Source organism: Devosia sp. (assembly GCF_014860165.1).
In the GTDB taxonomy this organism is placed as follows: domain Bacteria; phylum Pseudomonadota; class Alphaproteobacteria; order Rhizobiales; family Devosiaceae; genus Devosia.
The window spans coordinates 1-54,928 of sequence record NZ_JACZKG010000081.1; the positions used below are offsets into that span (position 1 = coordinate 1).

The following is a 54,928-nucleotide window of genomic DNA, read 5'->3' on the forward strand; positions in this document are numbered from 1 at the left end:
GGGGTGGGGTGGGGTCATACGCACCGACGTCGCGGCGGGAAAGCCCGTCACGCCAATCGCTCCAGCAGCGCCGGCTCGATCTCGAACTCCATCGGCACGCCACCCACGAAGCGCTCGATTTCCTCGATCGCCATTTGCCCCAGCCGCAGCCGCTCGGTGCCGACAGCGCCGGCCACATGCGGCGTCAGGAACACATTGGGCAGGGTATAGAGTGGCGAACCCGGCGCCGGAATCTCGGGATCGGTCACATCGATCACCGCGTGGATGCGCCCGGTCTGCAATTCGGCTACCAGTGCCGCTTCGTCGACCAGCGCGCCGCGCGCCGTATTGATGAATGCCGCTCCATCCCGCATCAGCTTGAACTGCCTGGCCCCGATCATCGCCCGCGTCGAGGGCAGGGACGGCGCATGGATGGACACCACATCCGAACGCATCATCAGGCTGTCGAGATCGACCAGCTCGGCCCCCACAAGCATCGGATCGTCGGGCTGCACGAACGGATCGCTGATCAGCACGGTGAAGTCGAACCCCATGAGTAGCCGCGCCACCTTGCGCCCGATGCGCGATGCACCCACCAGCCCAATGGTCCGGTGATAGTTGCCGATCGGCTCGTCCATCAGCGCGTAGCTGCTGCGCCGGCCGGGATCGGCCCGATAGCGGTCGCGCAGCTCGAACACCCGCTTGTTGGCGAAAATGATCGAGGCCAGCGTGAACTCGGCCACCGGAACCGCGTTGGCGTCGGCGGCATGCGTCACCCGGATGCCGGCCGCATATACGGCCGGGTCCAGTGTGAACTTCACAGTGCCTGCCGAATGGGCGATGAGCTTGAGGCTTGGTGCGGAGCGGATCACGTCTTCGGTCACAACAGGGCAACCCCAGCCGGTGACGAGAATGTCGATCTCGCCCAGGATGGCACGGGCTTCTGCGCTGGAGAAATCCTCCAGCGGCGCGGCCCGCACGATGTCGCAACTGCGCGCCAGCCGCGCCAGCGCATCGGCGTCGAACACATGCCTTGTCTTGTCCGCCGCCATGGCGAAGGCGAGTTTAGGCCGCATCAAAACCGCTCCGGCACCAGAATGGCGCTGACATCCACACCCCTGCGGGCGAACAATGCTTCGAGATCTGCCAGGTCAGGCGCATCAGGCATCCGGCTCGCCGCCGCCTCGGCGTCCCCACCGGCAGGCAGCGCCATCGCCGCCGTCACCAGCACGGTCGTCCCTGCCGGGATCTCCCCGCGCAGCTGCGGCACGATGGTCTTGGAGACGATGAGATTGGTATTGGGCTGCGCCCTCTGCGCCCGGCCGTCGCGCTGACCGACCAGGTCCACGATGACGGAGACATCGGTGGCACTGCGCACACTGGCGCTGCCCTTCCCCTCCGCACAACGATCCGCATTCATATCCGCCCGGGCAATGGCAAAGCCGCCCTCGGTGGCATGCAGCACCCGCGGCGTGGTGATCCGATGCACCCTGATATGCCAGGGATTGGCCGGCAGCAGCCAGGTCTCGACGGTCACATCCGCCCAAGGCTTCCACACGGCATGTAGCGTGTTACCGGCTATGCGCGCCGTCTCGTTGCTCTCGCGCACCCGATAATGCCGCCCGTCATCAGAAAAGCCGATCATGCCGTCGAAGGCGGCCAGGTTATAGGCCCGCTCGTCATTTTCGATGGAAAAGCCATAGCGCGAGGAATAGACGAACTTGGCATATTTCTCGGCGCCCCAGCGCATCTGGAAATTCTGCTGTCCGCTCGACAGTGCCACCACATTGCCCTCGGTATGCATCATCACCATGCCCGGATGCCTGAGCGGCACCGGCGCGGCATCGACGACCGCAGGCGTCTCCTCCGCCGTCCAGAACGGATGATCCTCGGGCAGGGCCAGCGGCAGGAAGGCCTTGAGCGCCCAATAGGGCGAACCGGCCGAATTGTAGTTCTCGGCCATCATCAGGCTGGGATAGCCATAACCCACCGACAGCACGCCATTTCCATGCGCGATCGGCTTGTCCGCCCACCAGCGCAGATGCCGCATGAACTGCCCCTTGATCTCGCCCCAGGGCAAAGCCTCGAGATCCGCAAAGGCCAGCGCGCCCCAGAAACCGCCGCAGGCGAAGCGATAGGTGAGGCTCCGCCCGAAGGCCAGCGTGCCGCCATCCTCGTCGAACCAGTGGCGGATATCCTTGGCAAACAGCGCCGCCCGCTCCTTGTAGGCCGCGACGCGCTTCTCATCGCCCCGTGCCAGCTTGGCATAGATCAGGCCATAAAAGTGCATGGCGAACGGGATATAGTGGTCGATCCGCCTGATATCGCCGTCGCGATACCAGCCGTCGGCGATATAGAACCCATCCAGCTCTTCAAGATACTTCTCGGTCAGCGATCGATCGAATTCGACCCCACATTCCTCCAGCCCCAGATCGACCAGGATGCGGAAGAATTTCCAGTTATTGTCGGCATAGTCGAAGCTGCGGGCATGCTTGAGATATGCCGCGAGATTTCTCTTGGCTTTCTCGCTGAGCGGCTCCCACACCAGCTGTGGCAGCAGCCGCATGGTGAAACCGATCGCCGCCAGCTCGACCATGCGCTGGTCAGTCGAATTGACCGTGCCCCAATATTCGGGATGCTCGGGGTCCGTGCCATTGGCCAGCCCGCGCCGGTAGAGTTCCCAATGGTCGAACTTGCCGCCCCCGGCCGCCAACGGGGTCAGGCCCCAGAGCGGCCGGGCAAAGCCTTCCAGGTCCGCCGCCGCGCGGTCGAAATGGGCCGCCGCACCATCCAGCCGCACCCGCGCCCCGCCTTCGGAGAAATAGGGCAGCAGCGGATTGAACAGGTCATGCAACGCTTTCTCGACATCCGCCCGGGTCTGGAGCGGATTGCCATGCAGCGGATTGGCGCTCACGGGATCGTGGGTCATCTAGGCAAATTCCTTCGCAGGCGCGTCTTCATAAGCGCCCTTCAAATCGAGTGTTTCGGCAAAGTGGCAGGCCGCTTCCTGTGCCGTCCCGTTGATGGGACGCAGCGCCGGCTTTTCGGTGCGGCAGCGGTCTTGGGCATATTTGCAGCGGGTGTGGAACGGGCATCCCACCGGCCGGTTGCCGAGATAGGGGATCTCGCCCCTTACCTCAGTCTTGCGCCCCTTGCGGCGCAGCGGATCGGCGATCGGCAGGGCTTCGAGCAGCAGCTCGGTATAGGGGTGGCGCGGGCGCTCGAACAGCATTTCGGTGGGCGCATTTTCCACCACATGCCCGAGATACATCACCACCACCCGGTCGGCGATGTAGTTCACCACGCCAAGGTCATGGCTGATGAAGATGTAGGTCAACCCGAACTCGGCCTTGAGGTCCTCAAGCAGGTTGAGCACCTGCGCCTGGATCGAGACGTCCAGCGCCGACACCGCCTCGTCGGCAATCACCAGCTTGGGGTCCAGCACCAGCGCGCGGGCAATGCCGATGCGCTGGCGTTGGCCGCCCGAAAAGGCATGCGGATAGCGCCCCACGGCCTCGGCGGGAATGCCGACCTTTTCCAGTGTCGAGATCACGCGCTCTTCCAGTTCGCGGCCCTTGCAGATCTTGTGGATGCGCAGCGGCTCGGCGACGATGTCGAACACCCGCATGTTCGGGTTCAGCGAACTCATCGGGTCCTGGAAGATCATGCGGATATCCTGCCGCCACGGCTTGATCTGCCGCTTGTTGAGCGAAGTCAGCTCGACGTCGCCACCCGCCTTGGGGTGATAGGTTACCGTCCCCTTGCTGACCTTCTGCGCCTGGATGATACAGCGCCCCAGCGTGGTCTTGCCGCAACCGCTTTCGCCCACGATGGCCAGCGTTTCGCCTGCCTCCACCGTCAGGTTGATATCGGTCAGCGCCGCCAGCTCGCGCGCCGGACCAAACCAGCCGCCGCCCAGCACATAGGTCTTGGATAGGTTTTCGACCGTCAACAACGTGCTCATGCCACCGCCTCCACCGGTTGCCGCGTCAGCAGATGGCAGCGCGCATGGTGCCCGTTGCCCACATCGGTGCGCTCCGGCCGCACCGTGGCGCAGGGCTCGAACGCATAGGGGCAGCGGCTGGTAAAGGCACAGCCGTCGGGCCGGTCCCGGGGTGCCGGCACAGTGCCCTTGATGGGCGACAGCCGCACCCGCTCGGCCTTGCGCGCCATCTTGGGTATCGAGCTCATCAGCGCCTGGGTATAGGGGTGGCTGGGCCGCGCGAAGACGTCATAGACGCTGCCCTGCTCCACCACATCGCCCAGATACATCACCGCCACTTCGTCGGCGATCTCGGCCACCACGCCCAGGTCGTGGGTGATAAACAGCATGGCCATGCCGAAATCGGCCTGCAGCTGCCGAAGCAGATCGAGGATCTGCGCCTGCGTGGTCACATCGAGCGCCGTGGTCGGCTCGTCCGCGATCAGCACCTGCGGCGTGCAGGCCAGGGCCATGGCGATCATCGCGCGCTGCCGCAGCCCGCCGCTGAGCTCGAACGGATAGGCCTCGGCCCGCTGCCGCGCGCCGGGAATGCCCACCTGGTCGAGCAATGCCACCGTACGCTCCCGCGCCGCCTTGGGCTTGAGCCCCTCATGGAGGATCATCATCTCGTCGATCTGGTCGCCGATCGTATGCACCGGCGACAGCGAGCTCATCGGCTCCTGGAAGATCATCGAGATCTGGCTGCCGCGGATCGCCCGCAGCGGCAGGCTGTCCTGCTTGAGCCTGGCGATATCGGTGGGCGCCTCGCCCCCCGGCTGGAACAGGATCGAGCCGCGGGGAATGCTCGCATTGCGGTCGAGCAGCCGCAGCACCGCCCGCGCCGTCACCGACTTGCCGCAGCCGCTCTCGCCCACCAGCGCCAGCGTCTTGCCCGGCGTCAGCGTCAGATCCACCTGCCGCACCGCCTCGATATCGGCCTCGTCGGGCGACGAGAAGACAATGGACATGTCGGAAATAGTGAGGATGGGTTTATCGGCCATGGGGATCAGCGGCATCACGGAGGCCGTCTCCAAAGAAGTTCATCGACAAAATGATCACCACTACGCAGATGCCGGGTGTCAGCAGCCAGGGTGCGGTGGCCAGCGTCCGGATGTTCTGTGCGTCCTGCAGCAGGGTGCCCCAGCTCACGATCGGTGCCTGCAGGCCAAGTCCGAGAAAGCTCAGCGCCGTCTCGGCCAGGATCATGCCCGGAATGGCCAGGGTGGCCGCAGCAATGATGTGGCTCATGAAGCTGGGCACCATATGGCGGGTGATGATGCGCCAGTCGCTGGCCCCGTCGAGCTGCGCCGCCGTCACGAAATCCTCGGTTCGCAGGCTCAGGAACCGCCCCCGCACCACGCGCGCCAGCTCCGTCCAGCCGATCAGCGATAGGATCAGCGTGATGGCAAAATAGGTCTGCAGCGCGCTCCAGTCCTTGGGCATGGCGGCGGCGAGCCCCAGCCAGAGCGGAATGGTCGGCATCGAGCGGATGAACTCGACCACGCGCATCACCGCCGTATCGAACCAGCCGCCATAGAATCCGGCAAACCCGCCGATGATGATGCCGAAGAACAGGCTCAGCGTGACGCCGGCGAGGCCAATGGAAAGCGAAATCCGCGTGCCATGGATCAACCGGCTCAGCAGGTCCCGCCCCAGCCGGTCGGCGCCCAGCACGTAGAACGGCGCCCGCGGCTCGGTCACGCCCATCAGCTTGACCGACATGGGAATGAAGCCGGCCAGCAGATAGGGCTTGCTCGGCACGAAGAACTGCACCGGAATGCGTTCCTCCGGGTCGATCACGAAGGTGCGGCGCAAAGCCACCGGGTCGATCTCAGTCTTGTAGCCATTCACATGCAGCTGGAACGACCACGATCCGTCCGGCTCGGTGGCAATGAGCTGGATGCCCTGGGGCGGCGCATAGGTATAGCGCGCGCTATAGGCCGACGGATCGGTCGGCGCGAGAAACTCGGCCAGCACAGCCACCAGGTAGAAGGCGGCCACGACCCACAGGCTGACCAGCGCCAGCCGGTGCTGTCTGAACCGGCGCCACATCAGCCCGAACTGGCTCTCACGCTTCGCCGGCACAATGGCCCTGGCCTTGGCTTGAACGGGTGTCATCGTATCCACGGCCATCACTTGCCCCCGTAACGAATGCGCGGATCGATCCAGGCAAGCAGGATGTCCGAAATTAGTGTTCCCACCACCGTCAGCACGCTGAGCAGCAGGATGATCGCGCCCGCCAGATACATGTCCTGAGTGGTCAGCGAACGCAGCAGCATGGGCCCGGCCGTCGGCAGGTTCATCACCACCGAGACGATGACGGAGCCCGAAACCAGCGCCGGCAGCAGCCAGCCGATGGTTGAGATCAGCGGATTGAGCGCCAACCGGACCGGATATTTCAGCACCACCTTCCACTCCGGCAGGCCTTTGGCCCGGGCTGTAGTGACGTAAGGCTTCTTGAGTTCGTCGAGCAGGTTGGCGCGCAGAATGCGAATGAGTTCGGCCGTACCACCCGTCGCCAGCACCAGGATGGGCGCCCAGGCATGGCTCAGGAAATCCCAGATGCGGGGCAGGCTCCAGCGCGCATTCTCGAATTCGGGCGAGAACAGGCCGCCCAGCGTGGTGCCGAACCAGGTAAAGGCGAGATACATCAGGATGAGCGCGAAGAAGAAATTGGGGACGGCGAGGCCGATGAAGCCACCGATCGTGGCGAGATAGTCGCCCAGCGAATATTTGCGCACCGCCGCATAGATGCCGATGGGCAACGCGACCAACCACATGACCACCACGGCCAGGCCTTCGAGCAGGATGGAATAGCCCAGCCGGCCCCAGATCAGCTCCCATACCGGCCGTTTCCATTCGAAGCTGTGGCCGAAATTGCCCTGTACGATGCCCGTGACCCATTTCCAGTACTGGACATAGAACGGCTCACCCAGGCCATATTGACTGCGCAGGTTCTCGATGACCCTGGGGTCGACCTGGTCGCCGGTGGCAGAGAGCGATGCGATATAGCTTGTAAGATAGTCGCCCGGCGGCAGCTGGATGATGGCGAAGGCCACGATGGACACGGCCACCAGCGTCAGCAGCATGGCGATGAAACGTTGAATGATATAGCCGACCATGATGCCTGTCCCGCGAAGTTGGGGTTCCCCCGCAGCTTGGTATCGCCGCGGGGAGATTGAGCGAGGGGAGGTGCTCGCTTATTCGAAGTACCAGACCGTCGGATCCATCGAAGCCGGGGTCGGGAAGAGCCAGGCGTTGAACATCGATTCCGGCGCATTCTTGAGGTTGTTCCGGATGATCGAATAGGAATTCGGCATCAGGCTCACCCCGATGACCGGGAACTCTTCCTTGGTGATGGCGAGCACCTGGTTGAACAAGTCGGCACGCGCCTCCGGCGTCGCAGCGGCACGGACCTGGTTATAGAGGTCCATCTGCTGCTTGGCCCAGTCTGCCGGCTCTTCGGCGATTTCCGGACGGGTGCCGTTGAACCACTGCGCCCAGCGATAGGCCCAGACCGATTCATCGCTGAACGGGAAGTAGTAGCGCGGCTCCTGCAGGGCCTCTATGCCACCGTCGCCGGCCCAGACCTGGGCGTCGAACTCACCAGCCGGGCGCTTTTCGTAGAACAGCGTGCGGTCGATATTGTTGAGCTCGATCTCGACACCGGCAGCGCCCAGCTGCAGTTGCATGATTTCGAGCATGTCGATCCACTCGGGACGCAGCGCCGAAATCACGTCGACGGTGATCTTGACCGGGTTGCCGTCGCTGGCGAGGTAGATGCCGTCGCCATTCTTCTCGGTCAGGCCCGCCGCCGCAAAGTGCTCGGCGGCGAGGTCGGGGTCGAACTCGGTATACTGCTTGGCCAGCTCCTCGTCATAGAAGTTGGACTCGGGGCGCGGCGCGACCTGGAAGGGCTCGCCCTGGCCGGTAAACACCACGTCGATGATTTCCTGCCGGTCGATGGCGTGGGAAATGCCGATGCGGAAGTCCTTGTTCTGGTAGAGCTCGCGCTTGACCGGATCGAGGTGGTTGAGGTTGAGCTGCAGCACCAGGGTGTTGGATGCCGACGGGATCACTTCACCCAGGTGATAGCCGCCAGCTTCCTGCCCGTCGAAGAACAGCGGCTTGTTGGTGGTCGTGGCGATGTGGCGTTCCTGGAAGTCGATCTCGCCATTGAGGGCGGCAAGCGTCAGTTCTTCCACGCCGCCCTGGCTCACGCGCATGTCCAGCGCGTCGATATAGGGCAGCTGGTTCCCCTCGGCGTCGGTCTTCCAGTAATAGGGATTGCGCTTCCAGGTGACGCGCTGGGCATTGGCCGTCAGCGGCGTCTCGATCACCCAGGCATAGATGCTGGGCAGGTCCGGATTGGCGAAGCGGATGGTTTCCCAGCCCCAGGCACAGCGGTCCTGCAGGTAGAGCGCCCAGCTGTCAAAGCCGGCCGCTTTCGCATCGGCCTCTGCATTCTCGTTATAGGTGGGGTGGAACTGGCTGCAATAGGCCTTCTGCAGCGACGTGATGTGAATGCCGTCGACCCCGGCAATGGTCTCCATGAACATGCCGTTCGGCTTGCCGAACTTGAACTTGAAGTTGTAGTCGTCGATGACTTCCATGGTCGCCGGGTTGTTCTTGTTGTCGATCCAGCTGCCCGCTGCATAGTCGGGGTCCTGGTACATTTCGACGGCGAAGGCGAGGTCCGCAGTGGTCAGCGGCGTACCGTCGGACCACTTGACGCCTTCGCGCAGCTTGAAGGTGAATTCGGTCGCGTCCGCGTTGACTTCCCAGCTCTCGGCCAGGTTCGGCACCACCGTCTTCCACTCATGGTCGTAACGGACCAGGCTGTCATAGGCCACGGTCTTGACGATCAGGCCGTTGTCGCCGCCGCCATTGAGGCCCATGCGCCAGGTGCCGCCATAGGTGCCGATGGCATCGGCGGGCACGACCAGCGGGTTGGCCGGCAGGCGTTCTTCCAGCGGCGGTAGCTCGCCGCTTGCCACCATGGCCTCGAGTGCGGGCGCCTGGCCTGCGGCCAGCGCCTGCCCGGCAGCCAGCAGTGCGGCTACCGCCACGGCACCGGCGAGCCTGAGGCTCAGTTGGCCCCTGCTCGGACCGAAACTTGAATGCTTCATTGTCGTCCTCCCTTTTCCGGGCGCTCCCTGCCCGGGGTTGATTTCCGGCGGATGCCGACCTGGCGCCGCGCCCCTCATTGTGCCGGCCATTGGGGCCGGCGCTCCCGCTCGTTCAGAGCGGCGAGATTTCCAAGTTCACCTGCCCGCTGGCGGCATTGCCCAACGCTGTGAACAGCACCCGGGTCAGATCGACCGATGGGGCATATTGTTTCTCGACGCCGTCATGGCGCTCGGTGCTCACCGATACGGCCTGCGGATCGAACCGCACCGACACTCCGCCCGCCGCGTCGCCAATGCGCACCGTTTCCGGCCCCGCCTCGACGGCCAGCGGCGTGACGAGCACGGATTGGAAAGTCCCGGCGCCATTGGCAAAGCCATAGCTGTCGCTGAGCGTGACCCGCCCGCCCCGCACGCTGCGATCGAACACCACATCGCGTTCCAGCGACGTGATCCCCGCCTCGGCGGGATAGGCCGCCGCCATGGCCAGTGTCAGCCGATCCGCGTCGGCTCCATGGCTGTGCGTAATGACGGAGGCCGCATGCTGGCGGCCCACGGCCTGCTCATGGCCGTTGACGACAGGCACCGAATGCCCGCGCGAGGAGGCCATGATGTTGCTGTAGCGCTCGGGCCCGAAATAGGCCTTGGAATAACGCCCGCGCCCGGGGTCGGTCAGCACCACCTTGCCCTTGCTCACCGCGATCAGCGAGCCGACATCGTTCTGGTTGTGCATCTCGTCATTGTGCCCGCCCTTGATGGCGAGCCGCAGCGAATTGGGATCACCCGGATCGAGCCGGCTGATCATCCACGCCATGTCGGCAAACCAGTCATGCGACGTGCCGCCAAAGGCGACATTGCGCTCCGGCAGCGGCCAGGCGAACTGACGCAACGGCCAGGCGAACTGGTTGAAGACTTCCACCGAGAAATCGTTCTGCATGCCCAGCTCGGTCAGCGCCGGCAGCTCCAGCCGCTCGGCCAGATGGCTGAGCAGGCCCGGATGGAAGGTGGGATTGCTATCGGAGTCCGAAAAGCTCGCCCACAAACCCTGCGTCAGCACGGTCCGCACCGGGAACTGGGCGATTTCGCGGATCTGCGGATCGTCCAGCAGGTCGATCTGCCCGCCGGTCCGGGCATGCAGGAGCTGGGCCAGCACGACATAATTGCCAAAGCCATAGGACCAGTAGTCCGGCCCTTCCGACGAGCCGCCCTGGCTGTCGAAGGTCTCCAGATAGTCGGCAAGGCTGTGCAGCCCGCGCGTGATGATATTGGCCAGCCGGTCGAGGTCGGTTTCGAGATAGCAGGCCGCGCCCACCACCCCGGCGACGCAGACCGCAGTCCAGTTATTGACCTGCCGGTCCGGTGTCGAATGCAGCCACCAGTGATCGTTGCGGTCCAGGAACGGCGCCACGGTCCGCCGGTCGATCTCGCTGCGCAGCCGGGCCCGGAGCGATGGCGAGAGCGCATCGCCGATCAGATAGTCCATTTCGGCAAGGTCGAGCGCCGTCATGGCGGCTGCCAGGTCGACCGTCGGGTGATCGGGCATGTCGAGCATGCGGGCATGGGCGGGCCAGGCCCAGTTGGTCTCCTCCAGCCGGGCAAAGGCAATATTCTCGATGGCGTCGACAAACGCCCCCTGCCCGTCCAGCCACTCGGCGAGCGTCAGGCGATAGAGCATGTTGCGGCGCTGGCGCTGGGCATCTTCATAGCCCTCGCGCCGCCCGGTACGCATGAATTCGAGATAGAGGTCGGCCGGCAGCGCCGGGATCGATTCGGCGGCATCGGCCTGGGCCGCGGCCAGCAGCTGCCCCACGGCGTCTTCGCCGGCACGACTGCGCACTGCCGCAACCGCCGCACCACGGACAAAGGGCGAAAAGACTGGAGCGCTTTCCAGCACCATGCGGACGTGCCTGACGTTCCACCGCCGCAATTCCATCACCCCTCCCGAGCGCCGTACCGACGCTGTGCCCTCAGACGTGCCGCGCTGCCCCTATTGATGGGGGCAGGCGCAGGTCAGGGGCCCTGACTTACGCAACCTCGTCAACGGTAGGACAGATTTTGCGTCACCGCAAGCATTTTGCGCAAATTACGCAAATTACGCAAATTTGTTCATATTGCGTTGAACCGACAAAGGGATAGGTGGCGCATAGCGGCAGCGGGTGACACTCAACGCTAACAGTCTGCTAACAAATTTGGGGCGGATGTTGCGGCACATCGCGCGGTCGCGGCCCCGCTCGGTAAGTCGCCGCGCTACCGCGTCGCCATCTGCTGCGCGGCGAAAACCGTCTCGCCCGGCACCATGGTCACACCCACTTCGAGCTGCTGCACCGCCGCCTCGCCGTCCATGTGCTGGCTCAGCAAGCGCACCGCCCCGCGCCCGATCGCCTCGCGATCCACCCGCACCGTGCTCAGCCGCGGCGTGGCCATGCCGGCAAGCGGCAAGTCATCGAAGCCGATCATCGAAAATCCAGGCGGCAAGGGGCTTTCCGGACCATAGAGGCCTTCCAGCATCTCTACCGCGGCGATGTCGTTCCAGCTGAACATCGCCGTCACGTCATGCTTGCCGGCCAGCAGATCCGCCAGCAATTCATGGGTCTTGCGTTCCGCCGTATTGACGATCACCCCCACTGCGCCCGGCATCGCCGCAATCGCCGCCTCAAAGCCCCGCTGCCGCTGCAAAATGGTGGGCCGATAGCGATGGGTATAGTGCAGAATGCGCCGATGCCCGGCATCGAGCAGCCGCTGTGTCGCCTGATAGGCGCCGTAGAAATTGGCCGGCGATACCGAGCTGATCCGCATCCGGGGATCGCTGCCATTGACCAGCACCGCCGGAATGTCCTCGTCCGCGCACCACAGGGCTAGGTCATCCCAGGCATCGATGCCAGCCAGCAGCACGCCGCCGGCATCGGCCTGCGCGATTTGCTTGCTGATCATTTCCAGCGTCACCGCGGTTTCGTTGACCAGCCGCACGTCGAGCATCATGCCGGCTTCGGCCGCCTGCGCCCGCATGCCCTCGACAATGCCGAAATAGAACCCGGAAAGCCCGCTCGTGGCGCTGCCCAGGGGCACCAGCGCCACCGCCCGCTTGTCCCCGCCGGCCGCCACCGCATTATGCTTGGATTTGTAGCCCAGCGTGCGCGCCATGCGCTGCACGTCGCGCCGCACCGCGTCGCTGATGCCGATTTCATTGGCCAGCGCCCGCGACACCGTGCTGACGGAAACGCCAAGGCGCTCCGCAATGTCGGTCTGGTTTGTGCGTTTCTGAGTCGCCACTGCTACGCCTCGCTTCTCATCTACGCAATATTTGCGTTTTTTGAGCAGCGCAAGGGCCTAGGCGACTTATCCCCCTCAGCCGAAGCGGCTGGCCAGCCAAACCATTTGCGCCCGCTCCTGGAATGCCTGGCCGCCTTCGTGATTATTGTACTCGTATTCCTCGATGCTCTTGTCCGCCCCGCCATAGGCGTGGAAGGCACCATAGACCGTCGAGGGCGGGCAGATATCGTCCATGACGGCAACCGAAAACAAGGCAGCCGCCCTTGCCTGCCGCGCGAAGTTGACGCCATCGAAATAGTCGAGCGTTTCAAAGACCTTGGCCTTCTTGTCGCGATGCTGCGCCAGGAAGCGGACAAGCTCCAGATAGGGGTCGCGGCTGGCCTTCTGCACCGCCCGCGGATAGTCGCAGAGGAACGGCACGTCGGGCATCGCCGCCTTGATGCGGGCATCGATCCCCGCTGCCGCCAGTGCAATCCCGCCGCCCTGGCTGCCACCACAGACGGCGATCCTGTCGCCATCGACGAAATCCTGCGCCACCAGCATGTCGATGGCGCGCACCGCATCGGTAAAGACGCGGCGATAGTAATACTCATTCTTGTCGAGGACGCCCTTGGTCATCACGCCCGGGATGGAGGGCGTCGTGCCCACCGGGTCGGACGTAGCGCCCAGCGACCAGCCGCTGCCTTGCCCGCGCGTATCCATGCGGAAATAGGCATAGCTCGAGGCGGCCCAATGCAGTTGCTCATGCGCAAAGCCGCGCCCGCCGCCATAGCCCACATACTGCACCACCAGCGGCAGCCGGCCGCTCCTGACGGCCGGCAGCACCAGCCAGCCCTTGATCGGATGGCCGCCAAAGCCGGGAAAGGTCACGTCGAACGCCTCGACGACCTTCAGCGTGGTCTCGGCCGGCACGATGCTCACCGGCCCGCCAACCGCCCGCGCCTCGGCAATAGTCGCTTCCCAGAACGCCGCGAAGTCGCCGGGCATCTGCACGCTGCTGCGATAGGCACCAAGTTCGGGCTGGATCAGATCGGGAAAGGGCACGGCACGACTCCTCGTTGTCGCGCCGACAATGCACCGCTACCCGCTTCCATACCAGACGGATGGACAGCTTTGGCCACAGCAAAAGGCCCCGCGCGATGGCGGGGCCTTCATGAGGTTCAACTCAGGGCTCAAGCCCCGCCGGAACCGGCGGCGTTTCATAGAGCAGCGTGATCTCGACCCGCTCATTGGCCGCCATATAGGGGTCGTTGGGGAAGAACGGCTCGGCCGTGGAACGGCCGACCACCGAATTGATGCGGTCATCCGCCAGTCCGAATTCGCCAAGGATCTGCCGCACCGTATTGGCGCGGTCGGCGGACAATTCCCACGAGCCATAGCGTGGATTGGCGTAGATTCCACCGGCTGCCGTATGCCCGGCAATCCGTACCGGGCTCGACAGCTTCTGCAGGATCGGCGCGATGGCGGCGATGGCCTGCCGCGTCACCTCGTTGGGATATTTCGAGCCCTCGGGGAACATCGGCCGGCCTTCCTGGTCGATGATCCGGATGTTCAGCCCTTCATCGGTCTCCTCGACGATCAGGTTGTCGGCGATCTCGGTGATGTCAGGCAGCGCCTGCCAGGCCTGGCGGATGCTCGCCGCGGCGCTGTGGAAGCCCTGGTCGTCGGTGGCCTTGAGGTCATATTGCGAGGCATTGGCTGATTCGAATTCGTTGCCCTGCTGCTGGTCGCGACCGCTCATCGCGCCTTCTACGGTGCCGAACTCCTCGCCCTTGGGCGTCACCGAGGCGTCGACACGTTCCTGCGGGGTCGAGCCCGCCATCAGTGCACCGGCATTATCCAGCGCCGTGCCACCCATCAAGCCACCCGAGCCACTTGTCGTGGGCGCGATATTGGGTGGGGCGAAATAGGTGGCCAGGCCTTCCTTCTGCTCTGGCGTGGTCATGCTGATCAGCCAGAGCAACAGGAAGAAGGCCATCATGGCCGTCACGAAGTCAGCATAGGCGATCTTCCAGGCGCCGCCATGGTGGGCGTGCTTGTTCTTCTTGACCTTCTTGATGATGATCGGCTGGTCGAAGTTCGCCATTCTGGCTTCCTGGGTCGTAGACTATGTCGCGGCGGGCAGGTTTGCCGTTGCCTCGTCGATTTCAGCAAAGCTCGGCCGGTCTTCCGACATCAGCGCCTTGCGCGCGAATTCGATGGCCATGACAGGCACCTGCCCGGAAATATGGGCCAGCAGGCCCACCTTGAGCGACAGGAAATACTTGTCCTCGGCCTCGTAGATGTTGCGCAGCGACTGCGCGAACGGGCCGAAGAAACCATAGGCCACGAACACGCCGAAGAACGTACCGACCAGGGCGCCGCCGATCATGTGGCCGAGCACTTCGGGCGGCTCGCTGATGGCGCCCATGGTGTGAATTACGCCCAGAACGGCGGCCACGATGCCCAGGGCCGGCGTACCGTCGGCCAAAGCCTGCATGGCGTTGACGACGCGCTCATTCTCCTGGTGGTGGGTCTCCAGTTCCTCGTCCATCAACGCTTCCATCTCATGCACGTTGTTGGAACCCAGCGTCACCATGCGGAGATAGTCGCAGACGAATTCCACCGCGTGATGGTTTTTCGCAAAGGTGGGAAAGCGCGCGAACAGCGTCGATTCCTCGGGATTTTCGATATGCTGCTCGAGAGCCAGGATGCCCTTGGACTGCACCAGCTTGTAGAGGCTGAATTGCATGCCGAGCAGTTCGACATAGGCCGCCTTGTTGTATTTGGGGCCTTTGAACAGCGTGCCGAAGACGCCGAGCGTCTGTTTCAGCACTGCGCCGGTATTGCCGATGACGAAGGCGCCGATGGCGGCACCCAGAATGATGACGAATTCGAAGGGCTGCCACAGCACATACATGTGCCCGCCCACGCCGAGATATCCGCCGACAACGCTGCCAACGACGATGAGGATGCCGATAATAAGACGCATTAGACCTGAAACTCACCTAGTGGACGACGTCGTTTCCAGGTCGGCATTATCGGTCGGTTTACCTTAACAGCCGGTTATCCACGGGTCTCGCCCTCACGGCACCATTGCCAGCCGGATGTGCCACAAGCCTTAAGATCGAAGCGGAGAGTTGAATTGAATCTCGGCGACCTGCACGCAGCCGTCAGGGCGCGGGAAAGCTCAATTGGCCCAGCAGCAGGTTTCCGAGGCGCAGGCTGGCTCCGGTGGCAATGACGAGGGGCGGCAAGGCGAGCCATTCCAGCGTCCAGGCTGCGCCCGACCGCTCGTTTTCATGCACCATGGACTGCTGCAGCACCCCGACGAGACCGGCATTGTAGCGCGCCAGCGCCACCAGCACCTCGGCATTCACCGGGTTGGACTTGTGCGCCATCGAGGACGAACCGCCGCCGCCCGCAATGGTCACCGCGCCGATCTCGTTCTGCGCCAGCAGAGCCACGTCGGCGCCAATCTTGCCCAGCGTGCCGGTCAGCAGGGCCAGCAGCGACGCGAAGCCGACCAGCGGATCGCGGGCCGATTGCCACGGCTCGGCAAGGCCCAGATCGAGCTGTCGCGCCAGCGCGCGTGCAACCGCCTCGCCATGCGGGCCAAAGCTGCTGCGGTCGCCAATGGGGCCGCCGAGCTGGATCACCAGGAGGCTGCGGCGCACCGCCTGCAGCGCCGCCAGGTGGCGGCGAAGCGGCACCATCCAGGTCGCGAGCTTGGCGCTCACGCTATAGGGCAGAGCGCGCTGCATGCGCGTATGGGCCATCAGCCCCTGCCCGCCATAGCGAGTCACGAGCCCGTCCAAGGCATCGAGCATTGGGGTCAGCCGCGCGACCAACACCGCGATGACCGAGGCCAGTTGCAGCACCAGCGCCGTGTCGATCACATCCTGGCTGGTGGCCCCCTTGTGCAGGGCCTCGGCATGGGGCGCGGCGATGCGGCGCCGCATCTGCACCAGCAAAGCTGGCACCACCACCCCATCGCGCGCCATGCCTAGCGCCAGATCATCCCAATCCGGCTCGAAACCGTCGAGGCCCGCAGCGATGGCCGTGGCGGCCTCCGCGCTGATCAGCCCGGCCTCCGCCTCGGCCTGCGCCAGCGCCACCTCGAACGTCACCATGGCGGCAACCTGCGCCGCATCGGCCAGCAGCGCTTCGATTTCCGGGTCGCCCGCGAGGGCTGCGAGCAGGGAACGATTTCCAGTCATGGCCGCAATCTAGACTCGCTCGGGCACGATGGCGATGCCCAGCCGGGCTGGCCCGGCAAGGCCATGCACCTAGACGTCGAAAAACACCGTTTCCCGGTCCCCCTGCAGGTAGATATCCAGCACATAGCGCGGCGGGGCGCCGTCTTCCCGGTGCGCAATCAGCGTCGCCCGCCGCAGAGGGTCGGCAATCTTGCCGAGCACCCAGTCGGTCGCATTGGCATCGGCCTCGTCGGCGAAATAGAGCCGTGTCTGCAGCCCGATATTGATGCCGCGCGCCACGATCCACAGTGCCACATGCGGCGCCATCGGCCGGCCATCGGGCCCGGGTACCGGACCCGGCTTGATCGTCTCGAAGCTGAACACGCCATCGGCATCGGTCGGCTGCCGCCCCCAGCCGGTAAAGGCCGGCGCGACATTGGAGCCCGGCCCCATCGGCGCAGCGTAGGACCCGTTGGAATCGGCCTGCCACAGTTCGACCACCGCATCGCCCACCGGCACCCCGGCACCATCGATGACGCGGCCCGTGATGATGATGCGTTCGCCCGCCGTGTCCGGCGTCAGCATGCTTGCACCGAGATCGCTGGCATAGACGCCCCTGATGTCGGCAAAGTTGGGCGTCATGCCGATATGCACGTAGGGACCTGCCGTCTGCGACGGGGTTTCCCTGAGCCTGGGAACCGGATGCAGCATCAGTTTCCCTCCAGTTTGTTCTCGAACATGGTCGAGCGGCGGCCGCGCAACACGATATCGAAGCGATAGGCCAAGGCGTCCATGGGCGTTGTATTGTGCCGGTCGAGCCGGGCAATCAACTGGTCGATGGCGGCCTTGTCGGGAATGGTGCCGACAATCGGACACTGCCAGATCATCGGGTCCCCCTCGAAATACATCTGGGTGATCAGCCGCTGCGCGAAGGCGTGGCCGAAGACGGAAAAGTGGATATGGGCCGGCCGCCAGTCATTGCCGCCATTGGGCCAGGGATAGGCCCCGGGCTTGATCGTGCGGAACGAGTAGAAGCCGTCCGCATCGGTAATGGCCCGGCCGCAGCCGCCGAAATTGCGGTCGAGCGGCGCCAGGTATCCTTCCTTCTTGTGTCGATAACGCCCGCCGGCATTGGCCTGCCAGAACTCGACCAGCGTATTGGGCACCGCCCGCGCATTCTCGTCCAGCACCTGGCCATAGACGATCAACCGCTGGCCGATGGCCTCCGTGCCATCCTGGCTGTAATTGCGGATCAGGTCATTATCGAGCGCATTGAGGCTCGAATGTCCGAAGGTCGGGCCCGTCAGTTCCGATGCCGTCCCCCCCAGCGACAGCAGTGAATTGCGCGGCGCGCGAAAGGTCGCGCTCTTGTAGCCCGGTGTATTGGCCGGCGGATGCCAGGCCCGGTCGCGGGGAAAAAGCACGCCGTCCGCCCCCGGCAGGATGATGCCGCTCATTGCCCGTCTCCCCGATTGCTCAGCTCTTCCTTGGCGATCTTGAACGCCCTGTTGGCGGCCGGCACCCCTGCATAGACTGCCACATGCAGCAGGGCCTCCTTGATATCCTCGGCCGAGCAGCCGGTATTGACCGTTGAGCGCACATGCATGGCCAGTTCCTCCTCATGCCCCAGCGCTGCCAGCAGCGCGATAGTCACCACCGAGCGTTCGCGCTTGCTCAGGCCAGGCCGCGACCATACCGAACCCCAGGCGCCTTCGGTAATGAAACTCTGGAAATCCGCGTCGAACGATGTCTGGCGCGCCGTGGCGCCGTTGACATGGGTATCGCCGAGCACCGAGCGCCGCGTCGCCATACCCCGCTCATACAGACTTGCCTCAGTCATAGCCCACCTCGTTGAGAAAACGCGTCATCAATGCCGTCAGCGCCAGCGGCTGTTCAATGGAAGGAATGTGTCCGCAGTCCGCAATCGTGGCGAACTGTGCGCCGCCAATGGCCTGGGCTGTCTGCCGCACCAGCTCGACTGGCGTGGACAGGTCCTGCTCGCCGACCACGACCAGCGTCGGCACGGCAATAGCGGCAATGGCGTCGCGCAGATCGGCATCGCGCAAGGCCGCGCAGGTGCCGGCATAGCCATCGACAGGCATGCGCACCAGCATGTTCCGCCAGCCGGCCAGTTCGTCTGCCTGCTCCTGCCGGAAGCGCTCGGTGAACCAGCGCGCCATCACCGGCTCGGCAATGGCTTCCAGCCCCCGCTCGCGTACAGCGGCGATCCGCTCGTTCCACATGGTGGCGTCGCCCACCTTGGCCGCCGTATCGCACAGCACCAGCGCCGCCAGGCGGTCGGGATGGCGCAACGCAAAACCCTGCGCGATCATGCCGCCCACCGAAACCCCGGCAAGCGCCAGCCGCTCGATCTCGAGATGTCGCAGCAAACCCGCTAGGTCATCGACATGGTCGTCGAGGCGATAGTCGCCATCAGGCGCATCGCTCAGCCCGTGGCCCCGCTTGTCATAGGAGATGATGCGGTAGCGGCCGGCCAGCAGGGTGACAACCGCATCCCAGATGCGCGCATCGGTGCCCAGCGAATTGGCGAGGACGAGGGCCGGGGCGCTCTCGCTACCCTCCACCCTGTAATGCAGCACGACATCGTTGATCCGGGCAAAGGCCATTGTTCCTCCGTCCTCAATTATGCCCCTGCCGCCTCCCAAGTAAAATGACTAGTTCAGACCCACCGATAACCCTACAATTATGGCCGGAACGCGAGCCGAGCAATATCGCGGCTGTTACCGCTCCTAGCATAACCATAGCGCCAGGTTGAGGTTGGCGCAAAGCTGCTCTGGTCATGGGTGCAGCCGCCGCTATGCCGCACTTCAGTCCGCAGTCGCCCGCAGCATTCGCCGCAACGTGTCGTTGCGAAAGACAAAATGCTCGGCCAGCGCTCCGATCACGTGAAAGCCGATGGTTGGCACCAGAACCAGCCGGCCGATCTCGTGCAGTGCGGCGGAGAACTCGACCGCGAAAAACCAGGCGATCGCGCCGGTGAGCGGCATGAAGAAGAGAAATCCATAGAGCAGGACATGCGTCGCGTGGCCCAGCCAGTTGAGGATGGCCGGCGTATCCTGATAGGGCGCCGGCGCGCCGCGGACGACGCGGATCCCCAGCCGGATGGCGGCCAGTACGAGTATGGTGACGCCGACACTCACATGCAGCAACGCCCCGCCCAGCTCGTCCATTGCCTCGCCATCGAGTCGGTCGGCGAAGGCGTGCTGCACGTCCTCGTTGACCAGGAGCTGGAAAATGACCAGCGCCGCGATGACCCAGTGCAGGATGATCTGGATGAGTGAATAGCCCTTTGGCTTTGCCATGACCTGTCCTGTGCGACGCGATCAATCAGGAACTCATCCGGCGGCGCCGCGTTCCCGGCTTGTATTTCATTTTGCGGGGGCGAATGGGCCGACCATGTTCGGGCATTGCGAAGCGCAGCATGCTGGCAGCAGGCCTGCTGTTTGCCTGCGCCATGCTGGCGGCCTGCAACCCCGAACAGAGTGCCCTGCACCCAGCCGGCCAAGACGCCGCCGAACTCGCCAACCTATTCTGGTTCATGACCGCGGGCGGGGCGCTCGTCTGGTGCATCATCATGGGTTCGGCGATCTATGCCGTGCTCGGCAGCAAGCGCCCGCGCAGCGAACGCTTTGCCGACCGCTTCGTCTTCATTGGCGGCGTCGCCTTTCCCACCGTCGGCCTTGCCGGGCTCCTCATCTTCGGATTGGCGCTATTGCCCAATTGGGCCGAGGCGGACACGCCCGACCTTCAGGTTCAGGTCGTGGCCGAGCAGTTCTGGTGGCGGCTCGGCTATGAGGCGGCAGATGGCAGCCAGGTCGCCACCGCCAATGAAATCCACCTTCCCGTTGGCGCCACGGCTGAATTCGTGCTCACCAGCACCGACGTCATCCACTCGTTCTGGATCCCCTCGCTGGGCGGCAAGATGGACGCCATACCCGGACGAACCAATGTGCTGCGGCTGACGCCGACCAAGCCCGGCGTCTATCGCGGCGTCTGCGCCGAATTCTGCGGCCCCTCACATGCCCTGATGGCATTCCCCGTCGTGGTGCATGAAGCTGATGCCTATGCCGAATGGCTGGAGACGCAGCGCCAGCCGGCCACCGCTGGCAATGGCGAGGCCTTCATCGCCGCCGGCTGCGGAGCCTGCCACGTCGTCCGCGGCATCAGCGAAGCGGGCTCGGTTGGCCCCGATCTCACCCACTTTGCCAGCCGTCGCACCATCGGAGCCGGCACAATGCTGCTGACCCCGGCCAACCTTGCCGATTGGTTGGTCGCCCCCAGCCATATCAAGCCGGGCAGCCGCATGCCCTCCTTCGCCACCCTGCCCGATGCCGAACGCCAGGCCATCGTCGATTTTCTGCTGGAGCTCAAATGACCGACAAGGCCGCCGAGGAACGGCAACTGGCGAGGGTATGGGCGCCGCCCCGCGGCTGGCGCTACCTGACCGATGTGAACAATTCGGTGGTCGGCCTCTGGTATATCGTGGCCGCTTTCGCCTTCATGCTGTTTGGCGGTGCCCTGGCGCTGATCATCCGCGCGCAACTGGCGGTCCCGGACAACAACCTGGTCTCGGCCGAAACCTACAACCAGCTCTTCACCCTGCATGGCACGGTGATGATGTTCCTGTTCGCCGTGCCGATCTTCGAGGCGGTGGCCATCCTCATCCTGCCGCCGATGCTCGGCGCCCGCGACCTGCCCTTCCCCCGCCTTTCGGCCTTCGGCTTCTGGTGCTTCGCCATCGGGGGCGTCTTCGTCTGCGGCTCGATCTTCTTCAATGCCGCACCCGATGCCGGCTGGTTCATGTATCCGCCGCTCTCGACCGAACAGTCCGGCATCGGCGCCGATATCTGGCTGCTGGGCCTCAGCTTCATCGAGGTCGCCTCCATCGCGGCTGCGGTGGAACTGATCGTGGGCGTGCTGAAATGCCGTGCCCCCGGCATGCATATCAACCTCACGCCGCTCTATGGCTGGTACGTGCTGATCGTCGGGGCGATGATTCTGTTCGCCTTTCCACCGCTGATCGCCGGCGATTTCCTGTTCGAGCTGGAACGAGCGTTCAACTGGCCTTTCTTCGATGTCACGCGCGGCGGCGACCCGCTGCTGTGGCAGCACCTGTTCTGGATCTTCGGGCATCCCGAAGTCTATATCGTCTTCCTGCCGGCCATTGCGCTGTTGGCCATGATCATTCCGACCTTCGCGCAGCGGCCGATCGCCGGCTATTCCTGGATCGTGCTCTCGGCCATCGGCACTGGCTTCCTGAGCTTCGGGCTCTGGGTGCACCACATGTTCACCACCGGCCTGCCCGCCATATCTCTGGGCTTTTTCTCCGCGGCGTCGGAAGCCGTTGCTATTCCCACCGGCATCCAGCTTTTTGTCTTCATCGCCACGGTGATGCTGGGCAACGTCGTCCGCACGGTGCCCATGCTCTATTGCCTGGGCGCGCTCGCGACATTCATCGTCGGCGGCCTGACCGGGGTCATGGTCGCCGTGGCGCCGTTCGATTTCCAGGTCCACGACACCTATTTCATCGTTGCCCACCTGCACTACACGCTGATCGGCGGCATGCTGTTTCCGGTGATGGCGGGCGTGCAATACTATTACCCCTTCGCCACCGGCAAGATGCTGTCGCGGACATCAGGCATCTGGTCGTTCTGGCTGGTCTTCATCGGTTTCAACGTCGCCTTCCTGCCCATGCACCTGACCGGTCTGCTCGGCATGCCGCGCCGGGTCTTCACCTATGGCGCCGACCGCGGCTGGGACACGCTCAATATGGTCTCGACCATCGGCGCCTTCGTGCTGGCGGCTGGTTTCCTGCTCTATGTCTGGGATTGTGTGCGGCCCAAGGGCAAGGAGCCGAATGCACCGCGCAACGTGTGGAACGCAGGCACACTCGAATGGCTGGGCCGGGTGCCATCCGACAACTGGGGCCTGCGCTCGATCCCGCAGATCAACAGCCGCTATCCGCTATGGGACGACAAGGACCTTCTCGATACCATCGACCAAGGCCGCGGCCTGCTGGCCGATGCCAAGGAGGGTCGGCGCGAGACGCTGGTGACCTCTGTGCTCGATGCCGAGCCGTTGCAGGTGCTGCGCGTCGGCACGCCCACCTGGCTGCCCATGCTGGCGGCCATCGGTCTGGCTGGCGTCTTCATCTTCCCCGTGTGGAAACTGTGGTGGCCAACCCTGGGCAGCGCCATCTTCTTCCTCGCCATCCTGCTCTATTGGCTGTGGACCGGCACGGCTGAAATTCCCGAGAAGCAGACCAAGGATATCGGCGACGGCCGCCGCCTGCCGCTCTATGTGGCCGGTCCTCGCTCGACCGGCTGGTGGGCCATGTTCATCACCATGACCGGCGATCTCACTGCCTTCCTGGCCGTGCTGTTTGGTTACTTCTTCTTTTGGACCATCCACCCCGATTTCCCGCCCGTCGGCATAGACGGACCCGGCTGGCAGTGGCCGCTGACAGCCGCGATCCTCGCCATCGTCACCTGGGGCGCCACCCTTGCTGCCCGCCTGGCCAACGCGGCCGGATACGTGACCCTGTCGCGCGCCCTGCTGGTGGCCGCGCCAGTCGGCGCCGTGTTCACCGGACTGGCGCTGATGGCGGGGCCGTGGACAACGGGCCTTGATCCCACCGCACATGCCTATCCCGCCATCGTCTGGGGACTGGTGGTCTGGGTGGTGGCGCATCTGCTGGCCGGCACCATCATGCAGGCCTATTGCCTTGCCCGCACCTGCTTCGGCCGCCTCACCCCCCGCCATGACGCCGACCTGTGGAACGTCACCCTCTACTGGCACTTCACCGGCTTCAGCGCGTTGCTCACCGCATTGGTCATTGGAGGCTTTCCGCTGCTGCAATGAGTGCAAAACGCGCCCATAACGAGGTTGAACGCGAGACCGGCCATGGCACCGACCTGTGGCGGGTCATCGCCGCGCCCATCATCTGGGCGCTGCATTTCCTGTTCTGCTACGTCTATGCCGCGATCTATTGCGAGAAGGCCGGCCGCGCTGCTTCGCTCGATCATCCCACGCTGGTGGTCATCATCGCCACCCTTGTGGCGCTGGCCGGCATCGGCCTATCGACACACCACATCTGGGGCGTCCGCGCCCGCAGCCTCACTGACAATGACTTCGAATTCGAGCACAATACGCCCGAGGAACGCCACCGCTTCCTCAGTCACGTGGCTCTGATGCTCTGCGTCCTCTCGGCCGTGGCCGTGCTCTACGTCACCATCCCCATGCTCTATCTCTCGACCTGCCGATGATCGACCGTCCGCTCACCCTTGCCGGCATCGCGGTACTCCTCCTGGCCTGGATAGGCCCGCTGCCCGGCATGGTCGCTGGCAGCTTCGCCGCTCACATGACCCTGCACATGACAGTGGTCGGCATTGGCGTGCCGCTGCTGGCGGCCGGCATCGGCCCCTATATGGCCCGGCGCAACTGGCTGCGCTCGCAGGTGACGCTGCCCATCGCCGTCAGCATCCTGGACCTTGTCGTGGTCTGGGGCTGGCATGCCCCGACCCTGCACCATGCCTCTCGCACCCTGCCACTCGCCCTCGCCGCCGAACAGCTCAGCTTCGCACTCGTTTCCATGCTGGTCTGGCTGGTCGCCCTTTCCAGCACCGCCCAGACCCGGCGCGGCGCCGCGCTGGCCGGCGCCATGGCGCTGTTCTTCACCTCCATGCACATGACCCTGCTCGGTGCCCTGATCGGCCTGGCGCCGCGGCCGGTTTATGACGATCACCTGCATCACGCCATCGGCGGCCTGCCCGCTCTCGCCGATCAGCAGTTGGGCGGCGTGATCATGCTGGCTATCGGCGGCGTGATCTACCTGGCCGGCGGGCTGATACTCATGGCCCGCGTGCTGCAACGACAGGCGGCGACATGACCGATCTCCGGCCATATCTGATCGGCGCCGGACTGGGGGTACTGGGGCTCGCCTTCGTGCCCCTTAGCGGCCTGCTGCCCAGTTCCGCCGAGCCCGGCCAGGCAACCGCGCTGGACTGGTATTTCAACCTCGCCGCGCAACAGGCGATCACCCTCCGCTCGCTGGGCACCGAAGTGCCGCCACTCGACCGGCCGGGCATGGTGCAGCGCGGCGCCGGCCACTATGAAATGGTCTGTGCCACCTGCCACGGCAGCCCCGCTGCGCCGCCCGACCAGCTCGCGGAAAACCTGAGCCCGCAGCCGCCCCTGCTTGTCGACCGCATGGCCCAATGGCACCCCGAAGCGCGCATCTTCGCCACGGTCAGGCATGGCATACGCCGCACTGCCATGCCCGGCTGGCCGACGCAGCGGCGCGACGACGAAGTCTGGGACATGGTGGCGTTCCTGCTCGCACTGCCCGAACTCGACGCCAGCCAGTATGGCGCCATGACTACCGGCGTGGCCGACAACGATTGCGCCCGCTGCCACGGCAAGAATGGCGAAGGCATCATCCCCGGCGTGCCGCGGCTCGACATCCAGACCCCAGCCTATCTCGAGGCTGCCCTCAAGGCCTTTCGCGACGGCACCCGCGAAAGCGGCACCATGATGGCGGCTGCCCGCACACTCAGCGACGAAGAGATCACCGCCCTCGCCCGGCACTTTGGCCGCAGCGCTGCAGTTGCGGCCGACATCGAGCAAGCCCCTGATATTATCCGCCTTGGCATCCCCGAGCACGATGTTCCCGCCTGCGCCTCTTGCCATGGGGCGAGTGCCCGGCCCGGCTATCCCCGCCTGGACGGCCAGGATGCAGACTACCTGTTGCGCCAGCTGGAGCTGTTCAGGCTGCTCGGTGCGGAGCGGGGCGGTCCGAACGCGCATATCATGGCCGAGGCGGTGCGCGAACTGGACCAGGATCAGATCAAATCGCTGGCCGAATGGTATGGCGCCGGCGAGATGACGCGAACGCCCGCCGACCTGCCGCTGCATCCCTAGGCGCGTCCCCACTCTCCGGACAATCGGTCTACCCCACACGGAGGAGGCAGATCTGGGTCCTTCGTCCACCCCTCCACCTCACTCCCTCCCAGCAGGGAGGGAGGCGACCCGGCGTTCCGCGGGTCATTCAGGCAGCGCATAGGCGATGACCGCATCGCTGACCGGGGTCTCCATGAAATGATGCCCGCCCGGCGCAATGACGACGAATTGCCGTCCGTCGGCCTGGTAGACGATGGGGTTGGCCTGGCCGCCACCGGGCAGCGTGTCGGTCCAGACCGTCTCGCCGGTTTCAATGTTTATGGCATGGATCAGGTTGTCAGTTGTGGCTGCCACGAAGATCAGGCCGCCCGCCGTCACCACCGGTCCGCCATTGTTCGGCGTGCCGATATCGAGTGGCAACATGGACGGAATGCCGAACGGGCCGTTTCGGCGCGCCGTGCCGAACGGACGGTCCCACACCGCCTCGCCTGTCGCCAGGTCAATCGCCCTGATGCCGCCATAGGGGGGCTGCTTGCACAGCAGGCCCGTGAACATGCGCCAGCCGGCATTGACGTCGATGGCAAAGGGCGCACCCGTCTGCGGACCGGCTTCGCCCAGCGGGCCTTCGCCTTGCCCGGCACGCGGATCGGTTATCGGCACGAGGCCAGCCGCGTCCGCTTCCTCGCGCGGGACCAGTCGATTGTGGTTGGGCGTATCATTGTAATTGGCGATGATCAGGCCGCGCTCGACATCGATGGCGATGCTGCCCCAGTCATTGCCGCCATTGTAGCCTGGATACTGAATCCAGTGCTGGTCGGTGGTTGGCGGCGTGTACATGCCCTGATAGCTCGATTGCCGGAACTGGATGCGGCACCACAGCTGATCGAGCGGCGTCATGCCCCACATGTCGGCCTCGGTGAGGTCGGGGAAGGCCAACGAGTGATAGGCCGAGAACGGCTGTGTCGGGGACAGGTATTCCGGCTCGACCCCGCCCTGCGGCACCTCCCGTTCTTCCACCTCGAACAGCGACTCTCCCGTGGCCCGGTCGAGCACGTAGATGTCGCCCTGCTTGGAAGCGAGGACCAGCGCGGGGCGCGGACCGTCGGCGGCAGGAAAGTCGATCAGGGTGGGCTGGGAGCCCAGGTCGTAGTCCCACACGTCCCGGTACACGGTCTGGAAATGCCAGACGTCTTCGCCGCTCGTGGCATCCACCGCCACCAGCGACGTCGCATAGTCGTTCTCGAGCGCGCTGCGGTTGGAGCCGTAATAATCCACCGAGGAATTGCCCAGCGGCAGATAGACAAGGCCCAGCTCTTCGTCGGCCGCCGCAGTGGTCCACATATTGGGCGTGCCGCGCGTATAGACCTCGCCCTCGGCCGGCGCGCCGCGATTGCCCGGATTGCCTAGGTCCCACGCCCAGGCCAGCTCGCCTGTCACGGCATCGTAGCCGCGCACCACGCCCGAGGGCGCATCCTCGGCCTGGCCGTCCTTGACCTGCGCGCCCATCACGGCGATGCCGCGCACGATGGTTGGCGCCGATGTCACCGCATACCAGCCCGGCACGGTATCGCCGATCCCTTCTTCGAGGTTGACCTGCCCGTTGGTGCCGAAATCCGCGCAGGGCTGGCCGGTGCGGGCGTCCACGGCGAGGAGGCGCGCATCCAGCGTGCCCCACAGCATCCGGGTGGCGCAGGCCTCGTCCGCCGCCGCGCCGGGCACTTCGTAATAGGCAACGCCGCGGCAGGTCGCGCCATAGGGAATGGCGTCGGCCGACACGCCCGGATCAAAGCGCCATTCCTCCCCGCCGGTCGCGGCGTCGATGGCCAGACCAATGCCCATCGCCGTGCACATCAGCAGGCTGTCGCCCACCTTGAGGGGCGTGTTCTCCGGCGAATACTTGCCCTCCGCCGCTTCGGACGGCAGGTCGCCGGTGTTGAATTCCCACGCGCGCTCCAGCTGACCGACATTGTCGGGCGTGATCTGGTCGAGCGGCGAATAGCGCGCCGCCTCATAGGTGCCGCCATAGGCGGGCCAGTCCGCGCCCACTACGAGCGGCTCGGCAACCGGACGCGGTGCGATCGAGGGCTCCTGCGTCGCAGGCTCGGCAAGCACCGCCGCCTCTTGCGCCAGCAGCGGGGATTGACGGAGCGAGGTCAGGCCAAGGCCGGATGCACCGAGCGCCAGGACGCCGACAGACGCAGCCACGACAGCCGCGCTACCGAAGCCGGACCGGCCGCGCAACGCCGGAATGACGAGCAGCACGAGGATGAGAATGACAGTCGGCGCCACCAGCCGGGGCACCTGCGCCCAACCGTCGAGGCCCCGCTCCCACAGGGCCCAGATGACCGTGCCCGCAAAGGTCAGCAGATACACCCCCACGCCCAGCATGGAACGGCGGAACAGGAACCAGGCAGAGACCAGCAGCCCCAGTCCGGCCAGCGCGTAGTACCAGGATCCGCCAAGCGCGATCAGCCAGACGCCTCCGACCAGAATGGGCAGCCCGAACAACACCACCACCGCGGCGAGGGCCATGACCGCCCAATAGCCGAAACCCCGGTTTGCCCGCTCCATACCAGCCTCCATAATAGACACTGAGGCGGAACGAGCTGACGCCTACGGGGTTCCTGTGCGCTGCAGGGGAATGCCACTTGCGGCGCATATGGCCCTATCGACCGATGACGAAATGCGGATACTGGGCCAGCGAGTCCGATTCAAGAATGGGGAAGCCTAATGAAGCTCGAAACGCTGGCACTGCACCATGGCTATACGCCGGAGGCCACGACCAAGTCGGCGGCGGTGCCGATCTATCAAACCACCTCCTACACGTTCGATGACACCAAACACGGTGCCGATCTCTTCAACCTGGCCGTTCCGGGTAACATTTATACCCGCATCATGAACCCGACCACGGCAGTGCTCGAGCAACGGGTGGCCGAAATGGAAGGTGGCATCGCTGGCCTCGCTGTAGCCTCGGGCATGGCCGCGATTACCTACTCCATTCAGGCCATTGCCGGCGTGGGGGACAATATCGTGTCAATCAGCCAGCTCTATGGCGGCACCTACAATCTGTTCATGCACAGCTTCCCGCGCCAGGGCATCGAGGTGCGCATGGCTGCGGCCGGCGATTTCGACGCCATCGAGGCCCTGATAGACGACAAGACCAAGGCTGTGTTCTGCGAGTCGATCGGCAATCCTGCGGGCAATGTGGTGGATATCGAGCGCCTGGCGCAGATCGCCCATGCCCATGGTGTGCCGCTGATCGTCGACAACACGGTCGCTACGCCCTATCTCTGCCGCCCCATCGACTTTGGCGCCGATATCGTGGTGCATGCACTCACCAAATATATCGGCGGCCATGGCAATTCGATCGGCGGCATCATTGTCGACAGCGGCAAGTTCGACTGGGTCTCCAACAAGGCACGCTTTGCGGTGCTGAATGAGCCCGACCCATCCTATCATGGCGTCGTCTATACCGAAGCGCTTGGCGCTGCCGCCTATATCGGTCGCTGCAGGGTGGTGCCGCTGCGCAATACCGGCGCCGCCCTGTCGCCCCATAGTGCCTTCCTCTTCCTGATGGGATTGGAAACCCTGGGTCTGCGCATGGAGCGCCATTGTGAGAACGCCCTCAAGGTGGCGCATTATCTCGAAAGCCATCCCAAGGTGACCTGGGTCAACTATGCGGCCTTGCCCACAAGCAAGTACCATGATGTCGCCAAGCGTATCACCAAGGGACAGGCCTCTGGCATCGTCAGCTTCGGCATCAAGGGCGGCGTGGAAGCGGGAGGCAAGTTCATAGATGCGCTGAACATGGTCCTCCGCCTGGTCAATATCGGGGATGCCAAGTCACTCGCCTGCCACCCCGCATCGACGACGCATCGCCAACTGGGCCCCGATGAACTGGCCCGCGCTGGCGTATCCGAGGACCTCGTTCGCCTTTCGGTGGGCATTGAGCATATCGACGATATCATCGCCGACATCGACCAGGCCCTGTCCAAAGCCTGAAGTCAGGAGCCGGCCCGCACAAGGCCGGCTCCGCAAGATTGGGCCCCAGGAGGCCGGGGCCTGTGCACCGAGCGCTGGGTTTCAGGTCGATCTGGCACCGCTCACCCGGCCGGCCGGCGCGCCGGCTGGCAACAGTTCAGGCCCGCGGCAAGCGCGATTTGGGACTTGCGGGTCGGCAACCTTCGAGCGATCCAGATCGATGCTCGGACATTGAGGAAACTGTGTTCGGTATTGGGACGTTGATGTCGCAGTCGCCCTGTGGCTCTACGACAGCGCCGAATGATGAGGCGAACGACATTGCCGACCAATAATCCCGTCGGCAAAGCGCCTCAGTTCGATCATTGCGTTTACCGCCGCCGATCTCCAACTGCCGACATTGGATGTCCAGCGTCGCTTTACGCACCCACTGGGTTATCCTGGATGGCGATGAAGCGCGCGACCTGGTCGCGAATGGCGATTTCGGTCGGCAGCCGCTCCATTGAGCTTGCACCGTAGAATCCGTGGCACACATCCGTGCGCCCCAGCACATAGGCGGCATCGTCGGGCATGGCGATTGGGCCGCCATGGCAGAGGACGATGATATCGGGATTGACGCTACGCGCAGCGGCGGACCAGGCGTCGATCTCGATGATGCACTGATCCAGCGTCTTGGCGGTCTGCGCGCCGATGGCGCCGCCGGTGGTCAGGCCCAGATGGCAGACGATGATATCGGCGCCGGCCCTGGCCATTTTGGTGGCATCGTCAGTGCTGAAGACATAGGGCGTGGTCAGCATACCCTTGGCCGCCGCGCGGGCGATCAGCTCGACCTCGAGGTCATAGCTCATGCCGGTTTCTTCGAGATTGGCCCGGAACACCCCGTCGATCAGCCCGACGGTGGGAAAGTTCTGCACGCCTGCAAAGCCGAGGGCGATGAGCCTGTCGAGGAACTGGTCGGGCAGCATGAACGGATCGGTGCCGTTGACGCCGGCCAGCACCGGCGTGTGCCGGACCACGGGCAGCACTTCGTGCGCCATCTCTACGACGATGTCGTTGGCATTGCCATAGGCCAGCAGGCCCGCCAGCGAGCCACGCCCGGCCATGCGATAGCGCCCCGAATTGTAGATGACGATGAGATCGATGCCGCCGGCCTCCTCGGCCATGGCGGAAAGCCCGGTGCCGGCGCCACCCCCGATAATGGGGCGGCCAGCCGCGATCTTGGCGCGCAAACGGGTGAGAATTTCGGTCTTGGTCGGGCGGGTCATGAGAGGCTTATCCATTGGCGATCTGGCGGAAATTGTCTGCGAGGGCCGCCGCGAAGAGCGGGTCGTTGATGTGGAGATCGAGTTCGACAAGGCGCCGATTGGGTGCCTGGACCCAGCCGGAGCGGATGGCGTCGAAGAGCGCGGTATCAGCGGCCAGATCATGGAACGGCTGACCGGGAGCGTCGATAGCAGAAACGCCGCCCAATGGCAGGAGGAAGCGGACCTGCCCCTCCATGCGGTTGATGCGTGACACGATGAAGGTGCCTATGGCGCGATTTTCCTCCGGCGTGGTGCGCATCAGGGTCACTTGGGCATTGTGGACGTGCAGCTTGCGGTTGGCAAACTGGGCGGGCACCGTTTCACGCGCGCCGAAATTGACCATGTCCACGGCGCCGACCGTACCCACATAAGGCAGGCGCGTCCGGATGGTGGCGCCGAAGCGGTCCTCGGTGGCGGGAAAGACACCGCCGACCAGAAGATCGGGGACCTCGGTGGTGGTGACATCGATCAGGCCGGTGACCAGGCCGCTATCGGCAAGCTTTTCCATCGATTGGCCGCCGACACCGGTGGCGTGGAAGATATAGACCTCGTGGCTTGCTTCCATGATCTGCCGCACTGATGTGACGCAGGCCGTGGTAACCCCAAACATGGTCATCCCCAGGCCCGGTTTGTCGCTGGCGGCTGCGGCGACCGGATGGAGCGCCATGCCGGCGGCCGCATGGGCGGCATTGCCGATAACCTTTCGCGAGATGGCGTTGAGGCCCGCAACGTCGACCACCGAATACATCATGGCCAGGTCGTTGGGCCCGACATAGGGCGCGGTATTGCCCGAGGCGACGGTGGAGACCATCAGCTTGGGCACGCCGATGGGCAGCGACCGCATCGCCTCGGTGACCAGCGCGGTATTGCCGGTGCCCCCAAGGCCCAGCACGGCGCCGATATCGGTACGGGTCGCAAGATAGGCGGTGAGAGCGCGGCCCATGGCCGAGACTGCCTGGCCGCGATCGGTCAATCCCAGCACCGCTGCGGCGCCCTCGGGATGGTGGGCGGCAATCTCCAGCGCCGAAATGTCGGCGCCATCACCCACGCCTTGCGTGCCCACATCGAGCAGGACGGCGCTGGCGCCCGCCTGGCGCACCGCCTCGGCGGCAAAGCGCAGTTCAGGCCCTTTCGTATCCATCGTCCCGACCACGTAAACCCTGGCCATCCTCGTTCTCCCATCCTGAGGCGCCCGTGCCGGCGCCTTTTCATAAGCATGCAAAATTCTTACTGTCATTTTCCATCTTGTATACTCTTCAAAATATTGTATGCAATAGCCCAACGAGAGACCGGAACGATCATGAACGCACCCCGCCACCTGACGCTGCGCGAACGCATCTACGAGGAAATCGTACGGATGATCGTGTCGGGCGAACTGCCCAGCGGCACCCCGCTGGACGAAAAGGCGCTGACCGAAAAGCTGCAGGTGAGCCGGACGCCGTTCCGCGAGGCACTGGGCACGCTGGCCAAGGAAGGCCTGATCGAGATCAAGCCCTATCGCGGCTTCTATGTGCGCAGCTTTTCACGCAAGGAGGTCGAGGATCTCTATGAGCTGCGCAAGACGCTGGAATGCTTCGCCGTCCAGCTTGCCGTGCCTAATATGAGCGACCGCCATATCGCGGCCTTCGAACGCATTCTCGATGACGCCGTAACCGCGCTCCAGTCCGGCGACCTGGCCACCTATGGTGCCCGCGACCGCGTGTTCCACGAGACCATTGCCGAACTCTCCGGCAATGCGGCGCTGATCGAAACGCTCAACCGGCTGGCACTGCAAATCCAGATCGGCCGCACCATTGCCAATGAAAGCAAGGATTTCGCCCAGCGCGCCGCCCAGGAGCGTGACGACATCCTGGCCGCTTTCCGCGCCCGCGACATCGCCCGCGCCAGCGCCCTGATGGCGGCCCATATTGCCGATGTGCAAGGCGCCGTTCTCGAACGCTTCCGCAACGAAGAAGCGAAATAGGCTCGTCGCAAGCGGCCAATCAGACTGCAGCAAGGCGCAGTGCCGGCAAAACGGCACGCCCAAACAGGAGGAAGAAAATGCAGAGACGAACTTTGATGGCGACTGCCCTTGCAGCACTCGCCGCTGCCGGCGCCGTCACCGCCGCCCAGGCGCAGACCCTGGTGATGTGGGGACCCGAACAGATCACCGAGCCGCTGGTGGCCGAACTCTGGAACGGCATCAAGGCCGATTTCGAGGCGGCCAATCCCGGCGTCACCGTCGAGTTCATGCCCCCGACCGGCAACATCTCGGACGGCGCAGTGCAGGCCGCAATTCAGTCCAATGCCGGCCCCGACGTGATGCTGACCAATTCGGGTGTCGCCCGCGTCTCCACGGTCGTCAATGCGGCCCTCGTGGCGCCGCTGACCGCTGCCTATGCCGAGCGCGGCTGGGACCAGCAGATCTATCCCTGGCTCTATGAGGAGCTGAAATCGCAGCGCGGCGGGGAAATCTACGAGGTGCCGGACGGGCTCGACGCCCTGGGCATCTGGTACCACAAGGACATGTTTGCCGAGAACCAGTGGCAGATCCCCGGCACCTATGCCGATTTCCTGACCCTGATGGGCCAGATGAAGGAAAAGGGTATCAACCCGATCGCCATCGGGCCGCGCACGGCCGGCAGCGCCGGGCACCTGTTCGGCAATATCCTGCAGGCTTCGAGCGGCACCCCCGTGGTGGGCGAGGCGCTCGACGGGAAGCTGGACTGGACCGACCCATCTATCGCGCTGGGCGCGGTGCGGCTGCGCGAACTGGTCGATGCAGGCTATATCGACAAGGAAATGGCGGCGCTCGACCTCGATGGCGCGGCCCGCCTCTGGTTCAACAAGCGCGCCGCCATGTTCGTGGCCGGGCCCTGGTTCACCGCCAATGCGCGCAATGCCGGCTATGACCTGACCAATGCCGGCTTTGCCGCCATGCCCAGCGATATCGGCGCGGCCATGCCCACCGGTGGCGTTGGCTGGAGCTGGATGATCCCCGCCAATTCCAAGCAGCCCGAGCTGGCCATGAAGTGGATCGACTTCATCCTCTCCCAGGACGTGATGAAGCGCCGTGCCGAAAATCCGGCCAGCACCATGCTCTATCCGCGCGCCATCAAGGACTACAATCCGCCCACCCAGATCCTGGCCGAAATCTTCAGCACGGCTTCGGGTGGCGTTGGCTACAATCCCAGCGTCTATCTTCCGGCAGGCGTCGTCGACACCTACTTCCAGGTTATCCAGGGGCTGATCAGCGCCCAGATCACCGGTGAGGAAGGCATGGCGCAGATCCAGGCCAAGATGGCAGAGGCGCAGTAAGCGCCCTCCCCGAACGCGTGAACCCGTTGGGACCCACTCACCAATGACTTCCCTTCCAACCATCGCCAAGGACACGGACGGTCCCTCCGCCCGTGTCAGCCGCCGCGGCACGCCGGGCGGCGCGGCCGGGCAGGACGGCCTGCGATCGGCCCTGCCGCTGATGCTGCCGGCTTTAGCGATATACGCCGTGTTCACGCTCGCGCCCATTGCCCTGACGCTCTGGCTGAGCTTCACGGACTCGCGCGGCCTCAATACCAGTGCCAGCTTTGTCGGCCTCGACAACTATGCCCGCGCCGGGTTCGACCCGATCGTCTGGCAGAGCCTGGGCCACACCTTCCTCTGGCTGCTCTATCATCTGGCGCTGGCTGTCGGCATGGGCCTTGGCCTGGCGCTCGCCATCGGCCGGCTCAAAAAGACCCATGTCTTCTTCCGCACCGCATTCTTCCTGCCCCACCTGGTCTCGCTGGCCGTGGTCGGCGTGATCTGGGCCAATATCTATGACCCGTTCTATGGCCTCCTGAATACTGCCCTCGAGCATGTGGGGCTTGGCCGCTGGACACAGGGCTGGCTGTCCGATCCGCTGCTGGTGCTGTTCTCGGTCAATGTCGCCAGTTCCTGGCAGGGCTTCGGCCTCTACATGTTGCTGTTCATCGCCGGCCTGCAGAACATTGATCACTCGCTCTATGAAGCGGCCGATATTGATGGCGCCACCGCCTTCCAGAAGCTGATCTATGTCACCCTGCCCGGCCTCAGCGAAGTGATGACCTTCGTGGTCTCGCTGGCGCTGATCAACGGGCTCAAAGGTTTCGCCACCGTCTTCGTGATGACAGATGGCGGGCCATTCTACCAAAGCGAGCTCATCACCACCTACATCTACCGCCTCGCCTTTTCGGCGCAGGATCATGGCCTCGCCGCCGTGCTCTGCATCCTGCTCTCGGCCCTGGCCATCACCATAACCATCGTCTTCAACCGCTGGCGCGCGAGGCTTTCCCGATGAGTGTCCGCAAACGCGAATGGCCGGTGGCGCTGGCCCTGCTGCCCGTATTCCTCATCATCCTGGGACCGTTCTTCTGGCTGCTGATGTCGAGCCTCAAGACCGAGGCCGAGATCGGCCAGGCCAATCCCTTCGCACTCCCGGCGCAGCTGATGTGGCAGAACTATGCCGATGCATGGCAGATCGGCGGCTTTGGCGAACTCATCACCAACAGCCTGATGAACCTGGCCGGCGTCGTGGCGCTGACGCTCATAACCTGCGCGCCGGCCGGCTATGCCCTCGCCAAGATCCGGTTTCCCGGCCGCGAGTGGATGTTCTACGCCATCATCTTCGGCCTCACCATTCCGGTCCAGGCGATCGTCATTCCACTCTATCAGGTGCTGTTCAACCTGGGGCTGATCAACTCGCTGGTCGGCATCACCCTGGCGCAGGTGAGCAATGGCATCCCCTTCGGCATCTTCCTGATGCGCAGCTTCTTCATCGGCGTGCCTGATGAACTGGTCGAGGCGGCCAAGATGGATGGCGCCAACCACTTCCAGATCCTGCTCAAGGTGATGCTGCCGCTTTCCACCCCTGCCCTGCAGGCACTGGTGATCATCTCGGCGCTCTCGACCTGGAACGACTTCTTCCTGCCACTGATCGTGCTGATCAGCCCGGATGTGCAGACCCTGCCGCTTGGCCTGGTGCGCTTTGCCTCCACCTACGCTTCGCAGTTCCGGCTGGTGTTCTCGGGGACGGTGATCACGTTCCTGCCGATCATCCTGCTCTATCTCATCACCCAGAGGCGCTTCACCGAGGGCCTCACGCAAGGCGCATTGAAAGGCTGACATATGCCGCACCACGTTCCGCGGGAGATCCGCTACAATTTCGAATATGAGCGGCGCCTCAAGGCCTGCTTCATCGGCGCGGGCGGCCATGCCTATCGCAATGTCTACCCCACCTTCCGCTATGCCCCGGTCGACCTCGCCGCCATCTGCGATCTCGACGCGGCGCGGGCACAGGGCTTCGCGCGGGTGTTTGGCGGCGAGCGGACCTATACCGATCACGCCCAGATGCTGGCGACCGAGAAGCCTGATGTCGTCTTCATCGTCACCAACTACACCGAGGACGGCCACGTCCGCGCGACCGAGCTGGCGCGCGACTGTGTCCTCGCTGGCGCGCATGTGTGGATGGAAAAGCCCACCGCTGCCAGCCGCGCCGAGGTCGAGGCCCTGCAGGCGCTGAGTGCGCAAACCGGCATGAAGATCATGACCGGGCTCAAGAAGACCTTCTTCCCGGCCATTGAAAAGCTCAAGGACATCATCGAATCCCCCGGCTTCGGTGCCCTTTCGGCGCTGACGGTGCGCTATCCGCAGAGCCTGCCCAAGCCAAGCGAGCGGCGCGACCTGATCGCCATGCAGAGCTTTCTCGACCACATCTATCACCCCGGCTCGATCATTCATTTCCTGGCCGGCCCCATTGAGAGGGCGACCTTCGAATGGGCCGGCAATACCGGCGGCACGGTCGCGGCCCTGCGCTTCAGGTCCGGCGCCATCGGCTCGCTGCATTTCTCGGCGGCACAAAGCTGGGCCGGCCCGTTTGAGCGCGTCGAAGCGATCGGCGAATGGTGCCACGCCATTGTCGAAAACGGCGTCAAGCTCACCCATTATCGCCAGGCGGACCTGCCCAGCTATGGAAGGGCTTCGAGCTGGATCCAGCCCGAGGAAAGCGCCGCCCTGCTCTACGAACCGGAATTCTCGCTGGGCCAGCTCTACAACAACAACATGTTTGCGCTCGGCTATGCGCCAGAGGTGCTGCATTTCTGCGAGGCGGTAATCGAAGGCAAGCCGCTGACCAAGGGTACGCTCGAAGCCGCCCTCGAAATCATGAAGCTGTTCGACTTTTACAGTCAGACCCCCGAAGGCGTGACAAGGGCGATCTGAGCCAAGGAGCATTTGAGCAATGAGTCCCGATAGTTTCGTGTCCCGGGCCGAAGACGGCGAGCGCGTGCCCACCAGTTGGGGCGAACTCAACTGGAAGATCACCGGCGACAGCATGGTCGGCGCCGAAATGACCTTCGGCACCTGCCTGATCCATCCCGGCCAACGCAATCCGCTGCACTCGCACCCCAACTGCGAGGAATTCCTCTACGTGGTCTCGGGCAGTTGCGAGCACCGGCTGGGCGAGGATGTCGTGATGCTGGGCGCGGGGGACATCATCCGTATTCCCCAGAATGTCCGGCATTGGGCCCGGGCCGTCGGCTCCGAGCCGGTCTTCGCCCTGATCATGTTCTCCACCGGCCAACGCCGCGCCGTGGACCACGAAGGCGGCGGCGTCGCCTGATACTCTTGGAGGCCTCAAATGGCTGCGATCACGCTGGAAGGCGTTCACAAATCCTACGGCAATGTGCCGGTCGTGCACGGCGTCGATATCGAGATCGCCGACGGCGAATTCGTCGTGCTGGTCGGGCCCTCGGGCTGCGGCAAGTCCACCTTGTTGCGCATGGTGGCGGGCCTTGAAACCATCACCGATGGCACGCTGCGGATCGATGGGCGCGTGGTCAACGATCTGGCGCCCAAGGATCGCGACATCGCCATGGTGTTCCAGAGCTATGCGCTCTATCCCCATATGAGCGTGGCCCAGAATATGGGCTTCTCGCTCAAGCTGCGCGGCGTCGCGGCCGACGAAATCGACCGGCAGGTGCGCCGGGCGGCGCAGATCCTGGCGCTTGAGTCCTATCTCGATCGCCGCCCCCGGGAATTGTCGGGCGGGCAGCGGCAGCGCGTCGCCATGGGCCGCGCCATCGTGCGCAACCCGCAGGTCTTTCTGTTCGACGAACCGCTCAGCAATCTCGACGCCAAGCTGCGTGTGCAGATGCGCGCCGAGATCAAGGCGCTGCACCAGCAGCTCAGGATTACAACTGTCTACGTCACCCACGACCAGACCGAGGCCATGACCATGGCCGACCGTATCGTGGTGATGCAAGGCGGCCATGTCGAACAATCCGGCGCCCCGCTCGACCTCTATGATCGCCCGGCAAATGTCTTCGTCGCTGGCTTTCTCGGCTCGCCGGCCATGAACTTCATCAGGGGTACTTTGGTCGCCGGTGAACGGCCCGGACTGCGCCTCGATGACGGTTCGATGGTAGAGGTCCGCGCGTTTCCGGCGTCGCTGGCCGGCAATAACATCATCTTCGGTATCCGCCCCGAGGACATCGAGATCGTCCCCGATGGTGGCCTCGCCGCGACCGTCGGCATTGTCGAGCCTACAGGCGCCGAAACTCATGTGATGGCGCGGGCCGGCGGGCAGGACGTGACACTGGTTCGCAATGATCGCGTCGCGATCACGCCCGGCCAGCAGATCGGCCTGCAATTCCTCGCACCCCGCAGCCACTTCTTCGATGCCGAGAGCGCACGCCGCCTGAACATCTAGGTCTTCCTGCAGTTGCCACAGCGGTCCCTCACCGCAAGGAGCGGCGGCTTCGCGCCCCATTGTGGTCGTTGAGTAGACCCTGGCCGCGTCCTGAAAGCGGACATCCGAAAAACACAGGGGCGCACATTTGTACTGGAGCGGCCATCTCATCCGCTCGCTTAAGCCAAGCCTGACATCGATCCAGACTAAAGGAACAAAAGTGGACCGTTTCTGGTGTGGCCTGCCGGGGCTGCCGAGAAGGTGATGTCGATTTGGACAACGGTGGCCCCCGCCGATAGTGCGCCCACACGTTCGGCGCCGCCGCAGATCACCGCAAGTCGGCCTAACCCAAGCGGATATTCGGCATCGGCGACGGTGAGGATGGGGTGCCCGGCAAGACAGAAAAACAAACTGCGATCACCGAGAGGGACGCTCGATGCCGCATCCCGGTGAACGTGCACCTGCGCAGACGCCTTGCCGCGCGCCGTCATCACGTTGAGATCGCGAGACGGGCCGCGAACGGCTTCGGCGCGCGTGGTCCAATCGCCGGAAAACCGCACCGGCTGCAAAAGCTCGACTGGTGCGACGCGGCCATGGCCGGAAAAATCGAGATCGAAGCCCGGCCCTTCGATCAGGGTCAGGATGCGGTCGATGCCGGGAAACGGTGAAAACGCGCCCGCCTCGACGACATCGGCCGCCGAGACGCGCCAGAGCATGGCGCCGGTGGACTCGTCCTCTCGCGCCATTTCGATGGTGGTGCCCAGCCCATTGCGCCAGGGCATGGCGCGGAAATCGTCAGGGCCGACCAGCGCGACGCGCATCAGGGCGCCAGCGACGGCAGGTCGAGGCCTTTCTGGCGGGCCCAGTCCTGAGCGATCTCGTAGCCCGCATCAGCGTGACGCATGACGCCGGTGGCCGGATCGTTCCACAGCACGCGGGCGATGCGCTTGGCCGCTTCCGGCGTGCCATCGGCACAGATCACCATGCCGGCATGCTGGGAAAAGCCCATGCCGACGCCGCCGCCATGATGCAGCGACACCCAGGTGGCGCCGCTGGCGGTGTTGAGCAGCGCATTGAGCAGCGACCAGTCCGAGATCGCGTCGGAGCCATCCTTCATCGCCTCAGTTTCGCGATTGGGCGAGGTCACCGAGCCGGAATCGAGATGGTCGCGGCCGATGACGACAGGCGCTTCGAGCTCGCCATTGGCGACCATTTCGTTGAAGGCCAGACCCAGCCGATGGCGATCGCCGAGGCCAACCCAGCAGATGCGGGCCGGCAGGCCCTGGAAGGCGATGCGCTCGCGCGCCATGTCGAGCCAGGTATGCAGGTGCGGATCGTCGGGGATCAGTTCCTTGACCTTGGCATCGGTCTTGGCGATGTCATCGGGATTGCCCGACAAAGCCGCCCAGCGGAAGGGGCCGATGCCGCGGCAGAACAGCGGGCGGATATAGGCGGGCACGAAGCCGGGGAAATCGAAGGCATTGGCAACGCCCTCTTCCTTGGCCATCTGGCGGATATTGTTGCCGTAATCGAAGGTCGGAACCCCGGCCTCGTGGAAGGCGAGCATGGCGCGGACATGCACGGCCATGGACTGCTTGGCGGCGGCTGTCGTGCCAGCCGGGTCGCTGGCGGCGCGTTCGCGATATTCGGGCCAGCTCCAGCCGATCGGAAGATAGCCATTGAGCGGGTCATGCGCCGAGGTCTGGTCGGTGACCATGTCCGGCCGGACGTCACGGCGCACCATTTCGGGCAGGATCTCGGCGGCATTGCCGAGCAACGCGATCGAGATGGCCTTCCGGCTGGCAACGGCATCGGCGATCATGGCGAGGGCTTCGTCGAGGTCCTTGGCCTGCACGTCGACATAGCGGGTGCGCAGGCGGAAATCGATCGACTGCTGCTGGCATTCGATGGCGAGGCACGCCGCCCTGGCCATGGTTGCGGCCAAAGGCTGGGCCCCGCCCATGCCGCCGAGACCGGCAGTGAGAACCCAACGGCCGCCCAGGTCTCCGCCATAGTGCTTGCGGCCGGCCTCGACGAAGGTTTCGTAGGTGCCCTGCACGATGCCCTGCGAGCCGATATAGATCCAGGAGCCGGCGGTCATCTGGCCATACATCATGAGGCCGAGCCGATCGAGCTCGTTGAAATGCTCCCAGGTCGCCCAATGCGGCACCAGGTTGGAATTGGCGATCAAGACGCGCGGCGCGTCGGCATGGGTCTTGAAGACGCCGACCGGCTTGCCTGATTGCACGAGCAGCGTTTCGTCATCCTCAAGGCGCCGTAGCGTCGAGACGATGCGGTCATAGGCGTCCCAGTCGCGGGCGGCGCGGCCGATGCCGCCATAGACCACCAGTTCCTTAGGATTCTCGGCCACGTCGGGATCGAGATTGTTCATCAACATGCGCAGCGGCGCCTCGGTCAGCCAGGACTTGGCAGAGAGGACCGTGCCGCGCGCTGCACGGATTTCGACGTCCCGATATCGGCTGTTGCTCAGCATGACGGCTCCACATGTATAGAGTTGTATATGTAAGTTATCAAACTCTACGACATTGGCAACCGGCAAAATGAGGGCGTCGTGCGACGCGCTAGCCGCGCGACTGAGTGTTGAAGAAACCCTCCATGCGGTAGCGCGCGCCGGGATAGAGCAGCCGGACGGCGGTGACGCAGCGGGCAGCCGACCAGGTGCGACGGCGGATCAGCAGACACGGATCCGCGGGCGAAATGGCCAGGAGCTTCGCCTCCCACGCCTGCGGCAGAACCGCCTCGACCACGTGCTCGGCCTGCGACAGCGGGGCGACGGCGGTGAGATAGGCATAGGGCGTCGTCTGGGTGAAATCCTGATCGGCATAGTCGGGCGCCACGCCGGGATTGACGTAACGATCTTCGACCTGGGCGGGCACGCCGTTCTCGAAATGCACGATGATCGAGTGGAAGACCACCTCGCCGATGCCGATGCCCAGAGCGTCGGAAATCTCAGGCGCGGCGGCGTCGCGCTGCATGCGAATGATCTCAGCGGTATGGGCATGGCCGCGCTTGCGGATCTCGTCGGCGATGTTACGGACCTCGAACAGCGCCGTGCCGCCCTTGCGCTCCGCTACGAACGAACCGACGCCCTGCACGCGCTTGATGATCCCCTCATTGGCGAGTTCGCGCAGGGCCCGGTTAGCAGTCATCCGGCTGACGCCGAGCTCACTGACCAACTCGTTTTCCGAAGGCACACGGAAGTTCGGCGGCCAGACGCCGCTGTCGATGCGCTCATGGATAAGCCGCTTGACGGCAACATAGAGCGGACCGGAATCCGTGCCCTGCAGCGCGTCGGCGCCGAACGCGCCCTGCCTCGCTTTCACCGCGCCCCCTTCGACTGACTTGTTCATGCCGCTACTTTCCGCAGAATCTGCATTCGCACAGTTTTTGACATTTTTCGCTTGCACACCAGCATTAATTATCTATGGTTCCCTATACAACCAATGACAGGCAGATGGCATGGCCGAGCGCGCCGCTCTCCGCATCTTCGCTTCGCAGGCCCTGCTCAGCAGCGGGTGGGCAGCCGATGTCGCAATATCGGCGACCCCGGATGGAGCCATTGCCGCCATCGAGGCGGGTGCCACCAGGCAGCCGGGCGACACCGTGACGGCCGGGCCGGTGCTTCCGCCACTCGCCAATCTGCATTCGCATGCCTTCCAGCGCGCCATGGCAGGCCTCGCCGAAGTGGCAGGCCATGGCGATGACAGTTTCTGGACGTGGCGCGACACCATGTATCGCATGGTCGGCGCGCTTTCCCCCGACGATGTCGAGGTGATCGCCACCAGGCTCTATATCGACATGCTCAAATGCGGTTATGGCCGCGTCGGCGAGTTCCACTACCTGCATCACGACCCGTCCGGCGCTCCCTATGCCGACCGAACCGAGATGAGTGGCCGCATTCTGGCCGCCGCGACGGCCAGCGGCATTGGCATGACGCTGCTGCCCGTCTTCTATGCCCACGCCAACTTTGGTGGCGCGGCGCCGACCGATGGCCAGCGCCGTTTCATCCATGGCGTGGAGGAATTTCTGTCCCTGATGGAGGCGCTGCGTCCGCAGGTCGCCGCCTCGGGCGCGACCTTGGGCTACGCCTTTCACTCCTTGCGGGCAGCGACGCCAGACGAGATGCGCGCCATCCTGGCCATCGCGCCTGGCGAGGGACCGATCCATATCCACGTCGCCGAACAGCAGGCCGAGGTTGATGCATCCCTGGCCTGGTCCGGTCGACGCCCGCTGGCTTGGCTCATGGAAGAAATGCCGGTCGATGCGCGCTGGTGCCTGATCCACGCCACCCATGCCAATGACGAGGAAGTGCGGCGCATGGCGGCAAGCGGCGCGGTGGTTGGCCTGTGCCCAGCCACCGAGGCCAGCCTCGGGGACGGGATTTTCCCGGCCACGGCCTATCGCAGCCTGGCCGGACGGTTCGGCATCGGCTCGGATAGCCATGTCTCGACGAGCCCGAGCGAGGAACTGCGCCTGCTCGAATACGGCCAGCGGCTGCGCGACGAGCGCCGGGTGCGACTGGTGAACGGGCCGGGGCGCTCGAATGGCCGCGACCTGTTCGAGGTGGCATTGGCCGGTGGGGCCCAGGCATTGGGTCAGGTGACAAGCGGCCTGCAGGTCGGCGCCTCGGCCGATCTCGTGGTGCTCGACGGCACCGACCCATTCATCGCCACTGCCACGGGCGACACCATTCTCGACCGCTGGCTCTTTGCCCTCGGCGATCGCGCCGTGCGCGACGTCATGGTGGCGGGACGCTGGCAGATTACCGACCGGCATCACCGGCTCGACGCATCGATCGACGACAAATTCCGTGGAGTCCTCGCGCGCCTCCTCTGAACGCCCAAACGCATACCTGACCGGGACGTCAGTCCCTCAACCAAGGGGAATACACATGAGACTGCTCGCTACCTCCCTCGTTCTCGGGACGGCTACCTTCCTGCTCGCTGCGGCGCCGGCCCAGGCCTCATATTGCAGCGACGGCAAGACCGTCATGTTTGCCGGCATCGACTGGCAGAGCGGTGATTTCATCACTGAAGTGATGAAGACCATCTTCGCCAAGGGCTATGACTGCGCCGTCGATGCCATCCCGGGCAATTCGGTGACCCTGGAACAGGCCACCGCCAACAACGAAGTGCAGATCTTCGCCGAGGAATGGCTGGGCCGTTCCGACGTCTGGAACGAGGCTACTGCTGCCGGCAAGGTGCTGGCCATCGGCAAGACCTTCGAGGGCGCTGCCGAGGGCTGGTTCGTGCCGGCTTATGTGATCTCTGGCGACGCCGAGCGCGGCATTGCGCCGATGGCACCCGATCTGAAAAGCGTCGACCAGCTCGCCGATCCGGCCCTGGTGGAACTGTTCAAGGACCCCGAAGAGCCCAGCAAGGGCCGCTTCCTCAATTGCCCCTCGGGCTGGACCTGCGAAGGTGTCTCGACCGCCAAACTGGAAGCCTACAAGCTCACCGATTCCTATGTGAACTTCCGTCCAGGCACCGGCGCGGCGCTCGACGCCGCCATTGCCTCTGCCTATCTGCAGGGGGAGCCGCTGCTGTTCTACTACTGGTCCCCGACCGCCGCGATGGGCAAGTTCGATCTGGTCCAGCTTGACGAGCCGGCCTATTCGGACGAGTGCTGGGCACAGCTGACCAGCGCCGACGGCACCCGCGAGCAGGGCTGCGCCTTCCCCTCGGTCGATGTATCCTATGGTGTCAACGCCACCTTTGCCGCCGAAGCGCCCGAACTCATCGAAGTGCTGGAAAAGGCCAATTTCCCGCTGGCCGAAGTCAATGGGAGCCTCGCCTACATGACCGACAATGAAGTGGACGGCGAAGCCGCCGCGCTCGAATTCCTCAAGACCAAGCAGGACATCTGGGGTCCCTGGGTGTCGGACGAAGCCCGCGCCAAGATCCTCGCCGGCCTCTGATTGCGCCAGCGCTACCGGGCCACAGTCCGGTAGCGCGGCACCCATAACTCAGCCAGCCAAGGACGGGTGGGCCATGTTTCCAGAATCGTTGCAGCTTTCCATCCGGTCGCCGATCAACGATTGGGTTGAAGCCGTGGTCATCAACCATGGCGCCACCTTCAAGGCCATTTCCAACGCCATCCTGCAGGTCGTACTGCTGGTGGAGAGCGTGCTGCGCGGCCTGCCCTGGTGGACCGTCATAATCGTCTTCGTGGCGCTGGCCTGGGCCAGCACGCGCAAGATCGTATTCTGCGCCATCGTAGGCGTGATGATGGTGGCGGTGGGCGTGCTCGGCCTTTGGGACCTGACCATGCAGACCCTCGCGCTGATGCTGGTGGCGACACTGGTGTCGGTGCTGATCGGGCTGCCCATCGGCATTCTCTGCGCCAAGAACCGCATTGCCCGCACCATTACGCTGCCGGTGCTCGACGTGATGCAGACCATGCCGAGCTTCGTCTATCTCATTCCCGTGCTCATGCTGTTTGGCCTCGGCAAGGTGCCGGCCATTCTCGCCACCGTGGTCTATGCCGTGCCGCCGCTGATCCGCCTCACCGATCTGGGTATTCGCCAGGTCGATGCCGAGGTTGTGGAGGCGGCGACCGCCTTTGGCACCGCGCCGGCGCGCCTGCTGTTCGGGGTGGAACTGCCGCTGGCCACGCCCACCATCATGGCCGGGCTCAACCAGACCGTGATGATGGCGCTCTCCATGGTGGTGGTGGCGTCGATGATCGGCGCCCGCGGCCTGGGCGAGCAGGTGCTCAACGGCATCCAGACCCTCGACGTGGGCAGGGGCCTCGAGGCCGGTATCGGCATCGTAATCCTGGCCATCGTGCTGGACCGCATCATGCAAGGGTTCGGGCGCTCACGCCTAGAGGAGGCTCGCAATGGCTGAGATCGAAATCCGCAACGTCTACAAGATATTCGGCCAGAACACGGCGCAGACCATCGAACTGGCCAAGCAGGGCCTCGACAAGGCCACGATCCTGGCCAAGACCGGCAGCAATATGGGGCTGGCCGATGTGAGCCTCAAGGTCGCGTCGGGCCGCATCTTCGTCATCATGGGCCTGTCGGGCTCCGGCAAATCGACGCTGGTGCGCCACCTCAACCGGCTGATCGAGCCATCGAGCGGGGAAATCCTGTTCGACGGCCAGAATATCCTCACGCTCAACCCCCGCGACCTGCGCGCCTTCCGCATGCGGCGCGTCTCCATGGTGTTCCAGAGCTTTGGGCTGATGCCGCACTATACGGTGCTGCAGAATGCCGGCTATGGCCTCACTGTGCGCGGTGAACCACACGCCCAGGTGCGCGACATCGCCATGAAATGGATCGAGACGGTCGGCCTCAAGGGTTATGAGAACAAGTTCCCGTTCGAGCTGTCGGGCGGCATGAAGCAGCGCGTCGGCCTCGCCCGGGCGCTGGCCGCCGATACCGACGTCATCCTGATGGACGAGGCGTTCAGCGCGCTTGACCCGCTGATCCGCGCTGAAATGCAGGACCAGTTGATCGAACTGCAGCGTACCCTGGCCAAAACCATCGTCTTCATCACCCATGATCTCGATGAGGCGCTGCGCATCGGCTCGGAAATCGCCATCCTGCGCGATGGGCGGTTGGTACAGGTGGATACGCCCGGCGCCATTCTGCGCAATCCCGCCAATGACTATGTGGCGCGTTTCGTGCAACGTCACGCCAACCATGCCTTGGCCCACGATTGACCATGACCGAGATCGTTCGCGATGACCCACTCTCCTGGCGCGATCTGGCCGCGGTCGCGGCAGGCGCGCGACTGACCCTGTCCGAAGCAACGCGGGGACGTATCGTCCACGCCCGCAACGTGGTGGAATCCATCGTTGCCAAGGGTATCCGCGCCTATGGCGTCAATACCGGTGTGGGGGCGCTGAGCGATACGGTCGTCGATGTGCCCCTGCAGCGGCAGTTGTCGCGCAATCTGATCATGAGCCATGCCGTGGGGGTTGGCGCGCCGCTGCCTGCGCTCGAGGCCCGCGCCATCCTGGCCGCGGCGATCAACAACCACGCTCATGGCTATTCCGGGGTGCGGCTTGAAGTGGTCGATACCATGATCGACCTGCTCAATGCCGGATTTGCACCCGAGATTCCGTCGCGGGGCTCGATCGGCTACCTCTCGCATATGGCCCATATCGCCCAGATCCTGATCACCGGCGGCCACGTGCTGGCCGGAGCCGAGCGCATCAGCGGGGCAGAGGCGCTAAAGCGTATCGGCAGGCCGGTGGTTGTGCCTGAGGCCAAGGAAGGTCTTAGCCTGATCAATGGCACGCCCTGTGTCACCGGGTTGGCCGCCATCGCCGTCGCCAAGGCGCATACTCTGCTGGCCTGGGCCGACGTGGCTGCCGCGATGACCTTTGAAGTTCTCAACGGGCAGCTCACGGCCTTCGATGCCAAGAGCCTGGCGCTGCATGCCTCGCCGGGACTCGCGGCAACCGGCCTGCGCCTGCGCGGCCTGTTGGCGGGCAGCCAAATCCTCGAGCGGAGCCTCGGGGCCAGAACCCAGGATGCCCTCAGCCTGCGGGCCGTGCCACAGGTGCATGGCGGCGCCCGCGACACGCTCGCCTATGTGGCCGGTATCGTCGGCAACGAACTGGCCTCGGTCACCGACAACCCGGTGGTCAGCGGCACCGTCACGGACCCCGAAGTGTTCTCGGAAGCCCATGCCGTGGGCGCTGGTATCGGGCTGGCGATGGATGGTCTTGCGCCAGCCATGGCGCTGGTTGGGTCGATGTCGGAACGCCGCACCGACCGGCTGGTCAATCCGCTGGTCAGCGGCCTGCCGCCGTTCCTGGCCGCCGACAGCGGCGCTGCCTCGGGCTTCATGATCCTGCAATATACTGCCCTGTCGCTGGTCGGCGAAAACCGGCGACTAGCGGCAACGGCCAGCCTCGACGGTGGCGTGACCTCGGGTCTCCAGGAAGACCTCATCTGCCACCCCACTCCGGCAGCGCTCAAGTTGCTGGCCATCCTCGACAATGTCGAAGCCATCATTGCCATCGAATTGCTGGCCGCCGCCCAAGCCGCCGACCTGCGCAGCGACGGGCTGGCGCACGCGCCGGCGACCGACGCAGTTTGGCACGCCATTCGCGCCATGGTCCCCACCTATACCGACGACCGGCCGCTGGCGGACGATGTCGCCGCGATCCGGCCGCTGTTGCGGACCCTGCCGATTGTCTAACCACGAGGAGGATCGGCCCATGTCGCGGCTCTGGACCAATGCCCGCATCGCCACCCTCGCCGAAGGCCAGCCGGGGCTCGGCATCATCGAGCATGGCGCGATCCTGGCTGAAGGCGAGCGCATCGCCTGGGTGGGAGCGATGGACGATCTGCCGGGCGCGGCCCAAAGCGCGGAGCGCATCGATCTCGACGGCCGCTGGGTGACGCCCGGCCTCATCGATTGCCACACCCATCTGGTGCATGGCGGCGACCGGGCGCTCGAATTCGAAATGCGGCTGGACGGCGCCTCCTACGAAGATATCGCGCGCGCCGGTGGCGGCATCATTTCGTCGGTAAAGGCCACGCGCGCGGCAAGTGTCGAGCAGTTGGTGGCCAGTGCCCTGCCCCGGCTGGATCGGCTGCTCGCCGAGGGCGTCACCACGGTCGAGTTTAAATCCGGCTACGGGCTCGATCTCGCCAGCGAACTGGCCATGCTGCAGGCAGCACGTATGCTAGGTGACCGCCGCGACGTCTCCATCGCCACCACCTGCCTTTCGGCCCACGCCGTGCCGCCCGAATTCAAGCATGACCGCGCCGGCTATCTCGATCTGGTCGTCGAAACCATCCTGCCGGCCATGGCCGCCGAAGGACTCGCCGACGCCGTCGACGCCTTCATGGAGGGCATTGCTTTTTCGGGCGAGGAGACGGCGCGGGTCTTTGCCAAGGCCAAGAGCCTGGGCCTGCCGGTCAAGCTCCATGCCGACCAGCTCTCCAACCTGCACGGCGCCCGACTTGCCGCCAGCTTTGGTGCCCTCTCGGTCGATCACCTCGAATTTACCGATGAAGACGGAGTAGCCGCGATGGCAGCGGCGGGCAGCGTCGCGGTGCTGCTGCCGGGTGCCTATTACACTTTGCGCGAGACGCAATTGCCGCCTGTCGAGCTGTTCCGTCAGCATGGCGTGCCGATGGCCGTGGCGACCGATGCCAATCCGGGCACCTCTCCGATGACCTCGCTGCTCTTGGCCATGAACATGGCGGCAACGCTGTTCCGCCTGCGCGTGGACGAGATCATTGCGGGCACGACCCGCGAGGCAGCGCGCGCATTGGGCAAACTCAATGAGACCGGCACGATCGAGGCCGGCAAATATTGCGACCTGGCGATCTGGGACATCGAACGCCCGGCCGAGCTGGTCTACCGGCTCGGCTTCAATCCGCTGCATGGCCGCATCTGGAGGAACCGATGACCATCCATCACCAATTGGTGCCCGGCCAGGTGCCCCTCGCCGTCTGGCGAGACATTTATTTCGGTGCCGGCTGCAACCTGGCGCCGGGGGCGGAAGCTCCGGTGCAGGCGGCAGCCGAGACCGTCGCGGCAATCATTGCCAAGGGCGAACCGGTCTATGGCATCAATACCGGCTTCGGCAAGCTGGCGAGCGTGCGGATCGAGGTCGACGATCTCGCCGTGTTGCAGCGCAACATCGTGCTGTCGCATGCGGCAGGTGTCGGCGAGCCACTGCCGGTGCCCGTGGTCCGGTTGATCATGGCGCTCAAGATCGCGAGCCTGGCGCAGGGCTTCTCCGGCGTGCGCTGGCAGACCATCACCCAACTGACGACCTGCCTCGAGCGGGGACTGATTCCTGTCATTCCCGGCCAGGGTTCGGTGGGCGCCTCCGGCGATCTGGCGCCGCTGGCGCATATGAGCGCGGCTATTCTCGGCGTCGGTTCATTCATAGTCGACGGGACCGAGGTTCCGGCAGCCAAGGCACTGGCGGATGCCGGTCTGGCCCCGCTCGAACTGGGACCCAAGGAGGGCCTGGCGCTGCTCAACGGCACGCAGGTCTCGACGGCGCTGGCACTGGCCGGCCTCTTCGAAGGCGAGCGAGTATTCCGGGCCGCATTGGTCACCGGCGCGCTGTCGACCGACGCGGCGCGCGGCTCCGATGGCCCCTTCGATCCGCGCATCCATGCCGTGCGCCGCCACCGCGGGCAAACCGAGGTCGCCGATGCCCTGCGCCGCCTGATGGACGGCAGCGCCATTCGTGCCTCCCATCGCCTCGGCGACACGCGCGTGCAGGATCCCTATTGCCTGCGTTGCCAGCCGCAGGTGATGGGCGCCTGTCTCGATCTGCTGCGCCAGGCGGCGACGACGCTGGGCATCGAGGCCAATGCCGTTTCGGACAATCCGCTGGTCTTCACGGCGGAAAACGAGGTGATCTCGGGCGGCAATTTCCACGCCGAGCCGGTCGCCTTCGCCGCCGACATGATCGCCTTGGCCCTTTGCGAGATCGGCTCCATTGCGGAGCGCCGCATCGCCATGCTGGTCGACCCGGCGCTGTCTGGTCTGCCCGCTTTCCTGACGCCGAAGCCGGGCCTCAATTCCGGTTTCATGATCCCGCAGGTGACAGCCGCCGCACTGGTGTCCGAGAACAAGCAGCGGGCCTATCCCGCCAGCGTTGACTCCATCCCTACCTCGGCCAATCAGGAAGACCATGTGTCGATGGCGGCCCATGGTGCGCGCCGGCTTGGCCCGATGGCGGCGAATGTGGCCAATGTGATCGGCATCGAATTGCTGGCGGCAGCGCAGGGCTGCGATTTCCACGCGCCGCTCGCGTCGAGCGCCCCCCTGGAAGGCGCTCGTGCGTTGTTGCGCGACATCGTTCCGCATATTACCGACGACCGCCACATGGCACCGGACATGGCGACCGCCACAAGGTTTGTCACCAGCGGCTCTCTGGTCGATGCCATCGGTGGCGCGGCCCTGCCGGAGATTTCCGCATGAGCTGGCTCAGCGTCGTCAGGGGCAACGCGCCGCTGCTCGTCAGCCTGCCCCATACCGGCACCGAAATTCCTGCCCCCATCGCCGAACGGCTGGTCTCGCTGCCGCTGGCGCGCAACGACACGGATTGGTGGATCGACCGTCTCTACGACTTCGCAGCCTCCATGGGCGCAACGGTCGTGCACACGGCGATTTCGCGCAGTGTCATCGACGTCAACCGCGATCCCTCGGGTCGATCGCTCTATCCCGGACAGGCCACCACCGGCCTCTGCCCGACCACCAGCTTTGACGGCACCCCGCTCTACCGCCCGGGCGCCGAGCCGGACGAGGCCGACATCGACGTGCGCCGGCGCGACTATTTCGATCCCTACCACGCCGCGCTCGCCGCCGAGATCGCCCGACTGCGCGCAAATCATCCTTGCATCGTCGTCTATGATTGCCACTCGATCCGCTCGGTTGTGCCGCGCCTGTTCGAGGGCGAACTGCCTGTCTTCAACGTCGGCACCAATGATGGGGTAAGTTGTGCGCCCGAACTGCAGGCCGTGGTCGAGCGCCATTGCGACGCCTCGGGCCTCTCCCGCGTATCGAACGGACGCTTCAAGGGCGGCTGGATCACCCGCCACTATGCCGATCCGGCCAATGGCATCCACGCGATTCAGATGGAAACTGCCTGTCGCGGCTATATGGATGAACATCCGGACATTGAGCCTGTTCCCTACTCATCCGGACGAGCCGCACCGCTGCGCTCGGTTCTGCAACGCCTTTTTGTCGATATGGTCGAATGGGCGAGGCAGCAAAACCACAACACGTAGATAGCGCGAACGCTAACCGATAGGCGCACACATGGCGATCTCAGCGCATTCCGATTGTTTGTTAAGGCCTCGACCGTCCCAGAACCGACCATCTGAGCATTCTCAGACCTCTGCCTCGCCGGGTTGAATGCCTGCTATCGCCCTTTGGACGCTTAGAAGCTGCCGTTCCGCTTCGCGCCCCATTTCGGCCATTGGCTCGGATTGTACAAGGGCCCGTTTGCAGACATTTGTTTCTAGGATCGACCGGCGAATGCCTCGCTGACTCTGAGGCACGTTTGGTGCGGGAGTTCTCTCCCGCGCGCGAAGGTTCCACGGCTAGCGTACTAGCCCTTCGGCAATTGCCCCCAGCCAGATGGACACTGCCACAGCGCCGCCATCGGGGATGCCGAAGGCACGCTCGCCAAGGTAGCTGGCGCGACCGAGCCCCGGCTGCATAGCGGCCGTTGCTTCGGCCCCGGTCTTGGCCGCGCTGACTGCCGCTGCGAACCCAGCCCCTTCAGCCGCGTGCCATGCCTCCAGCGCGGGAATGAGAGCGTCCAGCATGGTGCGATCGCCTTTCTTTGCCCCACCAAGCTCCGAAATAGCCGCAACGCCGGCGCTCAGGGCGTGCTGCCAATCCGCCTCGGCGGGAGTATCGAGGCCACGCAAGGTGGCCGCTGCCCGTACCAGCCCAGTTGCGTAGAAGGGCCCCGAACTGCCGCCAATCGCGCGACGAATGGCGCCGCTCATCGCCAACAGCAGGTCATGGGGCGTTGAAAAGTGCGTATCCGGCAAGGCACGGATGGCTTCCGCGCCGCGAACCATGCTTGCCCCAAGATCGCCGTCGCCGGCCCGCGTATCCAGGTCGGTCAAGGTCGGTTCTGCGGCAATCAACTGCTTGGCGACACTGTCGATTACCTGCCGCATCACAGCCGAAAGCGGGCCGGTCACGCTGTCGCGGGTATGGTCGTCAGCTGGCTTGTTGCCCGGAACAACCGCTCGCCGGCTCGATAGTGGACTGGCCTTGGGAAAGGCAGGCGCGTCCGTGGGTCGGTCCAGCAGGGCCAGACGCCGCTCGTCCACCGGCAAGACCGAAAGCGAGAAGCCGGGCATGTCCAGCGCGGTCATGAAGTTTCCCGCCCAGGCTCTGACGACCGGCAAGCCCCGTTCTCGTAGCTTTGCTACGGCACACCGCAGGACAATCGATAGCTCCATGGGCGGGGTGCCGCCAAGACCATTGACCAGCAAAGCCACCGGGGTTCCCTTGACGGGGGCCAGATCCTCAAGGATGGCGCCCAGCACGGTATCGACCAGGGCATCGGCGGACTGCACCTTGCCCCGGGAAACGCCCTTCTCACCGTGGATACCCAGGCCAAGCTCGATCTCATCGTCGGCAAGGGTTTCGCTTGGAGCACTCGCGCCCGGCAGCGTGCACAGGCCAAGGCCGACGCCCATGCTGCGCACCTGGGCGGCGGCCTGCCGGGCAATCTCGGCGACCTCAGCCAGGCTGGCCCCTGCATCCGCAGCAGCCCCGGCCAGCTTGTGCACCAGCACAGTGCCGGCGATGCCGCGGCGTCGTTCGCGTGGAACCAAACCCCTCAAGGCCACGTCGTCACCGACCAGGACCATTTCGACGGCGATGCCCTCCGCCCGCGCCATTTCGGCAGCCAGGCCAAAGTTCAACCTGTCCCCCGTGTAATTCTTGACGATCAGGAGGACGCCGCGTTGCCTGCCGACATGCCGGATGGCCGCCAGGACTGCATCTACGCTGGGCGAGGTGAAGACGTCACCAACCACGGCTGCTGACAGCATGCCGGTGCCGATATAGCCCGCATGTGCCGGTTCATGACCGCTGCCACCACCTGAAATCAGGCCGACCTTTACGCCATCGGCTGCATCCAGGGCGACGACGACATTCTCATCGCCCAGCATTGCCATTGCAGGATAAAGGTCCACGACGCCTTCCAGCATCTCGCGCGCCGCATGACGTGGATCATTGATAAGTTTCTTCATGGAATCCGGCTCCAGATTGGCGAAGCACTGCGTTGCAGGCGTCTCACCGTCTCAATTTACTCTTCGACCCGGAGCGGCCAGGGCATTCCCGCCCTGACACATCGAGCCGCGATCACATTCCCCAGCGCAAGCTCGCAGTGTGGACGGGTGCATCCCAGTAGCGGAGCGCATTGTCGTCCAGCAGGGAGAGCGTGATCGAGCAGCCGGCCATATCGAGGGAGGTGACGAGCGAGCCGACCAGAGAGCGGGCAATGACCACGCCACGCTGCTCGAACAGCCTGCGGGCGCTGTGATACATCAGGTAGAGCTCCATCAGGGGCGTGGCACCGAAGCCGTTGACCAGCAACAGTGCCCGGCGACCACGGAGGTCGCCGAAATCCGCCGCGATCAAGTCGCAGACTTCCTCAGCAATTGCGTCCGCCGACCGCAGCCTGTCGCGGCGGCGGCCGGCCTCGCCATGGATGCCAACGCCGACCTCCATTTCGCCGTCCCCGATATCGAAGGTCGGCTTGCCTGAGGCCGGGACGGTGCAGGAACTGAGCGCGACACCCATTGAGCGGGTCGACGAATTGACACGATCGCCCAGTTCTTTGAGGGCGGACAGGTCAAGCCCGGCCTCTGCCGCAGCGCCGACGATCTTTTCGACGACAAGTGTGCCGGCAACGCCCCGCCGCCCGGTCGTGCTGATCCGATTCTCCACAGCCACGTCGTCATTGGTGAGGACACGTTCTATCCTGGCCGAGGACAGCTCGGCGGCCATCTCGAAATTCATCACATCACCTTCGTAGTTCTTGACGATGAGCAGCGTGCCGGCGCCACCATCGACCGCCTCAATGGCTTCGGCGATCTGGTCAGGGGTTGGCGAGGTAAAGACCTGTCCAGGGCACGCCGCATCCAGCATGCCAACACCCACGAAACCGGTATGCATCGGTTCGTGACCCGATCCCCCACCGGAAACCAGCGCCACCTTGCCCGGCCGCAGCAACCTGCGCCGGACGAATTTGTGGCCTCCCCCCAGAGTGAGGATATCTGCATGTGCCGCCGCCAGACCGTCGAGACTCTCCGTCAGGATCGTGTCGACCGTGTTCATCAGTTTCCTAATCGTCCCCTCCCGGTTCCTGAATGAACCCTGCCATCTTGCCGATGAATTCGATCACCGCCTTGTCAAAGGCGGCGTTGAGCTTGTCATCTCCCAGGTTGGGAACAAGCAGGTTGAGATGGCGCGTCTTGTGCGACGGATCCCCGACGACAAAGCGCTTGGGGTGCGCCAAGCGATAGGCCGCCATGAATGCCTCGCGCCCTTCGGGCGTGAAATGGCAGATCGAAAGCACCGTCGCCAGGTGCCGGTGCGGAATCGGCGTGGGATAGCTGGGACTGGTCATCTGGGTGATGAAGCTGCGGTTCTTGCCAAGTGCGTCGGCAAGGCGCTGGCGCGTGCCGGAAGGGCGCTGGTTCAGGACGTCGCGCAGGATTTCCTTGTAGGCAACAATGGCCTGGTCAGGTGACGCGGACGGCTTGGTGGGGACCGGCTTGGTCATGCTTGCCCCCCGATCGACATGCTCGCTATGGCGAGCTTGACCAGCGGCAATTGCGCCGGCGCCACCGAAATGCTCCTGAGGCCAGCAGCCAGGATGGCCGGTAGTGCGGCAGGGTCGCCCCCTGCGTCTCCGCACAGGCTGACCGGTATGTTCAACGCCTCGCCGGCGCGCACCACATTGCCAATCAACGCGAGCACGGCCGGATGGGTGACGTTGTTCAATGCTGCGACCGCACC

The 54,928-nt window shown here is 64.6% G+C and carries 49 protein-coding genes; 21 read left to right on the top strand and 28 right to left on the bottom strand.

Going from position 1 to position 54,928, the window contains the following annotated elements:
• Nucleotides 1-47: 47 nt before the first annotated feature.
• From IH615_RS20735 to IH615_RS20820, 18 genes are all read right to left on the bottom strand, one after another.
• Complete coding sequence (locus IH615_RS20735) at nucleotides 48-1,058, bottom strand: hydroxyacid dehydrogenase (RefSeq protein WP_291364995.1); 1,011 nt, start codon at nucleotides 1,056-1,058, stop codon at nucleotides 48-50.
• Nucleotides 1,055-2,908 (bottom strand): DUF2264 domain-containing protein, encoded by a 1,854-nt coding sequence (locus IH615_RS20740; protein WP_291364997.1) that lies wholly within the window; start codon nucleotides 2,906-2,908, stop codon nucleotides 1,055-1,057. Before IH615_RS20740 ends, IH615_RS20735 begins: the two co-directional genes overlap by 4 nt.
• Nucleotides 2,909-3,943, bottom strand: coding sequence for an oligopeptide/dipeptide ABC transporter ATP-binding protein (locus tag IH615_RS20745; protein WP_291364999.1), 1,035 nt, complete (start codon nucleotides 3,941-3,943; stop codon nucleotides 2,909-2,911).
• On the bottom strand, nucleotides 3,940-4,977 hold the full coding sequence (locus tag IH615_RS20750; RefSeq protein ID WP_291365075.1) for an ABC transporter ATP-binding protein: 1,038 nt from the start codon (nucleotides 4,975-4,977) through the stop codon (nucleotides 3,940-3,942). The genes IH615_RS20745 and IH615_RS20750 overlap by 4 nt, the downstream gene beginning before the upstream one ends.
• Nucleotides 4,952-6,079: an ABC transporter permease gene (locus IH615_RS20755; RefSeq protein ID WP_291365076.1), complete on the bottom strand. Its 1,128-nt coding sequence runs from the start codon at nucleotides 6,077-6,079 to the stop codon at nucleotides 4,952-4,954. The genes IH615_RS20750 and IH615_RS20755 overlap by 26 nt, the downstream gene beginning before the upstream one ends.
• Nucleotides 6,080-6,093: 14 nt before the next feature.
• Nucleotides 6,094-7,083, bottom strand: coding sequence for an ABC transporter permease (locus IH615_RS20760; protein WP_291365001.1), 990 nt, complete (start codon nucleotides 7,081-7,083; stop codon nucleotides 6,094-6,096).
• Between the two features lie 78 nt (nucleotides 7,084-7,161).
• The gene (locus IH615_RS20765) at nucleotides 7,162-9,090 is read right to left on the bottom strand and encodes an ABC transporter substrate-binding protein (RefSeq protein ID WP_291365003.1); all 1,929 of its coding nucleotides are present in this window, start codon (nucleotides 9,088-9,090) and stop codon (nucleotides 7,162-7,164) included.
• Between the two features lie 112 nt (nucleotides 9,091-9,202).
• A complete protein-coding gene (locus IH615_RS20770; protein WP_291365005.1) occupies nucleotides 9,203-11,020 on the bottom strand; it encodes a heparinase II/III family protein in 1,818 nt (605 codons plus the stop codon).
• A 314-nt stretch (nucleotides 11,021-11,334) separates the two neighbouring features.
• Nucleotides 11,335-12,357 carry a LacI family DNA-binding transcriptional regulator gene (locus IH615_RS20775; RefSeq protein ID WP_291365007.1) on the bottom strand — a complete coding sequence of 341 codons (1,023 nt, stop codon included), beginning with the start codon at nucleotides 12,355-12,357 and terminating at the stop codon, nucleotides 11,335-11,337.
• A 75-nt stretch (nucleotides 12,358-12,432) separates the two neighbouring features.
• Nucleotides 12,433-13,401 (bottom strand): acetylxylan esterase, encoded by a 969-nt coding sequence (locus IH615_RS20780; RefSeq protein WP_291365008.1) that lies wholly within the window; start codon nucleotides 13,399-13,401, stop codon nucleotides 12,433-12,435.
• 121 nt (nucleotides 13,402-13,522) lie between these two features.
• Nucleotides 13,523-14,443, bottom strand: coding sequence for a flagellar motor protein MotB (locus tag IH615_RS20785; protein WP_291365009.1), 921 nt, complete (start codon nucleotides 14,441-14,443; stop codon nucleotides 13,523-13,525).
• A gap of 21 nt (nucleotides 14,444-14,464) precedes the next feature.
• The gene (gene motA / locus IH615_RS20790) at nucleotides 14,465-15,328 is read right to left on the bottom strand and encodes a flagellar motor stator protein MotA (RefSeq protein WP_291365010.1); all 864 of its coding nucleotides are present in this window, start codon (nucleotides 15,326-15,328) and stop codon (nucleotides 14,465-14,467) included.
• 181 nt (nucleotides 15,329-15,509) lie between these two features.
• Nucleotides 15,510-16,556 (bottom strand): 3-carboxy-cis,cis-muconate cycloisomerase, encoded by a 1,047-nt coding sequence (locus IH615_RS20795; RefSeq protein ID WP_291365012.1) that lies wholly within the window; start codon nucleotides 16,554-16,556, stop codon nucleotides 15,510-15,512.
• A 69-nt stretch (nucleotides 16,557-16,625) separates the two neighbouring features.
• Entirely contained in the window at nucleotides 16,626-17,246 is a 621-nt protein-coding gene (gene pcaG, locus IH615_RS20800; RefSeq protein ID WP_291365014.1) for a protocatechuate 3,4-dioxygenase subunit alpha, read from the bottom strand.
• On the bottom strand, nucleotides 17,246-17,992 hold the full coding sequence (pcaH, locus tag IH615_RS20805; protein WP_291365016.1) for a protocatechuate 3,4-dioxygenase subunit beta: 747 nt from the start codon (nucleotides 17,990-17,992) through the stop codon (nucleotides 17,246-17,248). The genes pcaG and pcaH overlap by 1 nt, the downstream gene beginning before the upstream one ends.
• A complete protein-coding gene (pcaC, locus tag IH615_RS20810) occupies nucleotides 17,989-18,375 on the bottom strand; it encodes a 4-carboxymuconolactone decarboxylase (protein WP_291365018.1) in 387 nt (128 codons plus the stop codon). Before pcaC ends, pcaH begins: the two co-directional genes overlap by 4 nt.
• On the bottom strand, nucleotides 18,368-19,162 hold the full coding sequence (pcaD, locus tag IH615_RS20815; RefSeq protein WP_291365020.1) for a 3-oxoadipate enol-lactonase: 795 nt from the start codon (nucleotides 19,160-19,162) through the stop codon (nucleotides 18,368-18,370). The genes pcaC and pcaD overlap by 8 nt, the downstream gene beginning before the upstream one ends.
• A gap of 201 nt (nucleotides 19,163-19,363) precedes the next feature.
• A complete protein-coding gene (locus IH615_RS20820) occupies nucleotides 19,364-19,858 on the bottom strand; it encodes a cytochrome b/b6 domain-containing protein (protein WP_291365022.1) in 495 nt (164 codons plus the stop codon).
• Between the two features lie 119 nt (nucleotides 19,859-19,977).
• Here IH615_RS20820 and coxB point away from each other — a divergent pair, with 119 nt between their 5' ends.
• The 5 genes from coxB to IH615_RS20845 are packed head-to-tail and all read left to right on the top strand — an operon-like array spanning nucleotide 19,978 to nucleotide 25,475.
• Entirely contained in the window at nucleotides 19,978-20,931 is a 954-nt protein-coding gene (coxB, locus tag IH615_RS20825; RefSeq protein ID WP_291365024.1) for a cytochrome c oxidase subunit II, read from the top strand.
• Complete coding sequence (ctaD, locus tag IH615_RS20830) at nucleotides 20,928-23,417, top strand: cytochrome c oxidase subunit I (RefSeq protein WP_291365026.1); 2,490 nt, start codon at nucleotides 20,928-20,930, stop codon at nucleotides 23,415-23,417. Before coxB ends, ctaD begins: the two co-directional genes overlap by 4 nt.
• The gene (locus IH615_RS20835) at nucleotides 23,414-23,821 is read left to right on the top strand and encodes a hypothetical protein (RefSeq protein ID WP_291365027.1); all 408 of its coding nucleotides are present in this window, start codon (nucleotides 23,414-23,416) and stop codon (nucleotides 23,819-23,821) included. The genes ctaD and IH615_RS20835 overlap by 4 nt, the downstream gene beginning before the upstream one ends.
• Nucleotides 23,818-24,444 (top strand): cytochrome c oxidase assembly protein, encoded by a 627-nt coding sequence (locus IH615_RS20840; protein ID WP_291365028.1) that lies wholly within the window; start codon nucleotides 23,818-23,820, stop codon nucleotides 24,442-24,444. Before IH615_RS20835 ends, IH615_RS20840 begins: the two co-directional genes overlap by 4 nt.
• Nucleotides 24,441-25,475 (top strand): c-type cytochrome, encoded by a 1,035-nt coding sequence (locus IH615_RS20845; protein WP_291365030.1) that lies wholly within the window; start codon nucleotides 24,441-24,443, stop codon nucleotides 25,473-25,475. The genes IH615_RS20840 and IH615_RS20845 overlap by 4 nt, the downstream gene beginning before the upstream one ends.
• A 123-nt stretch (nucleotides 25,476-25,598) precedes the next feature.
• Here IH615_RS20845 and IH615_RS20850 read toward each other — a convergent pair whose 3' ends face one another.
• Nucleotides 25,599-28,025 (bottom strand): membrane-bound PQQ-dependent dehydrogenase, glucose/quinate/shikimate family, encoded by a 2,427-nt coding sequence (locus tag IH615_RS20850; RefSeq protein WP_291365032.1) that lies wholly within the window; start codon nucleotides 28,023-28,025, stop codon nucleotides 25,599-25,601.
• A gap of 159 nt (nucleotides 28,026-28,184) precedes the next feature.
• Between IH615_RS20850 and IH615_RS20855 the strand changes: the two genes are divergently transcribed.
• Entirely contained in the window at nucleotides 28,185-29,456 is a 1,272-nt protein-coding gene (locus IH615_RS20855; RefSeq protein ID WP_291365035.1) for an aminotransferase class I/II-fold pyridoxal phosphate-dependent enzyme, read from the top strand.
• Between the two features lie 395 nt (nucleotides 29,457-29,851).
• On the opposite strand, the gene IH615_RS20860 is transcribed toward IH615_RS20855, so the two are convergent.
• Both IH615_RS20860 and IH615_RS20865 read right to left on the bottom strand, forming a co-directional pair.
• Complete coding sequence (locus IH615_RS20860) at nucleotides 29,852-30,697, bottom strand: phosphoenolpyruvate hydrolase family protein (protein WP_291365037.1); 846 nt, start codon at nucleotides 30,695-30,697, stop codon at nucleotides 29,852-29,854.
• Between the two features lie 7 nt (nucleotides 30,698-30,704).
• A complete protein-coding gene (locus IH615_RS20865; protein ID WP_291365039.1) occupies nucleotides 30,705-31,904 on the bottom strand; it encodes a Tm-1-like ATP-binding domain-containing protein in 1,200 nt (399 codons plus the stop codon).
• 132 nt (nucleotides 31,905-32,036) lie between these two features.
• Here IH615_RS20865 and IH615_RS20870 point away from each other — a divergent pair, with 132 nt between their 5' ends.
• The 7 genes from IH615_RS20870 to ugpC all read left to right on the top strand — a co-directional run bounded on the left by IH615_RS20870 (nucleotide 32,037) and on the right by ugpC (nucleotide 38,438).
• Nucleotides 32,037-32,699, top strand: a complete 663-nt coding sequence (locus IH615_RS20870; protein ID WP_291365041.1) for a GntR family transcriptional regulator — start codon at nucleotides 32,037-32,039, stop codon at nucleotides 32,697-32,699.
• Nucleotides 32,700-32,776: 77 nt separating this feature from the next.
• Nucleotides 32,777-34,033, top strand: coding sequence for an extracellular solute-binding protein (locus tag IH615_RS20875; RefSeq protein WP_291365043.1), 1,257 nt, complete (start codon nucleotides 32,777-32,779; stop codon nucleotides 34,031-34,033).
• Between the two features lie 43 nt (nucleotides 34,034-34,076).
• Nucleotides 34,077-35,030, top strand: coding sequence for a sugar ABC transporter permease (locus IH615_RS20880; RefSeq protein ID WP_291365045.1), 954 nt, complete (start codon nucleotides 34,077-34,079; stop codon nucleotides 35,028-35,030).
• Nucleotides 35,027-35,854: a carbohydrate ABC transporter permease gene (locus tag IH615_RS20885; protein ID WP_291365047.1), complete on the top strand. Its 828-nt coding sequence runs from the start codon at nucleotides 35,027-35,029 to the stop codon at nucleotides 35,852-35,854. Before IH615_RS20880 ends, IH615_RS20885 begins: the two co-directional genes overlap by 4 nt.
• A 3-nt stretch (nucleotides 35,855-35,857) precedes the next feature.
• Nucleotides 35,858-36,949 carry a Gfo/Idh/MocA family oxidoreductase gene (locus tag IH615_RS20890; protein WP_291365049.1) on the top strand — a complete coding sequence of 364 codons (1,092 nt, stop codon included), beginning with the start codon at nucleotides 35,858-35,860 and terminating at the stop codon, nucleotides 36,947-36,949.
• Nucleotides 36,950-36,968: 19 nt separating this feature from the next.
• Nucleotides 36,969-37,349: a cupin domain-containing protein gene (locus IH615_RS20895; protein WP_291365051.1), complete on the top strand. Its 381-nt coding sequence runs from the start codon at nucleotides 36,969-36,971 to the stop codon at nucleotides 37,347-37,349.
• Between the two features lie 18 nt (nucleotides 37,350-37,367).
• Complete coding sequence (gene ugpC, locus IH615_RS20900; RefSeq protein ID WP_291365053.1) at nucleotides 37,368-38,438, top strand: sn-glycerol-3-phosphate ABC transporter ATP-binding protein UgpC; 1,071 nt, start codon at nucleotides 37,368-37,370, stop codon at nucleotides 38,436-38,438.
• Between the two features lie 185 nt (nucleotides 38,439-38,623).
• Here ugpC and IH615_RS20905 read toward each other — a convergent pair whose 3' ends face one another.
• The 3 genes from IH615_RS20905 to hutC form a co-directional block, all read right to left on the bottom strand.
• Entirely contained in the window at nucleotides 38,624-39,238 is a 615-nt protein-coding gene (locus tag IH615_RS20905; RefSeq protein ID WP_291365055.1) for a HutD family protein, read from the bottom strand.
• Nucleotides 39,238-40,908 (bottom strand): urocanate hydratase, encoded by a 1,671-nt coding sequence (gene hutU / locus IH615_RS20910; protein ID WP_366485399.1) that lies wholly within the window; start codon nucleotides 40,906-40,908, stop codon nucleotides 39,238-39,240. The genes IH615_RS20905 and hutU overlap by 1 nt, the downstream gene beginning before the upstream one ends.
• A gap of 91 nt (nucleotides 40,909-40,999) precedes the next feature.
• Nucleotides 41,000-41,788: a histidine utilization repressor gene (hutC, locus tag IH615_RS20915; RefSeq protein WP_291365059.1), complete on the bottom strand. Its 789-nt coding sequence runs from the start codon at nucleotides 41,786-41,788 to the stop codon at nucleotides 41,000-41,002.
• Between the two features lie 109 nt (nucleotides 41,789-41,897).
• Between hutC and hutF the strand changes: the two genes are divergently transcribed.
• The 8 genes from hutF (at nucleotide 41,898) to hutG (ending at nucleotide 51,162) form a co-directional block, all read left to right on the top strand.
• Nucleotides 41,898-43,274, top strand: coding sequence for a formimidoylglutamate deiminase (gene hutF / locus IH615_RS20920; protein WP_291365061.1), 1,377 nt, complete (start codon nucleotides 41,898-41,900; stop codon nucleotides 43,272-43,274).
• A 55-nt stretch (nucleotides 43,275-43,329) separates the two neighbouring features.
• Nucleotides 43,330-44,355 carry an ABC transporter substrate-binding protein gene (locus tag IH615_RS20925; RefSeq protein ID WP_291365063.1) on the top strand — a complete coding sequence of 342 codons (1,026 nt, stop codon included), beginning with the start codon at nucleotides 43,330-43,332 and terminating at the stop codon, nucleotides 44,353-44,355.
• A gap of 73 nt (nucleotides 44,356-44,428) precedes the next feature.
• Nucleotides 44,429-45,286 (top strand): proline/glycine betaine ABC transporter permease, encoded by an 858-nt coding sequence (locus IH615_RS20930; RefSeq protein ID WP_291365064.1) that lies wholly within the window; start codon nucleotides 44,429-44,431, stop codon nucleotides 45,284-45,286.
• Nucleotides 45,279-46,106, top strand: a complete 828-nt coding sequence (locus tag IH615_RS20935; protein ID WP_291365066.1) for a betaine/proline/choline family ABC transporter ATP-binding protein — start codon at nucleotides 45,279-45,281, stop codon at nucleotides 46,104-46,106. The genes IH615_RS20930 and IH615_RS20935 overlap by 8 nt, the downstream gene beginning before the upstream one ends.
• Before the next feature lie 2 nt (nucleotides 46,107-46,108).
• Nucleotides 46,109-47,596 (top strand): histidine ammonia-lyase, encoded by a 1,488-nt coding sequence (gene hutH / locus IH615_RS20940; RefSeq protein WP_291365068.1) that lies wholly within the window; start codon nucleotides 46,109-46,111, stop codon nucleotides 47,594-47,596.
• Nucleotides 47,597-47,615: 19 nt separating this feature from the next.
• Nucleotides 47,616-48,818 (top strand): imidazolonepropionase, encoded by a 1,203-nt coding sequence (hutI, locus tag IH615_RS20945; RefSeq protein ID WP_291365069.1) that lies wholly within the window; start codon nucleotides 47,616-47,618, stop codon nucleotides 48,816-48,818.
• Nucleotides 48,815-50,353 carry a histidine ammonia-lyase gene (hutH, locus tag IH615_RS20950; protein WP_291365070.1) on the top strand — a complete coding sequence of 513 codons (1,539 nt, stop codon included), beginning with the start codon at nucleotides 48,815-48,817 and terminating at the stop codon, nucleotides 50,351-50,353. Before hutI ends, hutH (IH615_RS20950) begins: the two co-directional genes overlap by 4 nt.
• Nucleotides 50,350-51,162 (top strand): N-formylglutamate deformylase, encoded by an 813-nt coding sequence (gene hutG, locus IH615_RS20955; RefSeq protein WP_291365072.1) that lies wholly within the window; start codon nucleotides 50,350-50,352, stop codon nucleotides 51,160-51,162. The genes hutH (IH615_RS20950) and hutG overlap by 4 nt, the downstream gene beginning before the upstream one ends.
• 315 nt (nucleotides 51,163-51,477) lie before the next feature.
• Here hutG and IH615_RS20960 read toward each other — a convergent pair whose 3' ends face one another.
• The 4 genes from IH615_RS20960 to IH615_RS20975 all read right to left on the bottom strand — a co-directional run.
• Nucleotides 51,478-53,154 carry a dihydroxyacetone kinase family protein gene (locus IH615_RS20960; protein WP_291365073.1) on the bottom strand — a complete coding sequence of 559 codons (1,677 nt, stop codon included), beginning with the start codon at nucleotides 53,152-53,154 and terminating at the stop codon, nucleotides 51,478-51,480.
• 112 nt (nucleotides 53,155-53,266) lie between these two features.
• On the bottom strand, nucleotides 53,267-54,256 hold the full coding sequence (gene dhaK, locus IH615_RS20965) for a dihydroxyacetone kinase subunit DhaK (protein ID WP_291365078.1): 990 nt from the start codon (nucleotides 54,254-54,256) through the stop codon (nucleotides 53,267-53,269).
• The gene (locus IH615_RS20970) at nucleotides 54,252-54,692 is read right to left on the bottom strand and encodes a hypothetical protein (protein ID WP_291365074.1); all 441 of its coding nucleotides are present in this window, start codon (nucleotides 54,690-54,692) and stop codon (nucleotides 54,252-54,254) included. The genes dhaK and IH615_RS20970 overlap by 5 nt, the downstream gene beginning before the upstream one ends.
• Nucleotides 54,689-54,928, bottom strand: a 240-nt coding sequence (locus IH615_RS20975; protein WP_366485397.1) for a putative PEP-binding protein, incomplete at its 5' end; no start/stop codon positions are given. The genes IH615_RS20970 and IH615_RS20975, both read right to left, overlap by 4 nt.

Excerpts from the sequence above, each read along its gene's own strand:
- IH615_RS20925 (WP_291365063.1), top strand. The coding sequence starts at position 43,330 with ATGAGACTGCTCGCTACCTCCCTCGTTCTCGGGACGGCTACCTTCCTG.
- IH615_RS20905 (WP_291365055.1), bottom strand. The coding sequence starts at position 39,238 with ATGCGCGTCGCGCTGGTCGGCCCTGACGATTTCCGCGCCATGCCCTGG.
- IH615_RS20860 (WP_291365037.1), bottom strand. The coding sequence starts at position 30,697 with ATGACCCGCCCGACCAAGACCGAAATTCTCACCCGTTTGCGCGCCAAG.
- IH615_RS20760 (WP_291365001.1), bottom strand. The coding sequence starts at position 7,083 with ATGGTCGGCTATATCATTCAACGTTTCATCGCCATGCTGCTGACGCTG.
- ctaD (WP_291365026.1), top strand. The coding sequence starts at position 20,928 with ATGACCGACAAGGCCGCCGAGGAACGGCAACTGGCGAGGGTATGGGCG.
- IH615_RS20890 (WP_291365049.1), top strand. The coding sequence starts at position 35,858 with ATGCCGCACCACGTTCCGCGGGAGATCCGCTACAATTTCGAATATGAG.
- IH615_RS20840 (WP_291365028.1), top strand. The coding sequence starts at position 23,818 with ATGATCGACCGTCCGCTCACCCTTGCCGGCATCGCGGTACTCCTCCTG.
- IH615_RS20740 (WP_291364997.1), bottom strand. The coding sequence starts at position 2,908 with ATGACCCACGATCCCGTGAGCGCCAATCCGCTGCATGGCAATCCGCTC.
- IH615_RS20770 (WP_291365005.1), bottom strand. The coding sequence starts at position 11,020 with ATGGAATTGCGGCGGTGGAACGTCAGGCACGTCCGCATGGTGCTGGAA.
- pcaG (WP_291365014.1), bottom strand. The coding sequence starts at position 17,246 with ATGCTGCATCCGGTTCCCAGGCTCAGGGAAACCCCGTCGCAGACGGCA.
- IH615_RS20895 (WP_291365051.1), top strand. The coding sequence starts at position 36,969 with ATGAGTCCCGATAGTTTCGTGTCCCGGGCCGAAGACGGCGAGCGCGTG.
- pcaC (WP_291365018.1), bottom strand. The coding sequence starts at position 18,375 with ATGACTGAGGCAAGTCTGTATGAGCGGGGTATGGCGACGCGGCGCTCG.
- hutH (WP_291365070.1), top strand. The coding sequence starts at position 48,815 with ATGACCATCCATCACCAATTGGTGCCCGGCCAGGTGCCCCTCGCCGTC.
- IH615_RS20970 (WP_291365074.1), bottom strand. The coding sequence starts at position 54,692 with ATGACCAAGCCGGTCCCCACCAAGCCGTCCGCGTCACCTGACCAGGCC.
- IH615_RS20875 (WP_291365043.1), top strand. The coding sequence starts at position 32,777 with ATGCAGAGACGAACTTTGATGGCGACTGCCCTTGCAGCACTCGCCGCT.
- IH615_RS20870 (WP_291365041.1), top strand. The coding sequence starts at position 32,037 with ATGAACGCACCCCGCCACCTGACGCTGCGCGAACGCATCTACGAGGAA.
- IH615_RS20935 (WP_291365066.1), top strand. The coding sequence starts at position 45,279 with ATGGCTGAGATCGAAATCCGCAACGTCTACAAGATATTCGGCCAGAAC.
- hutF (WP_291365061.1), top strand. The coding sequence starts at position 41,898 with ATGGCCGAGCGCGCCGCTCTCCGCATCTTCGCTTCGCAGGCCCTGCTC.
- hutC (WP_291365059.1), bottom strand. The coding sequence starts at position 41,788 with ATGAACAAGTCAGTCGAAGGGGGCGCGGTGAAAGCGAGGCAGGGCGCG.
- hutI (WP_291365069.1), top strand. The coding sequence starts at position 47,616 with ATGTCGCGGCTCTGGACCAATGCCCGCATCGCCACCCTCGCCGAAGGC.
- IH615_RS20750 (WP_291365075.1), bottom strand. The coding sequence starts at position 4,977 with ATGCCGCTGATCCCCATGGCCGATAAACCCATCCTCACTATTTCCGAC.
- IH615_RS20745 (WP_291364999.1), bottom strand. The coding sequence starts at position 3,943 with ATGAGCACGTTGTTGACGGTCGAAAACCTATCCAAGACCTATGTGCTG.
- hutG (WP_291365072.1), top strand. The coding sequence starts at position 50,350 with ATGAGCTGGCTCAGCGTCGTCAGGGGCAACGCGCCGCTGCTCGTCAGC.
- IH615_RS20820 (WP_291365022.1), bottom strand. The coding sequence starts at position 19,858 with ATGGCAAAGCCAAAGGGCTATTCACTCATCCAGATCATCCTGCACTGG.
- pcaH (WP_291365016.1), bottom strand. The coding sequence starts at position 17,992 with ATGAGCGGCATCATCCTGCCGGGGGCGGACGGCGTGCTTTTTCCCCGC.
- motA (WP_291365010.1), bottom strand. The coding sequence starts at position 15,328 with ATGCGTCTTATTATCGGCATCCTCATCGTCGTTGGCAGCGTTGTCGGC.
- IH615_RS20785 (WP_291365009.1), bottom strand. The coding sequence starts at position 14,443 with ATGGCGAACTTCGACCAGCCGATCATCATCAAGAAGGTCAAGAAGAAC.
- IH615_RS20795 (WP_291365012.1), bottom strand. The coding sequence starts at position 16,556 with ATGACTGGAAATCGTTCCCTGCTCGCAGCCCTCGCGGGCGACCCGGAA.
- IH615_RS20850 (WP_291365032.1), bottom strand. The coding sequence starts at position 28,025 with ATGGAGCGGGCAAACCGGGGTTTCGGCTATTGGGCGGTCATGGCCCTC.
- IH615_RS20765 (WP_291365003.1), bottom strand. The coding sequence starts at position 9,090 with ATGAAGCATTCAAGTTTCGGTCCGAGCAGGGGCCAACTGAGCCTCAGG.
- pcaD (WP_291365020.1), bottom strand. The coding sequence starts at position 19,162 with ATGGCCTTTGCCCGGATCAACGATGTCGTGCTGCATTACAGGGTGGAG.
- IH615_RS20960 (WP_291365073.1), bottom strand. The coding sequence starts at position 53,154 with ATGAAGAAACTTATCAATGATCCACGTCATGCGGCGCGCGAGATGCTG.
- IH615_RS20755 (WP_291365076.1), bottom strand. The coding sequence starts at position 6,079 with ATGACACCCGTTCAAGCCAAGGCCAGGGCCATTGTGCCGGCGAAGCGT.
- IH615_RS20930 (WP_291365064.1), top strand. The coding sequence starts at position 44,429 with ATGTTTCCAGAATCGTTGCAGCTTTCCATCCGGTCGCCGATCAACGAT.
- IH615_RS20885 (WP_291365047.1), top strand. The coding sequence starts at position 35,027 with ATGAGTGTCCGCAAACGCGAATGGCCGGTGGCGCTGGCCCTGCTGCCC.
- IH615_RS20845 (WP_291365030.1), top strand. The coding sequence starts at position 24,441 with ATGACCGATCTCCGGCCATATCTGATCGGCGCCGGACTGGGGGTACTG.
- IH615_RS20865 (WP_291365039.1), bottom strand. The coding sequence starts at position 31,904 with ATGGCCAGGGTTTACGTGGTCGGGACGATGGATACGAAAGGGCCTGAA.
- coxB (WP_291365024.1), top strand. The coding sequence starts at position 19,978 with ATGCTGGCAGCAGGCCTGCTGTTTGCCTGCGCCATGCTGGCGGCCTGC.
- IH615_RS20855 (WP_291365035.1), top strand. The coding sequence starts at position 28,185 with ATGAAGCTCGAAACGCTGGCACTGCACCATGGCTATACGCCGGAGGCC.
- IH615_RS20880 (WP_291365045.1), top strand. The coding sequence starts at position 34,077 with ATGACTTCCCTTCCAACCATCGCCAAGGACACGGACGGTCCCTCCGCC.
- IH615_RS20835 (WP_291365027.1), top strand. The coding sequence starts at position 23,414 with ATGAGTGCAAAACGCGCCCATAACGAGGTTGAACGCGAGACCGGCCAT.
- hutH (WP_291365068.1), top strand. The coding sequence starts at position 46,109 with ATGACCGAGATCGTTCGCGATGACCCACTCTCCTGGCGCGATCTGGCC.
- ugpC (WP_291365053.1), top strand. The coding sequence starts at position 37,368 with ATGGCTGCGATCACGCTGGAAGGCGTTCACAAATCCTACGGCAATGTG.